Origin of the sequence: Chelativorans xinjiangensis (assembly GCF_009812055.1) — a bacterium.
Lineage (GTDB): Bacteria > Pseudomonadota > Alphaproteobacteria > Rhizobiales > Rhizobiaceae > Chelativorans > Chelativorans xinjiangense.
In genome coordinates this window covers 1-47062 of record NZ_WQNH01000038.1, presented here as the reverse complement: position 1 = coordinate 47062, position 47062 = coordinate 1, and the positions used below count along the sequence as shown (strand labels likewise).

Here is a 47062-nt window from a genome sequence, read left to right as displayed (position 1 = left end):
GGGTGGTGCCGGTGGCATCCTTGCAGATCCTGCGGATGAATGGGGTCGAAGACGTTCCCACCTTGTCGCAAAGCAGGAAGGTCTCGCATTCGGTGTATACGCATGTGGTCCTAGCCATTTCGGGCCGCTCCAGTAAATTGGGAGGGAAATTGGAAAGGGCGGCACGCGGGCCGCCCAACTCGGATTGCTTTCGATTGGAAAGTCACGATGCCGGCGCAGGCTATCGGGCAGCCATCGCGCGGTCGTCGATGTTCAATCGTCACGGTGATGTTGCCGCGGGGATTTCCCTTGCGCGGCTAACTGCAAAGCTGAACCTGCCCCTGTGTCTGGTACGCCGTGCCGTCCAGATTGACATCCACGACAGAAACAACGTCTCCACCGCTGTCAAACGTGATGTGTCGCAGGAACTGCACTGGAGCAGGGCCGCTGTTCCGTGGCGTAACGGTCAGTCCGAACAATCCCCAAGTGGCCAACGCATTGGGGGCGCTGAGAGCAAGACTGCTGACATTCGTCAGTCGGAAACGATTGGGGGACGCGGTATTCGTGAATAGGGCGCCGCGGTTCAGTCGTTTTGCGACGTCATCCCAGGTAACATTGGGTTGCGTCACCTCCAGCATCACCGTGTCCTCTGGGAATTGCAGATATTTGTTCACAGCCGCAAGTTGCGTATCACGGATATCGAATTCCAGATCGACGGGCCCGTTGTGGAAGGTCCACTGGTGCGTATCGGTGGTGTTGCCAAGGGAAAAATAGCCGTTGGTCGACCAAGAGCCCTGGTTGATCGAATATACGACCCCGTTGGGCGCGGTGGCCTGCGTCACCGGCGTGGATGTTATCCCCTCGTTGCTCGCGGCGAAATCAAATGTATACGGGGCAACAGGGGGCGTGGGCAGGACATCGCAAAGCGCCTGCGTCGTCGACGTGATACCGTCGGAACCGCTGGGGCACTCGCCTACGGTCACCTCCCCTTCCGGAGCGTAGTCATCGCCGTCAACGGTGGTGTCGCTGGAAGAGACGACGTTGCCATCGCAGTCGAGGCAGATATGCCTCAGAAATTGGACCGGCCCGGATGCTACGGGCGTCACGTTCAGCCCAGCCAGTCCCCACGAGTTTGAACCAAGATCAAGCGCGTTGAGAGGAAAGCTGGTAGCATTTCTAATCCGGAAGCGGTTCGCTGCTCTAAATGATGTGCTGGCAGTGCTGCACGCTTGCCTGGTGGCCGGGTCCCATGTCATGCCCCCTGCCGCCAGCTCTATAACCTCGGTCCCCTCCGGCAACTCGACACAACCAACAGCGCCGGCTGTCGAGGGGCGTAGGTCAAACTCCAGATCGACTGGGGGGTCGAATGTCCACGTCTGCAATGGACCGTCATTTGCCTGGCCCAAAAGCAGTACTTCTACCGGGGGCGAGCCAAGCAACGCGTAGTCGCACTGGTCAACCTGCCAATCGACTCCATTGGACGACGTGCCGGATCCTGGGCAGGACAGCCCAGAGAAAGCGATGTCAGCCGGGTCCCCCGCGGGTGCCCCTGCATCGCACATCGGTTGCGTCGTTGAAGTTGCACAACCGCAGCAATCGCCCACCTTTACGGGATCGGCGGGCGCGACGTCCGCGCCGGCAAGATCTGTGTCGAAGAATTGGCCGGTCGCCTGCCCGTCACGCGTAACGTACCATCTGAGAAAGGTTATCCCTGCACCGTCGCACATGACCTGCTTTTCAAGATCATGTCTATCTCCGCAAGCGCCGATCTCGCCCTGAATAGTGTAGATACTTCCTTCTAGATCGATGTTTTCAACCCGAACGTTTCCATCAGCGTCCTCGCAAAACCTACGGATGAAGGGAATCGTCGACGATTCTGTTTTGTCGCAGAGAAGAATGCTTTCACACTCCTCATGCGTACAGATGACCTCTGCCATTTCAGCTTGCTCCTTTGGGTAAATGATAAGCGGTGCTCCAAGCCCGCACGAGATTGGGCTTGGCTTTCACCTTTGATTTCAAAAAAAATCCCGTATGCGCGGCTCGCTTGTGCGCCCGAGCATCAGCTCGGTGATCGCCCAGACAAGCGCATCCACCCGGTCCGGCGAGCGCCCCTGCGACAGGCCGTCCGTGCCGAAGTCGCACATCTCGTCTTCCAGTTCGGGAAGCCGCCGCGCATGCCGCACCCGCCCCTGCGCATAAAGCGCTGCCACCGGCTCGGCCCTCAGCCACTTCCCCCGGTTCGCCCGCACCGCCTTCACGGGAACGGTGGCATCCACCGTGCCGATCACGCTTCTCACCATGTCGCCGCCCTGGTTCACCTCGGCAACGATCATGTCGGCCTGGAACCGGCGATAGAGCGCGACCGCCCGCGCCGCCCAGACCTCGGGCTTGGCCGCCCGCACCGTGCCGTCTTCCAGCACCCAGGCGGCCCCGTCGGCGCCGAGCCCGGCCACCACGATCCCGCAGGCGTCCGACGTGCGCCGCCCGCTCGCCGGCGGGTCCACCGCCACGACGATGCGGCGCAACGGACCCGCCTCGCCCCAGCGCCCCGTCGCCGTCTCCAGCCCGGCGCGCGTCCACAGCGCGTCCTCGCGGTCCTCGATCAGTTCGCCGTCCAGTTCCTGCCGCCCCAGCCGCGTGCCGGCATAGCTCCGCTCCACCGAGCGCAGGAACCGCCGCGCCAGGTTCTGCGCATTCTCCTCCGTGCGCATCCGCGTCACGGTCACGTCCGGGCTTGCCAGCAGCCGCCGGATCAGCGGCACCGGCTTCGGCGTCGTCGTCAGCATCTGCACGGGCCGCTGCCCCAGCCGCAGCCCGAACTGCAGCATGTCGAAACAGGCCTCCCCGTTCTTCCACTTGGCAAGTTCGTCGCACCATGCCGCCTCGAATTGCGGCCCGCGCAGGCTGTCCGGATCCTCGGCGGAAAACACCTGCGCCACCGCCCCATTGTCCCAGACGAGCCGCCGCCGGCTCGGCTCATAGCGCGGCCGGTTGCCGCGCGAGATCGAAAGCAGCCCCGAAGACCCCTCGATCATCACCTCGCGCACGTCCGCAAACGTCTCCCCCACCAGTGCGATGCGCCGATATTCATGGTTTGAAAAAGGCGGCAGCCCCCGCACCAGCCCGTTCACCCATTCCGCCCCCAGCCGTGTCTTGCCGGAGCCGCGCCCGCCCATCACCAGCCAGGTGTCGCAAAGCCGCGCCCCCACCGGATATTGCGGCAGCCGTCCGGAGCCGAACCACTCAGCCAGCGCCCTCTCCGCCATCGGCGGGGTCAGCCTCTCCACAGCCCATGGTGGCAGCGAGTTCACAAGCGAGCTCCACGATACGGGCATCGATAAGGGCGAGCGCGGCGGCCAGTTCTTCATCGCTTTTCTTCTGCCTTTCCGCCGCGCGCTCGGGCACGCGGGTCATCTCGCCGATCTTCTCGACCATCCTCAGCATGGCAGACAGCGCATCGATCCTTCCCTTGTCGTAGCTGCCGGACGCCCGCCCCTCGCCGACCGCCGCCTCCAGTTCGCTCACCAGCTCGTCCGAAAGCGCCACCAGCCGCGTCTCCAGCGCCTCCGGGTCCGTCTCGGCAGGCGGCTCGGGGGCCTTCTCGTCAGATCCCCCGGCCTCAGCGATGCGCCAGCCCTCGGCCCTGGCCACGCCGCGCCAATGGTTCTCCGAGCGCCCGGTAAGGTCCGCCAGGAGCGCAAACGTCAACCGCCCGCCCTCCATGGCCTTCCGCGCCGACCTGTGCACGTGTGCCGACGGCACATATCTCAATGGCATCCCGCCTCTCCCCGAAATCCGCGCAACAAAAAAGCGCCGGAGCCCAAGGCGCCGACGCTCGCGAAAACCTAGCCGAAAAGAAGATCGAGGCCCGGCCACCGACCGAACCCCCAAAAGCGGCTCCCGCCGCCGAACCCACTTTTCCGACGATGCCTGAACCCTAGCAAAGGGCCGTTACGGTGTCAAGGACTAAATTCCTAATTGTGTGCGTGACCTACCGAGATTGGAAATGCGCGATTATTCGCGACAGGCTGGCACTGAGCATCGCGGGGCCCCCTGCTCGAAGGGATATCGATGAACTGGCAAGGATTATCAACCGCCACCAACGGGACGATAACGACGACTTGGACGCGGAATGCGCGATCAAGGTGTTCGCAGTTGTGCGAGCGCATCTTTCGTGAAGATGGCCTGTGAGATCGTGGATAGGTAGCGGTTGGACATTGCGGTCAATTCGGCAACGGTCTCGATCCCCTCAATCGTATATTCATGGTTCGAGAGATTGAATTCGTCGTCGCCGATGAATTTTAGAGTTCGCAGCACGCACGTTTTGGTGGCGGCATCCCAACTGTCAAGCACGCCATGAATCAGGTTGTTCCTGTGCGGGCTCAGTTCCTTCAATTTGGTCGTCAGTGTGCGAATGTCCACGGTCAAGTTCGCGAGGGCCGGGTGCTGATTAAACCAGCGCTTCAGCAGCTTGATTTTGGCCTGAAAACTGATCGGGTGTTTAGCATCGAAAATGGTGTCTGAGTGCTCGCGGTTGTTGACGTGGATTAGGACCGCATCAATATGTTGCTCTAGTCGCGCCCACTGAGCGGAAGCGAAGCCAAGAGCGCGGAAAAGGTCGTCCAAACCATCGGGCGCATCAAGCGGCCCGCCGACAAAAACGAAATCGCGGTTTAGGCCGCCCTTGTCCAAGGTGACGCGGTATTCTTCCATGATAGAATCCCCCATGGATAAAGACCAGGAAAAGGGCGACGAGGTGTTGCGCCGCCTGTTGAAGACCTCTTCCGATCCGAGGAAGGCACGAACGGATCGAAAGGGTGCGCTTCCAAAGGACCTGGATGTATCGGCCCCGGCTGGTACAACTGGAACCAGCCGGGGCGACACAAAGTCCTAGCTCGGGCCGTTCTGTGTTTGGATCAACAGCTTCCAGCGTATCGCACCCGTAGAGGGGTTGTGTTGGCGATGGTTTTGCGGAGGCAACGGATCGCCCGCATTGCAGGCATATTCGTCTCTGCAATTGGCGCAGATGTATATGCCGGAATAGGGCGCGGCGGTGCCCGGCGAGTGCACCTTGTCGAAACAGGCGTCCACCTTGTGGGCCAGTTCGTCGCCATTCTGATAAAGTGCCATGTCATAATTTTCCTGTATGAGGCCACAGGAAGGCTTGACGGAATCACCTGGAGAATTAGTGTGGTGATTGTTCTTCAAGGTCGAGCCTCTCAGTGGCTTGGTTGACGATAATGGCGGTGATTCGTGGTCACCGCAGCCATCCATTTGAGGGGAGTCCAGAGCGTGAAAGCAAGGACGTTCCCGTTCCGTCCACTGGAATCAGAGGTTGTTCCCACGCTTTTTGCGCAACCAGAGAGAGTCGGTGCGCTTTCTGCTTAGGCGTAACCGGTCTCACCAATCCGCCGATCGGTGACGCGCTTGTCGCGAGCCATGAGATTAAATTCCTAACTACGTGCGTGACAAACAAGGGAGCAAGCCGGTCAGGCGGCGTTAAGCGTCGGAAGGTCGCTGACATCAACTTCGCGCTCCGCATGCCAGGCGTCGTAAGCGGCCTGCATGCGCAGCCACGAGGCGGCGCCTCCGCCAAATACCTTGCCAACCTTCACGGCAATAGTCGGGGAAAGCGGCTTGCGCTCGGCAAGAATGTCATGCAGGTGCTGGCGCGAAATGCCAAGCATGCCGGCAATCTCGCTCTTCGTCACATTGAGATCGATCAGGATATCATCCAGGACCGCCCCTGGATGCGAGGGGCAGCGATCAGGATCTCTGATAGCGGGATACACAGTCATGGCAGTGCCTCCTAATGGTACTGTTCGAAATCGACGTGGAGCGCATCACTGTCTTCGAACTCGAACGTGATGCACCACGGCCCGTTCACATGGATCGTGTACCGCGTCGGGTTAAAGCCCTTGAGGGCGTGGAAGTCAAAGCCGGGATGGTTCACATCCTCCGGCGCTCCGGCTGCCTCAAGCCTTTCAAGGCGCAGAAGGATGCGCTTGTGCATTCTGGCGTCAATCTTCGCTGTACGGCCCTTCGACCACAGTTCCGCCAGCGCCTTTGATTTGAACGACTTGATCACAAGTGTAAGCTATCAGGCTACACATTCTCGTGTCAACGGATAGCTTACACATCAGCACGTTTACCTTACCGCGCATACAGTTGATGGCTACAACAATTTCCCCCACACCCCATTCCCCAAAATGTGCTAAACCTCTCCCAGGGGGACGACTTTGCGCACTTGCCGCGGCTTTTTCCGCGGCAGGTCGACAAGCAAGGGGAAGAGGCCGGGCGGTCCAGCAATGGAAGAGAAGCGCACGAAAAAGGGGCGGGCGCCGAGGGCAACGAGGCTCCTCGAGGTCGATGCATGGATCGATTCCACGCTCTATGAAGCGGGCTTCAAGCTTTCGGAAGCCTGGGAAAACATCACCATCTTCTTCCGCCGCTTCCGCCTCTACGGGGCAAAGCGCGCCGCGATCGAGCTCTTCAGCGAAAGCCTTACCCTTGCCACCGTCGGCGCCGTCCTCATGCTGGCGCTCGCCATCCCCGCCTTCGAGGAGACCTCGGCCAACTGGCGCGCCCAGGACGACTATGCCGTCACCTTCCTCGACCGCTACGGCAACGAGATCGGCCAGCGCGGCGTCATCCAGCGCGATTCCGTCCCCGTCGACGAGATGCCCGACCATGTGGTCAAGGCGGTGCTGGCCACCGAGGACCGCCGCTTCTTCGAGCATTTCGGCATCGATTATCTCGGCCTCGTGCGTGCCATGACGGAGAACGTGCGCGCCAACACCATCGTCCAGGGCGGCTCCACCCTCACCCAGCAGTTGGCCAAGAACCTCTTCCTCACCAACGAGCGCACGGTCGAGCGCAAGGTCAAGGAAGCCTTCCTGGCGCTGTGGCTGGAGGCGAACCTTTCCAAGAAGGAGATCCTGCAGCTCTATCTCGACCGCGTCTATCTCGGCGGCGGCACCTTCGGCATCTCGGCCGCGGCCGATTTCTATTTCGACAAGCAGGTGCAGGACCTGACCCTCGCCGAGGCGGCGATGATCGCCGGCCTCTTCAAGGCGCCGGCCCGCTATGCCCCGCATATCAACCTGCCGGCCGCCCGCGCGCGCGCCAACGAGGTGCTGACAAACCTCGTCCAGTCCGGCCTCATGACCGAGGGACAGGTGCTGCCGGCCCGTCTCAATCCGGCCAGCGCCGTCGACCGGGGCGAACGCGACAGCCCGGACTATTTCCTCGACTGGGCTTTCGAGGAGGTCAAGAAGATCGTCCCCGACGGCGCCACCCATTCGCTGGTGGCACGCACCACCCTTGATCCCGACCTGCAGCAGGCCGTCGCCGAATCGATGGAGTACCACCTGCGCCAGCACGGCAAGGACTACGACGTCACCGAAGGCGCCGCCGTCGTCATGGAGACAGACGGCGCCGTGCGCGCCATCGTCGGCGGGCGCGATTACGGCCAGAGCCAGTTCAACCGCGCCACCCAGGCGCTGCGCCAGCCCGGCTCCTCCTTCAAGCCCTATGTCTACGCCGCCGCCATGGAGGCCGGCTTCGAGCCCAGCTCGGTGATCTCCGACGGGCCGATCTCGTGGGGCGGCTGGGCGCCACAGAACTACACCCGCCGCTATGCCGGCCGCGTCGACCTCGCCACCGCTCTCATCCACTCCTACAACACGGTGCCGGTCCGGCTCGCCCGCGACCATCTCGGCCTCGAGCCGATCGAAAAGCTGGTGGTGGCCATGGGCGTGGAGTCGGAACTGAACGGCCACAAGACGATGGTGCTCGGCACCTCCGGCATGACGGTCATGGACCAGGCCACCGGCTTCGGCGTCTTCGCCAGCGGCGGCTATGCCGGCACCCGCCACGGGATCCTGCAGCTCACCACCCATTCGGGCGCGATCCTCTACGATTTCGCCCGCGACGCCACGCCGCCGCGCCGCGTCCTTTCCGAAAAGGCCGTCTCCGCCATGAACAGCATCCTCGTCCAGGTGCCCGAGCGCGGCACCGGGCGGCGGGCTGCCCTTCCAGGCGTGCGCTCGGCCGGCAAGACCGGCACCACCCAGTCCTACCGCGACGCCTGGTATGTCGGCTACACGGGCAACTACGTCGCCGCCGTCTGGCTCGGCAACGACGACTACCGCCCCACGCGCCGCATGACCGGCGGCTCGCTGCCGGCCATGGTGTGGCAGCGCTTCATGGCCTACGCGCATCAGAACACGGAACTCAGGCCCATCCCCGGCATAGATGACCCGCTACCGGCGCTCGACGCCACCACGGTTGCCACCGCCAGCGAGGCGGAAGGCCAGATAAACGGCCTCGCCCGACCGCCCCGCACGATGCCGACAGCCACCAGCAACGTCTTGAAGGACATGGCGGAACATTTCCGCCGCGCCCCGCCGCTGAAACCCACCGCCGGACCGGAGACCCTGTCGGCCCTTTGAGAATATTGCACCACAGGCGCTCGCCGGGCAGGATGAGGTTTCGGTTGAATCGGAAAGGTGCATGAAAGTATCACGAGCGTCGCCACCACCGCAAACACCGGCCTCCCATGTTGAAGACGCTTTTCCTGACCCTCCTCGCGCTTACCATCGCGGTCGGCGGTGGTGCCGCCAGCGTTTGGATGATGCTCGAGGAAGCGCGCCCCGTGGGCGCCGTCAGCGCCGGCCCATGGACGGCGTTTCCGAGTGTGGGAACGCGCGAGGCCGATCCTTATTCGCGCGCCCGCTTCGCCCGCCAGGGCGGCATTCCGCTGGGCCGCTCGGAGGGCATCACGTTCACCGCCGGGCGGGATTCGAACGGCCGCAGCCTGCGGCGCGAGTGCGCCTATAGGATCGAAGGGCCGATGCCCACCTCTCGTTTCTGGACCCTTTATGCGGCCGGCCCGGAAGGCGCGTTGCTGCCGCCCTTCAAGCGCCGCCGTGCCGCTCTTCATTCGCAGATGGTGCTGCGCCATTCCGACAACGGCTTTTCCATCGTCGTCTCCCGCCATCCGGTGCCATCCAACTGGCTGGCCGTCACCGGCGACGGGCCGATGCGGCTCGTGCTGACCCTGTTCGACACGCCTGTCGCTTCCGGCGCACGGGTCGAGGAGCTCTCCCTGCCGAGGATCACCAGGACGACCTGCGATGGCTAGACTTCCCTACGCCCTCCTCCTCGGTCTCGTCGGCGCCGGCATCGTTCACCTCGCCATCCTTTTCCTGTTGCCGAGCTATTCGGTGCGCGACGCGTGGACGCGGCTTTCGGCAGTCGCCGAGCCCTATGACACCGTGCGGTTTGACCGCGAAAGGCTCGCCCAACAGGTGCCCGTTCCCGCCGATCCCTTCATCGAGGCGGCCGCCTGCCGGTTCGACCTTTCGCGCGGTTCGCTCCATGTGCGCGGCGAAGGCTCGGTGCCCTTCTGGTCCATGTCCGTCTATGACCACCAGGGCCTCAACGTCTTTTCCATCAGCGACCGGGCGACACCCGACGGGACGCTCGATTTCACGGTTCTCACGCAGGCGCAGATGCAGCGCATGCGCACCCGCTTTGCCTCCGACCTCGGCCAGTCCGTCTTCATCGAGACCGATGTCGAGGAAGGCATCTTGCTGTTGCGCGTCTTCGTGCCCGACGAAACCTGGGAAGGTGCCGCCACCGCCTTCCTCAACGGCATAAGCTGCGAACCGCGGCCTTTGGGCTGAAATTCAGCGGCGCTTGCACTCCTGGTGCGGGCGGAAAGGCGTCTCCTTGCCGCCGTCCCTGCGCTCGTAGCGCACACCGGGAAAAATGATGATCGCCGCCCCGCCCTTGGGGACCGGCAGACGCCGGGTGGGCCGCGGCGCCACGCGCTTGAAGTTCAGGATAGTTGCCATGTTTACGTCCCCCGCTTCGGGCCGGAATGGTACGCAACGCCTCCATCCGCATCAAACGCCTCTCATGGTTAACGGCTCCTTAACGCTGAATGGTGAACGCAACCCTTAATTTCGGGGTTAATGGGTCGCTAACGCATTGCCGATAATTTGAACGATGAGCCGGGAGGCCGCCTGCGCAGCCAGGCCGCGTCCCACCGACACAAGTGTTCTTGAGTATCAGGCGTTAAGGCGTGTCCACCGCGGACTTCAGGCATATCGCGTTCGGAGGAGGCCCGCGCAACTGCGAGCGGCTGTTCCGTGCCGCCGTCTCCGCCTTCTGCACGCTCTCCCGCCCCACGAAGCGCGAGCTCGCGCAGCTCGACGATCTGGCGCTCGGCCTGTTCGATGCCGTGCCCGCCGAGGCGCGCCGCTTCGCCGCCGCAGCACTTTCCGAGTGCGACCCCGCTCCCCGGGATCTCGTCCGGCGTCTTGCCGAAGAGCCGGTGGAAACCTCCGCCCCCCTCCTCGTTCGCTCAGGTGCGCTTTCCGACGTCGACCTCATTGCCTTGATCGGCCGCCACGGCCTGCCGCACGCCAAGGCCATTGCCCGCCGCGACGGCCTCAACCCGGTCATCGCCGCCCTCATCCGGGCGCTCGTCGCCCGCGCCGAAAGCGAAGCCGAGATCGCCGAGAGGACCGAGCCGGAAGTCGATGCGCTGGAGGCGATCCGCTGCCAGCTCCGCGACCTGATGCAGGAAGCACCGCCAGTGGGCGATCCGGCAGAGAGTGGCGAAGCAGGTGATGAACAGCCAACTCCCGACCCTGACCAGGCCTATACCGCCCTGCGCGAGGCCGCGCTTTCCGGCGACAGGCAGCTCTTCGCTACCACCCTCGCCCGCTCCCTCGACATCTCGGCAGAGCGGACCCGCCGGCTGACCTCCGGCATCGGTTACGCCGACCTGCTCACGGGCCTCTGCGCCCTGCAACTGACCGTGGAGCAGGCTTTCCTCGTCACCGCCGCCATCTTCCCGGCCAAGGTCGTCCACGCCGCCGCGATTCGCCTCTTCATCGAACGCTATGCCACCATGAGCACAGAGGTGGCCCGGAAAAAGGTCGAGGACTGGCGCTGTAAGGACCGGCCGGAAGACCGGCAGCCCGTCGCGGCTCACTCGGTGGCAACCGCCAGATAGCCGTCGAGCTCGTCCGCAGTCTCCACCTCCACCACCCAGACATCCGGATCGAAGCGCATCTCGCGCTCCAACCGCTTCTCCACCGCGTCCTCCTCGATGGCCGCCGTCACGCGAACGAACTGCCGCTCGCTGGGCCGCGCCTCGTCATAGCTCGTCTGCGGCGCGGGAGCATAAAACTCCAATTCCCCCAGCCGCGTGCGCCGGATGATGAAGATCGCCCCCGCCTCCCGCGCTCCCTTGCGCCTCACTGCTGCAAAGCCGCCATCGGCGAAGACACGCCTCACCAGTGCTGAAACCCATAATTCGCTGGTCACACGCATGGCTATGCGGCCTTCCCGTTGGTGCTCGCTGATTTAAGCCTGTGATCCAGGATACCGGCTGCACTTGCAAGGCAATACCGGCAGACGAGGGAGGCATCGGCGTGCTCGGCCAAGGCCTGAATTGTTCTAGCGGCAGAATCCGTTACCCGCAGATCTTCAACTTCATCCTTAAGTTGAAGAAAGCATTTGCTGCAACCGAAGATGCGGATACCGTCCGTCAATTCGTCAGCCCGATCTCCCGCATTTTGGCCAGAAACGCCTGATCGGGTTCGCCGGTCACCGGCAGGCCGAACAGCGACTGGAACTCGCGGATCGCCGAGCGGGTGTTCTCACCCATCACACCATCCACTTCGATACCGTCATTGCCGAAAGCCTTCAGCCCGGCCTGGACGCGCTTGATCACCGGATCGCCGCCGGCTGCCCCAGCAGCCCCGCCGTCGAGCGAGGCCGTCTGCACCGGATCGCTCTGCTCCGGCGCGGGCCGTGGCGCCGGCTTCGGCGCCGGAACTGCCGTTTCCACCGTTGCCGTCCGGCCCTCCAGCCCGAGCTGGCTCAGCAGAGGCGAATCGATCTCCGTACCGGGCTCCAGCCCGACGATGCGGCGGTAGTTTTCCACCGCCCCACGCGTCTGTGGCCCCGTCAGCCCGTCCACGGGTCCGCGATAAAGCCCCAGATCGCTCAGAACCTTCTGCACGGAGCGCACGGTGGCGTCGCCGCTGTCCTCCGCCACCGAACCCGTCGATTCCGGTGCCGGCTCGGCCTCGGCCTTCGGCGCTCCCTCGCCGCCCGTCACCGCGCGCACCTCCTCGCGGGGGGCGGCGGCAGGACTCGGCGTCTCCTCCGGCGCGATCTCCGGCTCGGGCGCTGCGGTGAAAGCCGGCGCCCGCGTCGACACGAAAGCGTTGGGGTGCACCTGCGGCTGATACCAGAGCGCATTTGCCGAAACGAAGGCCAGGGACACGAAAAAGGCCGTCGTCCCACCGACCGCCGCCGGATTGCGCGCGATCACCGCACCCAGTCCGGAAAGCCCGGCGCGCAGCCACCCCCCTTCGTCTCCGCCGTGTTCAGGCCGTCTTGCGTAACGCGTCATCGTTCCACTCACTGTTCAAGTTCGCTCCGCCTATCGCGATGCATTCTTCCTCCCCGCCATCGCCCTTGACGCCGCCCGCCGGCAGCGAGACGTGCACCCGCGTTCCCGTGCCCGGCGCGCTCTCGATGCTCATGGCGCCGCCGGAGAGCTTCACCAGCCCCTTCACCAGCGCCAGGCCGAGCCCCGTGCCCTGGCGCGTATAGCTGTTCTGTACCTGTGTGAAGGGCGTGCCGACGCGCTCCAGGTCCTCCGCCGACATGCCGATGCCCGTATCGCTCACATCGAGCTCCAGCCGGCCGCCGCTGCGCCGTGCCGTCACCCTCACCTCGCCCGCCGGCGTGAACTTCACCGCGTTGGACAAAAGGTTGATGAGCACCTGCTGGACGGCGCGGCGATCACAGTTCACCACGCCGATGTCTTCGGCGATATCGGCTTTCAGCGCCACCGACTTCGCCTCCGCCTCGCGCGCCGACATCGCAAGGCAGAACTGCAACGCTTCCTCGAAGCGGAACGGATGCGACTCCAGCGCATAGGCGCCGGACTGCAGCTTCGAGACATCCAGAATGGCGTTCACCACCGACAGGAGGTGCCCGCTCGCCTCGCGGATGAGGCCGACATACTCGCGCTGCCTGTCGTTGGCGAAACGGCCGAACATCTCGTTCGCCAGCACATCGGAGAAGCCGAGAATGGCGTTGAGCGGCGAGCGCAGCTCGTGGCTGACGGAGGCGAGATAACGGTCCTTCGCCAACGTGGCGCTATCGGCGGCATCCTTGGCGCTCGCAAGTGCGGCCTCCAGCTCGGCCGTCGCGGCATCGTCGCGCACGACGGCGACAAGCCCGCTCCCGTCCGGCTCGGCGGCGATATCGGCGATCAGCGCACGGTAGCACGCACCCGCCGGTACGCCGGCTTGTGCCGGTGTGCGCATGCGCATGCGTACAACGCGCCGGTCCGCCCCCTCGCGCAGATCGGCCAGCGCCTGCAGATAGGCGATGCGATCGGCCACGTGGATACGGTCGAAAAATCCCGTTCCCAAAAGCATCTCCGGCGCCACGGCAAACAACGCCTCCGCCTGCGGCGAAGCCTCAACCACGTCGCCGCCCTGCTGCATGCGCAGGACCGCCGCGCCGATAATCTCCTCGATAGGCCGGCCTTTAGGTCCGGCAGCAGCCTCGCGCTCGCCAATCAGCGGCAGCCGGGCGAGAAGCGTCGCCACGTAAAGAAGCGGCACGGCCCACAGCCAGGCCGAGGCGGGCACCGCGTCGGCAAAGACCGTCGCGCTCAACGCCGCGCCGAGCCCGATGGCCGAGCCGGCCGCCATCAACCCGAAGCCGAGTGCCCTCTTCGTTCGCCCGATCCAGCCCGCCTCCACGGCAAGTGCAGCCGCCATCGCCGTCAGCGGCGAGGAAAGCCCGCCGCCGGCGGCCGTCAAGACACCGACCGCCACAGCCGCGAGCATGAGCGAGGCAGGTTCGACCAGCCGGCGGCGACCGGTGACGATCAGCGCGAAGGCCGCCAGAAGGCCGGCACCGAATACCATGAATACGGAAGCGAACGCACCTGCTCCACCGCCATGCAGCGGCATCGCCTGCGCGGTGGCGATCGCTGCAAGCACCGGCCCCGCCAAAAGCGCTGCCAAAAGCCGCCGCTGTCGCGCGCGCTCATCCGCCCCCATGACGGAGGGATGCAGCAGGCGTTCGCAGGCCGCTTTCAGGCTCTCCGGCCAGTTCGTGGAAAGGGACGCTCGTGTGCTCAACTCGACGCGCTCGCTCGTGTCCGTTTGACGGGCTCTTGTTCTGGTCGGGACACTCGCATCCAGCCTTTAAGGAAAGGATAAACGGGCACCCGGGAAAGGCACCGCAAGGCCTGAAACGTGGCTGATCTGGGGAAATGCGGGCAAGGGAATGCGTACATGGTTAACAAATGATCGCCGGATTCGGGCCGCCACCCGCCCGCCTCCGCCACTCGCCGAGAAGCCGCCCGAGCCGAATCCCGCAATCCGCGCAATTCCTTAGATGCTTACACAGAGGTTGCGGCCACGACGCGCCTTTGAAAGAAATTCGTTTCGAATCCCGACATTTTCGAATTTTCCAGCCATTTGCCTCCAATTTTAGCCAATTTCTCAAGAGCTCTTTTGCGCGCCTCTGCCACTGTCGCTACCGGGGAAGCCCCGACCCGCGGGGCGGATGTGAGGACTGAAGCCATGGGATTCCTGATCCGTTGTGCCTTCTGGCTTTCGCTGGTGCTTCTTTTCATCCCGCTCAACACGGGAGAAGGGCCGGAGGCCGAGCAGGTCGGTCCGCTGCAGGCGCTGGTGGCGGCCCGCGACGCCGTGCGCGACGTCGCCGGCATCTGCGGACGCCAGCCCGACGTCTGCGCCACCGCCAAGACCGCCGTGCACACCATCACCGCGCGCGCCAGGGAAGGCATGCGGATCGCTCAAGGTCTGATCGACGACGAGGCCGTGCCCCAAGCGGACATGGTCGAAGAGCCGAGGGAAGAACCGCAGGTGACCGCCACCGGCAGCATCGCTCCGGCCGAATAATCCGGCGTCACGTGCTTCGAAAGCCGGACTTTTCCCGTGACGCCCGCCCGCATAATCACTATATGCGGGCTATGATGACTGGTATCGACACCATCCGGGACGACTTCGCCTTCCTCGACGATTGGCAGGAGCGCTACCGCTATATCATCGAGCTCGGCAACGACCTGCCGGCGTTCCCCGAAGCCTCGCGCGACGACCGCCACAAGGTGCGCGGCTGCGTCAGCCAGGTCTGGCTTCATACCGAGATCGGCGAAGGCCGCGATCCGCTCATCACCTTCAAGGGCGATTCCGACGCGCACATCGTGCGCGGGCTGGTGGCGATCATGATGGCGCTCTTCAGCGGCCGCCGCGCCAGCGAGATACTGACCACCGACGCCGATGACACCCTGCGTGCGCTGGGCCTTGACGAACACCTCACCCCGCAGCGTGCCAACGGCCTGCGCGCCATGATCCAGCGCATCCGCCAGGAGGCGGAGATGGCGATGGCCGCTGCGTAGCGGAGCGTACATTGGGTACATGAACACCGGAAGCGCAGAAAACCGCGACGGGTGCCCGCCGCGGTAGAATTCCCAAGCGGTCTCTCACCGCTCCTCGAAATCCAGCGCGTGCCCGTTCATGCAGTAGCGCAGCCCTGTCGGCTCCGGCCCATCGTTGAAGACATGGCCCAAATGCGCGTCGCAGTCCGCGCAGCGTACCTCCGTGCGCGTGGAAAACCACGAGCGGTCCTCGTTGAGCGATACCGCCTCATCCTCCACCGGCGCATAGAAGCTCGGCCAGCCCGTGCCGGAATCGTATTTCGTCTCGGACTTGAAGAGCCGCCGTCCGCAATTCACACAGCGGTAAAGGCCCGGGCGTTTGTTGTCCCAGTAAGGGCCGGTAAAGGCACGCTCGGTGCCCTCCTCCCGCGTCACGTGATACTGCTCGGGCGTAAGCTGTTCGCGCCACTCGGCGTCCGACTTCTCAACCTTCAACCGCGTTTTGCTCGTCATGATCGATGCTCCCGTTCGTGCCGCCGCTTATATGGGGTTCAAAAACTCGCTTTTGCAGCCATCCATCTTGCAATTCGCGCCGACAATTCGTGAATAACCGCGCGGATTGCCGCGCCCTCCTTGCCCCGCTTGACGCGAACGTCTATGTCACGGCGGCGATCGAAGCGTATTCATCATCTTACCCGGATCGCAGGCTGCAAAACATCGAACGAGGGGAACCCATGGCAGCGGACGGGCAGTGGTTGACATTCCTTGTGCTGATCCTGCCCTTTCTCGGCGCCGCTGCAGCCCCGTTCCTGACCCGCGTCTTCGGGCATAACGCTGCCTGGGTCCTGGCGCTCTTTCCTGCTTTCATCTTCTACCACTTCACCAGCTTCCTAGGGGCGGTCGCGGAGGGAGAGACGGTCGCCGGCGGCTACGCCTGGATCGAAAGCCTCGACGTCGACTTCTCCTGGTATCTCGACGGCCTGTCGCTCACCTTCGCCCTCCTGATCTCCGGCATCGGCACGCTCATCGTTCTCTATTCGGGCGGCTATCTCAAAGGCCACCCGCATCTGGGGCGCTTCTTCTCCTTCATCCTCATGTTCATGGGGTCGATGCAGGGGCTGGTGGTGGCCGATTCCTTTCTGATGCTGTTCGTCTTCTGGGAACTCACCTCGATCACCTCCTTCCTCCTGATCGGCTTCGACCATTCGCGCGAAGCCTCGCGCCGCGCCGCGCTCCAGGCGCTGGTGGTGACGGGGCTGGGCGGACTGTCGCTGCTGGCGGGGCTTCTGGTCATTGCCAACATCACCGGCGCCGCTTCCCTCTCGGCGCTCCTTTCCGAGGGCGAGGTTCTGCGTGCGGCGCCGCTCTACATGGCGGCGCTCCTCCTGGTTCTTGGCGGTGCGTTCACCAAATCGGCGCAGTTCCCGTTTCATTTCTGGCTACCCAACGCCATGGAAGCGCCCACCCCGGTTTCCGCCTACCTGCATTCGGCCACCATGGTGAAGGCGGGCGTCTATCTCGTCATGCGCCTTAACCCTGTGATGGGTGAAACGCCGGCGTGGGAGACGATCCTGCCCGTCTTCGGCGGTACGACGCTCATCATCGGCACGCTTCTGGCGCTGCGCCAGACCGACCTCAAGCTGATGCTCGCCTACACGACGGTCGCTTCGCTGGGGCTGCTCGTCATGCTGACCGGCTTTGGCTCCGAGGTCGCGGTGGAGGCCGCGGTGCTCTATCTGGTGGCGCACTCCATGTTCAAGGGTGCGCTCTTCATGGTCGCCGGCGCCATCGATCATGAGACGGGCACCCGCGACATCACCAAGGTCGGCGGCATCGGCAGTGCCATGCCGGTCACCTTCATTGCGGCTGTGCTCGCCGCGCTTTCGATGGGCGGCCTGGGTCCGTTTTTCGGATTCCTGGCCAAGGAAGAGATCTATGCCGGGCTCGGCTTCGCCAGCGGCTGGAGCATATTGCTCACGCTCACCGCGGTGCTGGGTAATGCCCTGATGTTCGCCATCGGTTTCGCGGTGGCGCTCAAGCCCTTCACCGGCGCGAGGGTGAAGATGCCGAAGGCGCCGCACGAAGGGCCGGTATTGTTGTGGCTCGGACCGTTGGTGCTGGCCGTGGATGGCCTCTTGGCCGCGCTTTTTTCGGACCTCAGCCACCGTTTCGTCTCCAGCCCCATGGCCAGCGCCGTGGCGGGTGAGCCTCTTTCCGTGTCAATTTCCGTGGTCCCGCATATCGGCCTGCCGCTTCTTCTGTCGGCGCTCACCATCGCCCTCGGCATTGCCTGCTATCTCACGCTGGAGCGCGGGCGCGCGGCGATGGCGGCGACGCTCACCGCCATCGGCTGGGGCCCGGACCGCGGCTTCGACCAGGCCGTGCGCGGCACGGTGCGGCTCTCGGCCTTCGTCACCGGTATCGTCCAGGGCGGGCGCCTCGACGTCTACATGACCGCGACCTTCATCGCGCTGGCCGCCGCCCTTTTCGTGCCGATGGTCGCCTTCGGTGAATTGCCGACAATGCCCGCGCTGCCCTCCCTGCCGTTCTACGAACTGGCGGTGCTTGCCATTGGCTTCATCGGCCTTGCCGCGGTCCTCCACGCACGCGACCGGCTGACGGCCATCGTCTCGCTCGGCATCCAGGGCTTCGCCGTGGCGCTGATCTTCATGCTGCTCGGTGCGCCCGACCTCTCCTTCACCCAATTCATGGTGGAAACGTTGTCGGTGGTCATCCTGGCCCTCGTCATGACACGGTTAAGGCTGTCACCGGCAGATCACCGGCCGACCGGCCAAAAGATGCTCGACATCTCGATTGCCGCCCTGTGCGGTGCCGGCCTCGGCCTCATCCTGCTGCGCGTCACGCAAGTACCGTTCGACGACACCCTTAGCGTCTTCTTCGCCGAGAACGCCCGCGTCATCGCCCACGGCCGCAACATCGTCAACGTCATCATCGTCGACTTCCGCGGCCTCGACACGCTGGGCGAGATCGCCGTGGTGATGATCGCCGGGCTCGCCATCCTGGCGCTCGTGCGCATCCGCCCGGGGGTTGCGCCCCTCAAGGCAGAAAAGCAGCCGGCCAGGGCCGTGGAAAAGGTGGAGGCATGACATGCACACCCTGATCTTCCGCACCATCGCGCCTTATCTCGCCAGCCTCATGGTGTTGTTCTCCATCTTTGTGCTCCTGCGCGGCCACAACGAGCCGGGCGGCGGATTCATCGGCGGTCTGATCGCCGCTTCCGCCTTCGCCATCTACGGCATCGCCTGCGGCGTGGCGCCGGTGCGCCGCGCGCTCTACTTCCACCCGATGGCCATCTCCGGCTTCGGCCTGCTTGTCTCGGCGCTGTCGGGCGGGGTGTCGCTGTTCATGGACATGCCCTTCCTGACCGGCCAATGGACCGAGATCGACGTTTTGGGGCTGCCCGTCGACATCTCGACGGTGCTGTTCTTCGACATCGGCGTCTATTTCGTCGTCGTCGGCTCGATCACCTCCATCGCGCTGGCGCTTGAGGAAAGGGAGCACGCGTGATGGAAACCATCCTTGCCGCCACGGTCGCCGTGTTCTTCGCCGTGTCGATCTACTTGATGCTGTCCAAGCACATCATCCGCATCCTTCTCGGCGTGGCGATCTTCTCGAACGCCGTGAACCTGACGATTTTCACCGCGGGCCGGGTCGTGCGCGAAGTGCCGCCCATCATCCCCGAGGGCCTCGACACGCCCGACCGGATCACAGCCAATCCGCTGCCGCAGGCGCTCATCCTGACGGCGATCGTCATCTCGTTTTCCATCTTCGCTTTCCTTCTGGTCCTTGCCTTCCGCGCCTATCAGGAGCTGGGCACAGACGACACGGACGGCATGCGGGTCGCCGAGCCCGAGGGCGAAGCCCTCCCGCCGCTCGGATATTGAGGCGCCAATGGCAATCGAACCCGGTCAAGCAGTCGATCTTTCGGGAGCCATGGTGCTGGCGCCCGCCACGCCCGCCGATTGGCTGGTGGTGGGGCCGGTGGCAATCCCCATCGTCACCGGCGCCATCCTGTTGATGGTGCGCCACGAGACGCGGCTGCATGCGGGCCTTGCCGTGGCTGGCCTCCTTGCCGCTCTTCTGTGCAATATCGGTCTTCTGGCGCGCGTGCTCGACCAGGGCCCGCTGGTGATGACCATGGGGCGCTGGCTGCCGCCCTTCGGCATTTCGTTCGCGGCCGATGCGCTCGGCGCATCCCTTGCGCTGGTCGCCACGCTGGTGGCAGTCGTCTGCGCTCTCTTCGCCACTGCCGACATCGGCGCGGTGGGCCGGCGCTACGGCTTTTACCCCTTCATGATGTTGATGATGGCCGGCGTCGGCGGCTCTTTCCTGACCGGCGACATCTTCAACCTCTATGTGTGGTTCGAGGTCTTCCTCATCTCCTCATTCGGCCTCCTGGTGCTGGGCTCGCAGCACAAGCAGCTCGACGGGGCGACCAAATACGCCATCCTCAACCTCGTCGGCACAACGCTGTTCCTCACTGCCACCGCCCTCCTCTACGGCACCTTCGGCACGCTCAACATGGCCGATATCGCCCGCAAGGCGGACGGGCTGCGAGAGAACGCGCCGCTCACCACGCTTGCCGTGCTCTACCTGCTCGCCTTCGGCATGAAGGCGGCCGCCTTCCCGGTCAATTTCTGGCTGCCCGCCTCCTACCATACGCCGCGGATCGTCACTGCCGCGCTCTTCGGCGGCGTACTGACCAAGGTCGGCGTCTACGCGCTGCTACGCACGCTGGTGATGCTCTTCCCGCCGGAACTCGAGCTCCTGTCCGGCCTCATCGCCTGGGTGGCGGCGGCGACGATGGTGATCGGCATTATGGGCGCGCTGGCGCAGACGGATTTGCGCCGCGTGCTCGGCTTCGTTGTCATCTCCGGCGTCGGCGTCATGTTGGCGGGCCTCGCGCTAGGCACTTCGGAAGGCCTCGCCGGCACGGTATTCTACGCCTTCCATTCGATGATCGTCATGACGGCGCTTTACCTGCTCGCCGGGGTGATGAATGGCCTCGGCGGCAGCTATTCGCTCAGCAAGCTTTCCGGCCTCTATGCCTCAAATCCCCTGGTCGCCGCCTTTGCGCTGCTCTTGATGCTGGCGGCGGCCGGCCTGCCGCCGGCCTCGGGGCTGTGGCCGAAGGTCATGCTGGTGCGGGCCTCGCTCGATTCCGGCCAGCCCTGGCTTGCCTTCGCCATCCTGGCCACCGGCTTTCTCACCACGCTGGCGCTCGGTCGTGTCTTCATCCTCACCATCTGGCGGCCGCGGGTGGTGGCAGGCCCCGAGACTCCGGCCTCGCCGTATCTGGGCTATGTGGCGCTTGCCGTGCTTTCCCTGCCGGTGGTGGTCATGGGCCTTTATCCCGACCCGGTGATCAGCGTCGCTGAACGGGCGGCGAGCGCCATCCTCGACGCGCCAGCCTATATCGGCACGGTCTTCCCCGAGGGGGCGGCGCAATGACCCTTTATCTCATCAACATCCTCCTGGCGCTGATCTGGGCCGCGATCACCGGCTCCTTCACGTTCGCCAATATCGTCTTCGGCTTCCTGCTTGGCGCGCTGGCGCTCTATCTCATACGCGAGCAGGTGGGTTCGCTCGGCTATTTCCGGCGCGGCTTCAAGCTTATCGCGCTCGCCGCCTTGTTCCTCTACGAACTGGTGCTTTCGGCCTGGCGGGTGGCGGTGCTCGTGCTGTCACCGCGCATGGATCTGAAGCCCGGCATTTTCGCCTTTCCGCTGAAGGCCGACCGCGATTTCGAGATCACGCTTCTCGCCAACCTCATCACGCTGACGCCGGGCACGCTGTCGGTCGATGTGTCGGAGGACCGCAAGTTCCTCTACATCCACGCCATCGACTGCTCCGATCCGGACGCGCTCCGGCGCGACATCGCGCAGGGCTTCGAACGCAGGATCATGGAGGCGTTCCGATGATTGCCGGACAGGATTTCCTCGCCTTCGCCGAGCAGGCGGCGCTCGCCATCCTGAGCCTGTCTTTCCTGCTCACGGTGCTGCGCGTCGTCATCGGCCCCAGCCTGCCCGACCGGATCCTGGGGCTCGACATGCTGGTGACGATCGCCATCGGCTTCATCGTCGTCATCGGCATCCGCACCGGCTACACACTCTACCTCGATATCGCCATCGCGCTCGGCCTCGTCGGCTTCCTGGCCACCGTCGCCTTCGCCCGCTTCGTGATGAGCCGACGTTACGAGGAAGAGTTCATCTCGGACGAGGCACGTGGGCAATTCGTGGAGAAGAGCGATGATTGAGCTTTTGCAAAACCTCCTCGTGGGCTCGTTAATGCTCGTCGGCTCCTTCTTCACCTTCGCCGCCGCCATCGGGCTTCTGCGCCTGCCGGATCTCTACTCGCGTATGCATGCCGCCTCGAAGGCGGGTATGCTGGGCGCCGGCGTGCTTCTGCTGGCCCTCGCGCTGTTCGCCCAGGATCATTCGACGGTGACGCGGGCGCTGGCGGCGATCATCTTCCTCCTGCTGACGGCGCCCATCTCCGCCCATCTCCTGGCCAAGGCCGCCTACGCTGCCGGCTACCGCCTGTGGGAAGGTTCGGTGCACGACGACATGGCCGAAGCGCCGAACGGAAAGAAACAGCCCAAGCCCCGCTCTTCCTGACCCGTCGCGGCCACAGTCCGGCTCCATTGTCGTAGAGCCGTTGGCCGACGCCATGGCAACGGCCAAACCGAAATTCATCAAAACTGGAAGCAAGTATAACAAATATAGAGCATGCCGGTGCCCGATAGAAATTGTGAGTTGACGGGATATATCAAAGCGTGAATAACCCGTTGTGCTTGTATGCTGGCACTGATAAGAATAAGTAAATGGGTGTTTGAATGCCGCCATATGTAGAAGGCGCGGTGTCGGATCATTGATGACATTGGGGTAGGGTAGTGAACATGGACGAACCACAGACAAAAAATGATGAAGTGCTTATCGAACTGACGGCAGATGTTGTCGCTGCTTATGTTAGCAACAATCCTGTTCCCGTTTCGGAGCTGTCGAACCTGATTGCCGACGTTCATACGGCGCTGGGCAAGGTGAACCGTACCAGCGAGCAGGCACCGACTGAGAAGCCGAAGCCGGCAGTCAATCCGAAGCGTTCGGTGCACGACGATTACATCATCTGCCTTGAAGACGGTAAGAAATTCAAGTCGTTGAAGCGCCACCTTATGACGCACTACAGCCTGACGCCGGAGCAGTATCGCGAGAAGTGGGGCCTCGACCCCAGCTATCCGATGGTTGCGCCGAGCTATGCCGTGGCCCGCTCGCAGCTGGCGAAGAAGATGGGCCTCGGGCGCAAGCCGAAGAAGAAGTAGCGCTTCATCGCTGCTGAGTGCTTTCGAAAGGCGGCGCCCCAGGGTGCCGCTTTTGCCTTTTTTGAGCCCGCACCGAGCTGAAGCGGCGCCGGGGAGGTTTCCTTTCAGCCCCCAATTCCCTTGCCCCGGCGACGCCCACCCTCAACCGGTCATAGACCTGTTTGAGAGCGATGTGGCGGTTGAGGTCATAACCCCAGTGCCGCCGCATGCCCTTCAGCCGCTCCCGCTCGATCAGCCGGGTAAGCCGTGCCAGGATCGCCGTCCTTTCCTTTCCCGAGGACTTTAGGGCCGCCGCCAGATCTATCCCCGAAGCGAGGAAGAATACCGCGCATTGCCGCGCCTCCGCCACCTGGAGTTCCTTTGCCCGGCGGAATGTCTTGGCTTCTTCCTGAAACACACTCATGCGCACAACCTCCATCTGTTGGAGCCCCAGTGTGCGAGGGATGTGCGCCGCGGGGATAAATTCGCTGTATTTTTTTTGCGATAAAATAAAATCCCCTGTTTAAACAACAGGATAAGCTAACACGCTTCGATTTTTGTTCCTTTTTTGTTCACGCTCACAGCCGGCAACGGTATAAGGAATTTATTCCTTTTTTTCAGTGGGAGGGATCCGTTCCGTGCCTTTGACCGCCGCAAGCCCGATACCGGACGAAAACGAAATGCAGGATCCGACTGCGCTCGCCCAAGCCTATATACGCAGGCTAAGCCCGGTGACCGACGAGCGGGTGATGGACGTCTGCGAATGCGTGATGGACATCGTCGCTGCTCTTTTCAATGTCAGCGGACGCGAGCTGCGCCAGCCCGGCAGGAGTACTGAAAGCGTGGCGCGGGTGCGGCAGATCGGCATGTATGTGACCCACGTGGTGCTGGGGCTTACGATGACGGAGGTCGGCCAGGGCTTCGGCCGCGACCGCACCACTGTCAAGCATGCCTGCCACCTCGTCGAGGACATGCGTGACGACGAGGATCTCGACCGCATCGTGCACATGGTCGAGCGCGTTACGGCGGCGGCCTTCCGGCAGACGGAGGTGCTTCCTTGAGGCGGGCGGAGATCGGTTCGGCGCGGGCGCGCAAGGAACGGGCGCGTGTTGTACGCTTCCTCGCCGCGGGTCCTGCCGTCCTGCGCGCTGCAGCCAAGGAGGGCACGGTCCTGCTCGACGGCGGCGAGCGCGGCATGGTATCGGCCGCCACCGCAACGCTGGCCGCGCTGGTGCGCGACGGCGTGATGCGGAGGGAAGGCGCGGGGCTTGCCCTTTCACCGGAGGGCCGGGCGCTCGCAAAACGCACGGACGCGGGCGATGCGCCTTTTCGCGCCCAGCACATGGACCTCGGCACCCGCACGCTGCAGACCGAGACAGGTGCACGCACGGTCCAGGTCGATTTCTCCGAATCCCCATTGGCGCAACTGGCCCGAAGGCGGACGAAGAACGGCACGCCTTTCCTCGACGACAACGAGTTCCGTGCCGGCGAACGCCTGCGCACCGACTATACGCGCGGTCGCATCATGCCGCGGCTTGGCGCCAACTGGAGTGCGGCGGTGGCGGATGGCCGGCGCGGCGGCGATAACGGCATCGCCGACCTCACGGACGCCGCCCTTGCCGCGCGCCAGCGGGTCGACCAGGCGCTTGTCGCGGTGGGACCGGAGCTCTCCGGCGTGCTCGTCGATGTCTGCTGCTTCCTGAAGGGACTGGAGCGCGTGGAAGCTGAACGCGGCTGGCCGGTGCGCTCCGCCAAGGTGGTGCTGAAGACCGCGCTTGCCGCCCTCAGCCGCCATTACGAGCCACAGTCCCGCCCGCGCAGGCGCTCGGTACTGCACTGGGGGGCGGAGGACTATCGGCCAAGGATAGGGCGATAGGGGATATCTGCGGTGTCGGGCGGCAGCCCCACCGAGCCCACCTTACTTCGACCATCGATAGCGATTACTCCTTGAACCGAAGCCAAAGGCCCTGTTCATTTCGATACGACTCGGCACCTCTCAGATTCTCCCCTTCGACAAGGATCCCGCCCACCATGCCGCAGAAGGCCGCCTTCCCCTCTCTCCCGGCGCCCCGCCCGGAAAAGCGCCCACACCAGGACACCCGCCACGGCACCACCCGCACGGACGACTATGGCTGGCTCAGGGCCGAGAACTGGCAGGAAGTGCTGAAGGACCCGTCCCTGCTCGCTGCCGATATCCGCGCCCACCTGGAGGCGGAGAATGCTTATCACGAGCAGCTCATGGCCGGCACGGAGGCGCTGCAGAAGACGCTCTTTGCCGAGATGAGGGGCCGCATCAAGGAGGACGATTCCTCCGTTCCCATGAAGGACGGCCCTTATGCCTACGGCAGCGCCTACCGGGAGGGCGGCGAGCATCCGCGCTTCTTCCGCACGCCGCGCCAAGGCGGCGCGGAGGAGGTGTTGCTCGATGGCGACAAGGAGGCTGAAGGCAAAGCCTATTTCCATATCGGCGGCATCGGCCATTCGCCCAACCACAAGCACCTTCTGTGGGGAGCGGACGAAAAGGGCTCGGAGTTCTACACGCTCAGGGTCCGCAACCTCTCCTTAAGGAGCGATCTTGAAGACCGGGTGGAAAATGCCAGCGGCTCCGGCACCTTCAATGCCAACGGCAGCGGCTTCTATTATACGCGGCTCGACGACAACCACCGTCCCTCCAAGGTCTTCTTCCATGCATTGGGCGAAGATGCCGGGAAAGACCAGCTCATCTACGAGGAAGCCGATCCCGGTTTCTTCATGAATGTCTTCGGCAGCCGGCTCGACGACTGGATATTCATCAGCGTCCATGACCACGAGACAACCGAGTACCGCATTCTGCCTGCGGACGATCCGAGGGCCGCCCCACGCGTGGTGGCGGCGCGCGAGATGGGCATGCAGTACGACATGGAGCCGGCGGGCGAGGAATTCTTCATTCTGACCAATGCCGACGGCGCCAAGGACTTCAAGATCATGACAGCGCCTGCCGCCGACCCGTCGCGTGCCAACTGGCGCGAAGTGGTGGCGCACGAGCCGGGGCGGCTGATCCTGTCGATCCTTGCCTTCAGGCATTATCTCGTTCGCCTGGAGCGCAAGGACAGCCTGCCGCGTATCGTTGTGCGCGAGCGGGAAAGCGGCGACGAGCATGTGATCGACTTCGACGAGGAGGCCTATTCGCTGGGCCTCGACGGCTCCCTCGAATACGACACGGAGACCTTCCGCTTCACCTATTCCTCGATGACGACACCGGCGCAGGAATTCGACTATGACATGCGCACGCGCCGGCGCACTCTCCTGAAAACACAGGAAGTGCCCTCCGGCCACAATCCCGAGGACTATGTCACGCGCCGCCTGATGGCGGTGGCACCCGACGGCGAACTCGTGCCGATCTCCCTCGTCCACCGCCGCGGCCTCGAACTCGACGGTACCGCCCCCTGCCTGCTCTACGGCTACGGCGCCTACGGCATCACCATCCCCGCCGCTTTCCGCACCAACTGCCTGTCACTGGTCGACCGTGGCTTCGTCTACGCCATCGCCCATGTCCGCGGCGGCAAGGACAAGGGCTATGGCTGGTACGAGGAGGGAAAGCGGGAGAAGAAGCCGAACACCTTCACCGACTTCATCGCCTGCGCCCGCCATCTGATGGCGGTAGGCTACGCCGGTCACGACCGGCTCGTCGCCGAAGGAGGCTCGGCCGGCGGCATGCTGATGGGCGCCGTCGCCAACATGGCCCCGCAGGACTTTCGCGCCATCGTGGCGGCCGTGCCCTTCGTCGATGTCCTCGAGACCATGCTCGACGACACGCTGCCGCTCACCCCGCCCGAATGGCCCGAATGGGGAAATCCCATCGCCAGCGAGGAAGACTACCGGACGATCGCCGCCTATTCGCCCTACGACAACGTGCGCGAGCGGCCCTACCCCGCCGTCCTGGCGCTGGCCGGCCTCACGGATCCGAGGGTGACCTATTGGGAGCCGGCGAAATGGGTGGCGCGCCTGCGCGACAACAATACGGGCGGCAATCCGATCATGCTGAAGATCAACCTCGACGCCGGCCACGCCGGCGCCTCGGGCCGTTTTTCAAGGCTGGAGGAGGTGGCGTTCAGCTATGCATTCATGCTGAAGGCGGTGGGGAAGAGTGAGATGAGGTGAGTAGGGAACGGGCGCCGACGCGGCACACTATCCACTATCCACTATCCACTATCCACTATCCACTATCCACTATTCATTATTTGCTCTTCCCCACTTCCGGTACCGCCTTCAAATACGCTGCAATCGCTTCCCGATCCTCCGCCGGCAGCTTCGTCAGGTTCTTCTGCACGGCGGCCATGGCGCCGCCGACGGAATCGAAGTCGGGTGTGAAGCCGGTTTCGAAGTAGTAGACGATATCGGCAGGGGACCACGAGCCGAGGCCGTCCTGGCTCGGCGTGATGTTGGGCACGGTCCCTTCCCTCTCCAGTGCCGGCGCACCCGCCAGCCAGCGATCATCCTTCAGGCCGCCGATGAAGGAGCGCGGGGTGTGGCACTCGCCGCAGTGCCCCGCCCCCTCCGCCAGATAGCGCCCGCGCAGCACCTCTTCCGGCGCGCCGGCGGGAAAGGTGATCACCGGTTCCTCGCGCAGGTAAAGGCGCTTCCACAGCCCGAGGCCGCGCCGCAGCGTGTAGGGGAAGGAAAGCGTATGGCCCGCCGCATCCTCGGCGACCGGCGGCAGCGTCTTCAAGTAGGCGAAGAGGTCGGCCACGTCCTGCGGCTCCATGCGCGCATAGGACGTGTAGGGAAACGCCGGATAGTAGTGCTCGCCCTCAGGGGAGACGCCGCGCATCACGGCGTTGAGGAAATCAGCCTCGTCCCAGGCGCCGATGCCATGCTCCGGGTCGGGCGATATGTTCGGCGCCACGAAAATGCCGAAGGTGGTCTCGAGCGCAAGACCGCCGGCAAGCTCCAGCTCCGCCACTCCCTCGGCGCCCCGGCGTGCGTGACAGGAGGCGCAGCCGCCGATCTGGAAAATGCGCTCGCCGCGCTTAGGATCGCCCGGCTGCAGATCGGCAAGGGGTGCCGCGTCAAGCCGCTCCGCCTCCGTGACAAGCCAGAACATGCCGCCCGCGACCAGAATCGGGACGACGGCATAAAGCAGCTTGCGCAGCATGGATCGTCAGTCGTTCTGGATGCGAAAATCCTCGTGACAGCTGCGGCAGTTGGAAAGCACCGGACCGACCGTCTGCTGAAAGGCAGCAAGGTCCGCCGGACCGTCCTTGCCGGAAGCCTCGAGCGCCGCAGCAACGTCCGCCTGAAACTTACCCAGCGCCTCCTGAAATCCTTCGGGATTTTCCCAGATCGCCGGCGCGGCCGTGGTGTCATCGCCCGTCTCCGAGCCCTCGGGGAAATAGTCGCCATAGGCTTGCGCGCTTGCGTTGAAAGTGGCGAGCGCGGCCTTCGCGACGGCCGGGTTGTAGTCTAGCTCCCCCTTCAGCATGGCGCCCGACGTCGCCGCCGAGGCCGCATTCGACTGCATCAGCGCCTTGCGGACGGCGATGGGATCGTCCGCAGCCGTCACGGCGGCGGCAGAAATGAAGAGGGCGCAAAGCGCCGAAGCGTAAACCACGAATCGTTTCATCAGCTATCTCCGAAGGTTACCCCATCGCAACCATACCGACCGCTGCGCGGGATTGGCTCAAATGTGGGCCCGCCTCGATCACGCTTTCGTGAGATGCCGACGAATCAGGCCACTCAAATTCCAGCAAAAGAAAACCCGGCGCCAAGGCCGGGTTTTGCAAACGCTCCGCTGGCGCCTTGCGCTCAGCTCGCCTTCTCGTAACACTCCAGGACGTAGTCCCAGTTGATGAGGTTATCGACGAAGGCCTCTAGATATTTCGGCCGCGCGTTGCGGTAGTCGATGTAGTAGGAATGCTCCCACACATCGACGCCGAGGATCGGCGTGCCGCCGTGGACCAGCGGGTTCTCGCCGTTGGGCGTCTTCATGATTTCAAGCTTGCCGTCCTTCACCGCAAGCCATGCCCAGCCGGAGCCGAACTGGGTGACGCCGGCGTTGATGAAGTCGGCCTTGAACTTGTCGTAGCCGCCAAGGTCGCTATCGACGGCCTTCTGAAGCGCGCCGGGCAGGCTGGTGCCGCCGCCACCTTTCTTCATCCACTTCCAGAAATGGATGTGGTTGAAGTGCTGGCCGGCATTGTTGAAGAGGGTCTGGTGTTTGCCGAAGGACTGCTTGACGACCTCTTCCACCGACAGGTTGTCCATGCCGGCTTCCGCCGCCAGCTTGTTGCCGGTGTCGACATAGGCCTTGTGGTGCTTGTCGTGGTGGAACTCGAGCGTCTCCCTCGACATGTAGGGCTGCAATGCCTCGTAGTCATAGGGCAGGTCTGGCAGTTCAAAGGCCATATTCGGTCTCCCTCGTAGCAGCAGTTGAAAATCTTGCGACTCGCAGATGGGGTCGGGTGTGCGCTTTGACAACTCCGACTCGCGCCGATCGTTCCTAACAGGTCAGCCGGCAGGCGTCGAATGCGCCCATTCCCAATAAAGCTCGCGCGCCTTCTTGGCCACAGGGCCCGGCTGAAGTTCCCGATCCTCGATGCGGGTGACCGGCACGACCTTCGAGTGGTTGCCGGTGGAGAAGATTTCGTCGGCGTCGAGAAAGTCCTGGACGCTCAAAGTCTTCTCAACCACCGGCGAGCCGGCATCGGCAAGCAGGGTCATAACGCGGGCGCGCGTGATGCCGGAGAGAAACGTGCCGTTCGGCGCCGGGGTGAAGACCTGGCCATCCTTGACGAGGAAGATGTTGGACGTGCCGGTCTCGGCGACGTTGCCCAGCATATCGAGCACCAGCGCATTGTCGAAGCCGCGCGCCTTGGCATCGAGGATCGCCCGCCCGTTGTTCGGATAGAGGCAGCCCGCCTTGGCGTTGGTCGGCATGGTCTCGAGCGTCGGGCGGCGGAAACGGGAGACGCCGATGGAGAAGCCTTTCGGCGAGATCATCGGCGCTTCGTAGAGGCATAGGCAGAAACGCGTGGAAGAAGGTTCCGCCGGCACGCTCATGTAGCCGCCGTGCTCGGCCCAGTACATGGGTCGGATATAGACGGCCGTCTTGCCGTCGAACTTCTTCAGTCCTTCCCAGGTCAGCCCGAAGATCTCCTCCGCCGGCTTCAGCGCATCGAGGCCCATGACGCGCGCCGAGGCGTTCACCCGCTCGGCATGGCGGTCGAGGTCCGGCGCCACATTCTCGAACCAGCGCGCGCCGTCGAAGACGGACGAGCCCAGCCACATGGCGTGAGTGCGCGGCCCGGCGATGGCCACGTTGCCCTCATGCCAGTCTCCGTCGAGGAAGGTCCAGGTGGTGGATTGCGCCTCCGGCAGGGCATTCATGGCGTTTCGCCTCCTTGTTCTTTCCATGGGCGATAGGGATAGCGCCCGGTAAGGCGCCGTCAATTGTCACATCCACCCAAGCGTCGGTCCAGCCGTTCTTGACCGCAGGCGGCACTTGCGGTCAAGTGGGGTTATTTCCAAAGGTTTGGACATGCGCTTTTCCGCTTTCGCTTTCGATGCTTACGGCACGCTATTCGACGTGCATGCAGCCGTGCGCAAGCACGCCGGCGAGATCGGCCCCGAGGGGCAGCTTCTTTCCGAGATATGGCGCGCCAAACAGCTGGAGTATTCCTGGGTCGGTACGCTGATGGGAGAGCATGTCGATTTCTGGACGCTCACCGAGCGGGCGCTCGACTACGCCTTCCGCAAGGTCCCCTCGGCCGACACCGGCCTCAGGGATAAGCTCCTGGAGGCCTATTGGCATCTCGACTGCTATCCGGAAGTGCCGAGCGTACTCAGAGCGCTGAAGACCACGGGCGCACGGCTGGCCATCCTGTCCAACGGCTCCAAGGCGATGCTCGAGGCGGCGGTGCGCTCGGCGGCGCTGGAGACCGTTCTCGACGACATTTTCTCGGCCGACGACGCCCGCAAGTTCAAGACGGACCCCGCCGTTTACGACTTGGTAACCATGTCGTGGCGTATTTATCCGAGCGCCGTCTCCTTTCAGTCATCGAACCGTTGGGACATTGCCGGTGCCACCCGCTGCGGTTTTCGCACCGTGTGGATCAATCGCACACAACAGCCGGACGAATATGCTGACCATCAACCGGAGCTCATCCTGCCCTCTCTCGATGGCCTTATCACGGCAAGTTGATGGAGACGGGCCTGTATCAACGCGTTGCAAATCGTAAGCGGCCGGGTCGATAATGCGGCGCTCCCTTGCCAAATTCACCATCCCGCCCGAATTACAGGCTTATGCTTGCTCGTTTAGCCGACTCAGCCGTTCTCGCCGTTGCGTAGGTTCCCACCGGATTGCATGAAACTTTTTTGACCGAACAGAAGAGACCGATGTCCACCTTTGAACCCTCCTCCCCCACCATGACCCGTCGCCGGTTCCTTTCTGCCACGGCGGCCAGCGCCGCCACAGCGGCACTCGCCGGCTGCGTTTCGGTGCCTTCCACCCAGACGGCGTATGCGCCGGCCCGCCTGGCGTCGTTGCGTCCGCCGCCGGCGCCCGGCGTCTCCAATTTTCGCGCCATGTACGGCGCGACGGTGGACGACGGTCACGAGATTCCCCCCGTCCCCATCGAGAAGCTGGACCCGCGGCTCTATCGCCAGGAAGTGGCCGACCCGACGGGCGAACAGCCCGGCACGATCGTCGTCGACACCGCGCAGCACTTCCTCTACCTCGTGCGCGGCGGCGGTCGGGCCCTGCGCTACGGCGTCGGCCTCGGGCGCGCCGGGTTCGCCTGGGCAGGCCGGGCGGACATCGAAAGAAAGCGGGTGTGGCCGAAGTGGCACCCGCCGGAGGAGATGATCGAGCGGCAGCCGGAGCTGGAGAAATACCGCACGGAGTTCGACAAGGCCACCGGCGAATGGAACGGCGGTATGGAAGGCGGCATCATGAACCCGCTCGGCGCCCGCGCGCTCTATCTCTACGAGGGCGGCAAGGACACGCTCTACCGTATCCACGGTTCGCCGGAATGGTGGACGATCGGCAAGTCCGTGTCATCGGGCTGCGTGCGCATGATGAACCAGGATGTGATCGACCTTTATGACCGCGTTCCGGAGGGAACGCCGGTCCTGGTAACCGACGGGGTCTACGCGGTGTAGCAGCGATCCCTCCCCATCCTGAGCTTGTCGAAGGGGGAGGGTTTCAACGCCTCCTCAAGCTCCCGAGAACCCCACGGATGATTTCGCGCCCCAGTGTCGTACCGACCGAGCGGACGATGGACTTGACGGCGGCTTCGGTGACCGACTGGCGCCGATAGGAGCTCTTGCTGCCGGACGAGCGGTCGCCGCCAAAACCCGGCAGTGACCAGCCCGATCCCCCCGCCTCCGCGGTTTCCCTGGGCGGCTGCTCCTCTTCCATGGCTTTCTCGGCGGTGCGCTTCTGCAGCTTCTCGAAGGCCGACTCCCGATCGACCTCCTTGTCGTACTGCGCGGCGACCGGGCTTTGGCCCATCACCGCCTGGCGCTCGGCATCGGTGATCGTGCCCATGCGCGAGGACGGCGGGCGGATGAGCGTGCGCTGGACCATCGAGGGGACGGCCTTCGCCTCGAGTGTGGAGACCAGCGCCTCGCCGACGCCCAGCTTCGTGATCGCCTCGAAACAGTCGAAGTCCGGATTGGGACGAAAAGTGTCGGCCGCTGTCTTCACCGCCTTCTGCTCGCGCGGGGTGTAGGCGCGCAGCGCGTGCTGCACGCGGTTACCGAGCTGCGCCAGAACGCTGTCGGGCACGTCGAGCGGGTTCTGCGTGACGAAGTAGACGCCCACGCCCTTTGAGCGGATGAGGCGGACCACCTGCTCGACACGATCGATCAGTGCCTTCGGCGCCTCGTCGAAAAGCAGGTGCGCCTCGTCGAAGAAGAAGACGAGCTTCGGCTTGTCCGGATCGCCCACCTCGGGCAGTTCCTCGAACAGCTCCGACAGGAGCCACAGCAGGAATGTGGCGTAAAGCCGCGGATTCATCATCAGCTTGTCGGCGGCAAGCACACTGACATAGCCACGCCCGTCGCGGGTGGTGCGCATCAGGTCGGCGATTTCAAGCGCCGGCTCGCCGAAGAAATGCTCCCCACCCTGCTGTTCGAGCACCAGGAGCGAGCGCTGGATAGCGCCGACGGACTGCTTCGACACGTTGCCGTAGCGCGCGCCGATCTCGCCGGACCGCTCGGCGACATAGGTGAGCAGCTCCTGCAGGTCCTTGAGGTCGAGCAGCAGCAGCCCCTCTTCGTCGGCGATGCGGAAGGCGATGTTCATGACGCCCTCCTGCGCATCCGACAGGTTCATGAGCCGCGACAGAAGCAGGGGGCCCATCTCGGAGATGGTGGCGCGAATCGGATGGCCGCTCTCGCCGAAAAGATCCCAGAAGATGACCGGCGTCTCGCGGAACTCATATGGTTCCAGCTTGATCGTCTCGGCGCGCTTCAAGAGAAAATCCTTCTCCTCGCCCTTCATGGCGATGCCGGAGAGATCGCCCTTGATGTCGGCACAGAAGACAGGAACGCCGGCATTGGAGAAGCCCTCGGCCAGGATCTGCAGCGACACGGTCTTGCCGGTGCCGGTGGCGCCGGTAACGAGGCCGTGCCGGTTTGCGTATTTCAGCAGGAGCTGCTCGGCCTGCTGATAGCTGTCGTCGTTGTGCCGACTGGCGCCGAGAAAAATGCTATCTTCGCCGCTCATGCCCTCTCCTTTTTTCTTTCCCATGCCGCAGCCGGCATCTGCGGTCAGGTATAATCGGCGGTGCCCGATGCCACAATGTCTGTTCTTGAGGGGGCCTTCTCACGCCCTATTTACGACGTTCAAGAAAAGCGATTGCAGGCCGAAGGGTGCATTGCGGCAAAAGTAACGTCATCCTAAACTCGGAACATGGCCACGCGGATACGAAGGGACAGGGGACAAAGATGGATCGAACGATCCTGACAGAGTCGGAATTTCCCGATGTCGACAGGAAGCAATGGCTGGAGTTCGTTGCCCGCTCGCTGGGCAAGGACACCGACTACAATTCTCTCAGCCATCGCAGCGACGACGGCATCGGCATCGAGCCGCTTTACGAGCGCGCCGCCGGCGCAAGTCCCTTGCCGCGTCTCGAACCGGGCGCCTCCTGGACGCTCGTCCAGCGCATGGACGACCCCGACCCGGCACGGGCCGCAGCCCAGGCGAAGGAGGACCTGGCACAGGGCGCTACCGGCCTCTCCCTCATCTTTGCCGGCGCGCCCAACGCCTTCGGCTACGGTCTGCCGGCAAGTCCGGATGGGCTGCGCGCCGCGCTTGCCGACGTGCTTCTGAGGAACGTCCATCTGCGCATCGACGTGCATCCGAACAGCCGCGCTTCCATCGACTGGCTGGTGCAGGTGCTGCGCGACAAACGCGCAGATCCCGCCCGCCTCAGCCTCTCCTTCGGTATCGACCCGGCCTCGCTCTTCGCCGGCACGGGAAGGCTGCGCATGTCGATCGAGGCACTGGAGGCTTCGATGCCGCAGTCGCTGGCCGGCTTCTTTGCGCTGGCGCTGCCCGGCATCCTGCTCGAGGCGGACGGGCGCGTTTTCCACAATGCCGGGGCAACCGAGGCGCAGGAGCTTGGCATCATGCTGGCTTCCGCCGTCTCGCACTTGAGGATGTTCGAGGAAGCGCGCCAACCGCTGGTCTATGCCGCCCCGCATATCGGCTTCGCGCTCAGCGTCGACCAGGACCAGTTTCTGTCGATGGCCAAGATCAGAGCGCTACGCAAACTGTGGGCGCGCATGCTGGAGGCCTGCGCCATCGATCCGATGCCGGTCGCCATCCACGCCGAGACCTCCTACCGCATGATGACGGCACGCGACCCCGAGACAAACATTCTGCGCACCACCATCGCCGCTTTCGCGGCAGCCACGGGCGGTGCCGATTCCATCTCAGTCGTGCCGCACACCATCACCCACGGCCTGCCCGACGCCTTCGCGCGAAGGCTGGCACGCAACACGCAGCTTATCCTCGAAAAGGAATGCCAGCTTGATTTCGTCGCCGACCCGGCCGCCGGCTCCGGCGGTATCGAAGCGATGACGGCCGGGCTGTGCGAGAAGGCGTGGGAGGAGTTCCGCCGCATCGAGGCCGAGGGCGGGGTGCTCAGAAGCCTCGCCGCCGGTCATATCCAGAAGCGCGTCGCCGCCGCCCGCATGGAGCGGCTCGGTAAGGTTCGCGAGGGCGAGCATAAGATCATCGGCACGACGGTCTACACGATGGACCGGGAGCGCCCCGTCGCCACGCTTGCCGCCGAGCGGCAGCCCATGCCGCGCGACGGGGCGGTGGCCTGCGATCCCCTGCCCGCCTCGCGCCTCGACGAGGGGCTTGGAGAACCGGATGATTCCTGACTTTTCCGTCCTCGCCTGGTCTCCACCGGCGAAGGCGAGTGGCGAGTGGCCGCAAGGCCGCCGCGACACGCCGGAGGGCATCCCCATTCGCCGCGCCTATGGCGAGGACGACCTGAAGGACCTGCCCTTCCTCGACACCTATCCTGGCCTGCCGCCATTCGTCCGCGGCCCCTACCCCACCATGTATGTCCGCCACCCGTGGACGATCCGCCAGTATGCGGGCTTCTCAACGGCGGAGGAATCGAACGCCTTTTACCGCCGCAACCTCGCAGCTGGCCAAAAGGGCCTTTCCGTCGCTTTCGACCTTGCCACCCATCGCGGCTACGACAGCGACCATCCACGCGTGGCAGGCGATGTCGGTATGGCAGGCGTGGCGATCGATTCCATCCTCGACATGCGTCAGCTCTTCGACGGCATCCCGCTCGACAAGATGACGGTGTCGATGACCATGAACGGCGCCGTGCTGCCGATCATGGCGCTCTACATCGTCGCGGCGGAGGAGCAGGGCGTCGCCCAGAAGGACCTCGCGGGCACCATCCAGAACGACATCCTCAAGGAGTTCATGGTCCGCAACACCTATATCTACCCGCCCAAGCCCTCGATGCGGATCATCTCGGACATCTTCGCCTATACGGCGCAGCACATGCCGAAGTTCAACTCCATCTCCATCTCCGGCTACCATATGCAAGAAGCCGGCGCGACGGCGGACCTGGAGCTGGCCTACACCATCGCCGACGGCATCGAATACGCCCGCGCCGGCCTCAGTGCCGGCCTTGACATCGACTGCTTCGCCCCGCGCGTCTCCTTCTTCTGGGCCATCGGCATGAACTTCTTCATGGAAGTGGCCAAGATGCGGGCGGCGCGGATGCTGTGGGCAGCCCTCGTCAAGAAGAATTTCACACCGAAGGATCCCCGCTCCCTGTCGCTGCGCACCCACTGCCAGACGTCCGGCTGGTCTCTCACCGCGCAAGACCCCTACAACAACATCGTCCGCACGATGGTGGAGGCGATGGCCGCCACCCAGGGCCATACGCAGTCGCTCCACACCAACTCCTTCGACGAGGCGCTGGCGCTGCCGACGGACCATTCCGCCCGCATCGCGCGAAACTCGCAGCTCGTGCTGCAGGCCGAATCCGGCACCACGCGCATCGTCGATCCGTGGGGCGGCTCGGCCTTCGTAGAGCGGCTGACGCATGACCTCGCCGCTCGCGCGCTTTCCCATATCGAGGAGGTGGAAAGCCTCGGCGGCATGGCCGCGGCCATCGAGAAGGGCGTGCCCAAGCTGCGCATTGAGGAAGCGGCCGCCCGCACCCAGGCGCGGATCGATTCCGGCGAGCAGGCCGTCATCGGCGTCAACCAGTTCCGGCCTGGGACCGACCACGAGGTTGACGTTCTCAAGATCGACAACGCCGAGGTGCGTGCGCGCCAGCTTTCCAAGCTGCAGCAGTTGAAGGGCACGCGCGACGTGGCGGGCGTGGAAAGCGCCCTCGGTGCGCTCACCAAGGCCGCCGAACAGGGCCAGAACCTGCTCGAATTCGCTATTCGCGCCGCACGCGCCCAAGCGACGGTCGGCGAGATTTCCTACGCGCTGGAGAAGGTCTTCGGCCGCCACGTGGCGGAAATCCGCACCATCTCCGGCGTCTACCGAAAGGAGATTGGCGAGAACGAGGCCGTCGCCGAGGTCGAGGAGAAGGTTACCACCTTCCGCGAGAAAGCCGGCGCGCCGCCCCGCATACTTGTCGCCAAGATCGGTCAGGACGGCCACGATCGAGGCCAGAAGGTCATTGCCACGGCTTTCGGCGATCTGGGCTTCGACGTCACGGTGGGCGCCATGTTCCAGACGCCGGAAGAAGTGGCGAAGCTCGCTGACGAGGAGGACGTGCACGTGATCGGCGTCTCCTCGCTGGCCGCCGGCCACCTCACTCTCATCCCCGAGATGAAAGAGGCGCTACAAAAGCGCGGCCGCGACGATATCCTGATCGTCGCCGGCGGCGTCATCCCGCCGGACGACCTCGACGCCGTGCGGCAAGCCGGGGTGGCCGAAATCTTCCCGCCCGGCACCGTGCTCGCGGATGCGGCGGGACGGCTGATCGATGCGCTCCTTGAACGTCTCTGAAACTTTCAGCAGCGATAATGGTCTGATATTCAGCCTCGGCGCGTCTTTCGAGGAGACAACGCCATGATCCAGGTCTTCTGCATCGAAGGTGACTATCTTCGCCGGGTCGACCCGAAGCCGGGCGAGGCCCTGCCCGCCGACACCCTGTGGATCGATCTCCTCAACCCTTCCGCCGAGGAAGACAAGGCGGTGGAAGCCTGGACGGGGGCCGCCATCCCGACCACCGAAGACATGGCCGAGATCGAGGAATCGAGCCGCTTCTATACGGAAGGGGGCGTGAAGTATCTGACCGTGCCCATCCTCCACAAGGTCGACATGGGGCACCGGAAGATCGCCCCCGTCTCCTTCGTGCTCACCGGCAGGCTGCTCGTCACGGTACGCTATAGCGAACCCAAGGCGATTGACTTCTATATCGGCCGCGCCACCAAACCCGGCAGCGGCCTCCTCGGCCCCAAGTGCAGCGGCCGCTCGGTCATGCTTGGCATCATCGAGGCGACCACCGATCGGCTGGCTGATATCCTGGAAGGCGTGACGGAGGAGATCGAGACCGCCTCGCAGGCGATCTTGCAGAGGCAAGCCGCCGAACGCCCAATGAGCACCAAGGAGTTCCGCCGCCTGCTGACGCGGATCGGCAGCCAAGGCGCCTTTCTGTCCAAGGTGCGTGAGAGCCTGTCGGGCATCAGCCGGCTGCTCGCCTATGTCCAGGTGGCGGCGGAGGCCGAGCCACGCAAGGAGACGCGCACCTGGATCAAGTCGCTGGAGCGCGATACGCAGTCGCTGGAAAACTACGTCGACTTCCTGTCGAACAAGATCACGTTCCTGCTCGACACCGTCGTCGGGCTCATCTCGGTGGAACAGAACGCGATCATCAAGATATTCTCCGTCGCCGCCGTCGGCCTGATGCCGCCGACGCTGATCGCCTCCATCTACGGAATGAACTTCCATTTCATGCCGGAGCTCGACGAGCCCTGGGGCTATCCGGTGGCTCTGGGGATCATGGTCCTGTCGGCCATCCTGCCGCTGTTCTATTTCCGCCGGAAAGGGTGGCTGTAAGGCCGCAAACGCTCCCTCATGCCGGCAAAGGTTCGACCTCGATCGTGAGATGGGAGAGCTGGTGAATGTGGGCGAGCTTGCTGCGATACTGGGAAGGGCTCTTGGGCGCGCGCGTGGCAAGCGAGACGATGGCGCCGTGATGGCCCGGCCCCAGCCGCCAGACATGCAGATCGGTGATCCGGTCGCCGTCCGTCTCGATCGCGGCGCGTATCTTCTCAGGTAGGTTTTCGTCCGGCGGGATGTAATCGAGCAGAACGGCACCCGCATCGCGAATCAAGCCCCAGGACCAGCGGGCGATCACGAGCGCTCCGACAATACCCATCATCGGATCGAGCCAGATCCAGCCGAACATGCTTCCGGCCGTCAAGGCGACGATGGCAAGGAGAGACGTCAGAGCGTCGGCCAGCACATGCAGATAGGCCGCACGCAGGTTATGATCCCGGTGCCGCCCGTGATCATGGGCGTGATGATCATGGGCGTGATGATCATGGAAATGGCCCCCCCTGAGTAGCCAGGCCGAGACAAGGTTGACGATGAGGCCGAGCACGGCCACGGAAATGGCCTGCGGAAAGCTGATGTTCACGGGATTGAGAAGGCGCAGAAGGCTCTCCCAGCCGATGAGCAACGCGATCAGCACCAGCACGATGGCGCTGGCAAAGCCCGCGAGGTCGCCCAGCTTTCCGGTGCCGAAGGTGAAACGCGGGTTGCGCGCGTTGCGCCGCGCGAAGAGGTAGGCGAGCGCGGTGATCAGCATGGCACCGGCATGGGTCGACATGTGCCAGCCGTCCGCGACCAGCGCCATGGAGCCGTAGATGGTCCCGGCGGCGATCTCGGCCACCATCATGGTGGCAGTGAGCGCGATGACGAGCCACGTCCGACGTTCGTTGCGCCGGTGATCGTCACCGAGAAACACATGGTCGTGCGTCAGGTCCGAGGATGGCCGAGGAGGGATATCGCTCATTTCAAGTTCCTTCTGACGACCTCGATCAGTTGGGTCGCGCTACGACGCGTCGATCTTGCTTCAGGGAATGGGGGAAGCCAACCCTTGCCGGCGCAGCGCATGATGTTATATCCTGCGTTATAACATAAGGAGCCGGCCATGAACGTTACCATCCGAAAGATCGGCAATTCCGAGGGCGTTATCCTGCCCAAGGAACTGCTCGCCCGGCACAATCTGAAAGCCGGCGATGTGCTAAATGTGGTGGAGGAGGGTGAGCGACTGGCTCTTCAGCCGGTCGATGACGCTTTCGAGCGGCAGTTGAAGGCCGCACACGAGATCATGGATCAGTACAAAGTCGCGTTGCAGAAGCTGGCCGAATGAGCTGGGAGTTCCTCTCCCCGCTGGCGGTGGAGGCTATGCACGCAGAGCAATTGCGCCGCCATGGCGGCGCCCACGGCATCAGAGACGACAACGCCCTCGAATCAACGTCGGCGCGTGCCGAGAATAAGGCTGCCTACGGCGAACCCGATGTTTTCACGCTGGCAGCGGCCTATGCTTTCGGCCTTGCCCGCAACCATGCATTCGTAGACGGCAACAAGCGCACGGCAATCGTCGCGGCAGGCACCTTCCTGCTCCTGAACGGCTACCGCATGACCGCTGATAACGGCACGGTCTACGCATTCGCCATGTCGCTGGCCGCCGGCGAGGTCGACGCGGATGGCGCGGCGGCTTTCTTTCGCGACTATGCAGCTGCCGTGAGTGTCGACCTAGGTCAGTGAGATGCAGTGAGGGGGGTGAACCTCGCCCCCTACTGCAGCATATTCTTGACGATGCCGCTCGCCTTGCCGAGGTCCATTCGGCCGGGGAACTTCTCCTTGAGCGCGTTCATGCAACGGCGCATGTCGCGCAGCCCGTCGGCGCCCACCTCGTGGACGACTTCTGCACAGGCCTTCTTCATGTCGTCCTCGCCAAGGAGCCGGGGCAGGAATTCGGCAATGATGCCGATTTCCTCGCGCTCCTGCTCGGCGAGTTCGAGGCGGTTTCCCTCCTCGAAGCCCTTGGCCGATTCCTTGCGCTGCTTCACCATGCGGATGAGGATATCCATGATGTCCTCGTCGCTCACCGGGTCCTTGCCGGCTCCGCGATTGGCGATGTCGCGATCCTTGATGGCCGTCTGGATCAGACGCAACGTCGAGATGCGTCGTTTGTCCTGTTCCTTAACGGCGTCTTTCAGCGCCTGGGCGATTTTCTCGCGCATGGCATTCATCTCCCGTCGCAGTGGCGACCATACCGCCGACTGACTTGTGACGCAAACCGTTTCGCTATCTTGTAAGTTGCTGGGATTCTTATGTTAATCGGACACAAGCAATTCCCGAGCGGTAATTGACCGCTTGCTGGCCTTCGTCTATCGTCCGCGCCTTGCATGGACATTAACTGTGTTGGCAAGGGACTGCGGCTTTACGCCATCTCCCTTCGCATGTCGCCGGGCGATATGGCGCACGGCGGAACATATTTCAAGGCCTCCCTGTAGATGGAGATTCTAAATGGCAATGACAAGCGCGCCCTGGGGTGAGACCAAGCCGACGGCGCTGCTCGTCTTGGCCGACGGCACGGTGATCGAAGGATACGGGCTCGGTGCCGTAGGCTCGGCCGTGGGCGAGGTGTGCTTCAACACAGCGCTCACCGGCTATCAGGAAATCCTCACCGATCCCTCCTACGCCGGCCAGATCGTCACCTTCACCTTTCCACATATCGGCAATGTCGGCGCGAATCACGAAGACATCGAAGACCTGACGCCGGCTGCCCGCGCCGGCGCAGTGGGCGCCATCTTCCGTGCCGACATCACCGAACCGTCCAACTACCGTTCGGCCGAACACCTCGACGAATGGCTGAAGCGCCGCGGCATCGTCGCCCTGTCGGGGGTGGATACGCGGGCGCTGACCGCGCTCCTGCGCGAGAAGGGCGCCGCCAACGCGGTCATCGCCCATGCACCGGACGGAAAGTTCGACGTGGAGGCGCTCATGGCCGAGGCGAAGGCCTGGAGCGGGCTCGTCGGCTTGGATCTCGCCAAGCAGGTCACCTCCGGCCAGTCCTCCACCTGGCGCGAGACCCCCTGGGTTTGGGGCGAGGGCTTTGGTACGACCGGTGAGACCGCACTGCATATCGTCGCCGTCGACTACGGCGTCAAGCGCAACATCCTGCGCCTGCTTTCAAGCCTCGGCGCCGAGGTGACGGTGGTGCCTGCCACCAGCACGGCCGAGGACATCCTGGCCATGCACCCGGACGGCATCTTCCTGTCCAACGGGCCCGGCGATCCGGAGGCGACGGGCGAATATGCCGTGCCGATGATCCGCGAGCTTTTGAAGAGCGATGTTCCCATCTTCGGCATCTGCCTCGGCCATCAGATGCTGGCTCTGGCGCTCGGTGCCAGGACCGTCAAGATGCATCAGGGCCACCATGGCGCCAATCATCCGGTCAAGGATTTCACCACCGGCAAGGTGGAGATCGTCTCCATGAACCACGGCTTCGCGGTCGACAGCGACAGCCTGCCCGAGGGCGTCGAGGAAACACACGTTTCCCTCTTCGACGGCTCCAATTGCGGCATCCGCCTCGTCGGGCGTCCCGTCTTCTCGGTCCAGCACCACCCGGAGGCCTCCCCCGGCCCGCAGGATTCACACTATCTCTTCCGCCGCTTCGTCAACCTGATCCGCGAGAAGAAGGGCGAGCCGGCGCTGGCCGAGCGTTAGGGTTCTATTGTCCTCTCACCCGCGCCGCCCGGCGGCGCCTGAAGGGGAAGGCCAGCGTCTTGTAGAGGCCGAAGCCGGCGAGCAGCCCGGAGACTGTCCAGATCATGCCATGCGCCGTCAGCGGCACCGCCGGCTCGAAGTCCTCTACGGCGCCCTTCAGCACGTCACCATCAGGATTGACCAAAACCGCCAAGGGGCGCAGCGAGAGCGGCCACTCGGCGAGGCGCACAGCCTGCCGCTCCAGATGCTCGAAGCGCTCGATGACCCGGCGCATGGACAGGCCGCGATCGCGCAGGAAGGGCTCCTCGGCATCGCTGTAGACGGCCAGCGCCTCGTCACGCTGCAACTCATGGCTGGCCGCATCCTCCTCGAACCGCGCCACGACTTGGGCAAGCTCCTGCAGCGCCCCGTGGAGCCGCTGACGGTACTGCTGCGCTAGTTCAGGCGCCTGCGAGGTCGCCGCCCCACCGGCGAGCGAGACCAGGAGGGCCAGAACCGTTCCAACTCTCATCATTCCGCAATCCCCCTTCGGAGCAATCGATGATCAAATGGGTCCGTTGAACGTATCGCAATCCGTCGGCCGGCCGCTTTCGATCCCGCGCGCGAACCAGCGCCGCCGCTGTTCCGACGTACCGTGGTTGAAGCTTTCCGGCACCACATAACCCTGGGTTCGCCGCTGCAAGGTGTCGTCGCCGATCTGGTTAGCCGCGTTCAACGCCGCCTCGATGTCGCCCTCCTCCAGAAGACCTTTTTGCGCCGTGTGATGCGCCCAGACGCCGGCGAAGCAGTCGGCCTGCAGTTCGACGCGGATGGACATGGCGTTGGCCTCGGCCTGGCTCATGCGCTGGCGCATCTGGTTGAAGCGCGGCAGCACGCCGATCACGTTCTGCACATGGTGGCCCACCTCGTGCGCCACCACATAGGCCCGGGCGAAATCGCCAGCCGCGCCGAAGCGGTTGGCAAGTTCGCTGAAGAAATTGAGGTCGAGATAGACCTTCTTGTCGCCCGGGCAATAGAACGGGCCGCTGGCGGAAGAAGCGAAGCCGCAGGCCGATCTGATCTGCCCTCCGAAAAGCACCAGCGAGGGTTCGGGGTAGCTGTTGCCTTCGGCCTCGAAGAGGTCGGTCCAGACATCTTCCGTCTCGGCAAGGACCACGCGCACGAACTGGCTCATCTCGTCGTTCGCGGTACTGCTCTCCACGGTCCCGCCACTGGGCGCGCCGGGGCCTTCGGCCAGCATCTCCATCGGATCGATGCCCAAGGCGCGCAGGCCGAAAAACAGGACGACGAGAATGATGAGGGAGGACAGGGACAGGCCGCCGCCACGCCCCGCCCGCCCTATGGGCAGGCGTATCCGACCGCCAGGAAATGCACTTGCGCCGGACCGCCCTCGTCGGTCCTCGACATTCGCGCTTTGGCGACGCCCTCTCCAGCGCATGAAGACTACTCCCGATTTCCACGCCCGCGCCCGACGGGATGAAGGTTAGCCGAAGCGGCTTACGAAGTCATGGCCGTTGTTTACCTCACCCGCTCAAGCCGGGCGGCCGCGTTCGGCGCGATGTCGTGCAAAGCGGAGACGGGCTTCCACATGGCAGCATGGACCTCCTCGCGCTGCGCTCTCAACGGCAGGCGCGGGTCGGCCGTGAAAAGATACTGCAGGTCGTGGTGGAGGTGCGGTGCCTCGCCGCGCGCGGCCTTGCCCGGCACCTCATGGCTGTCGATGTTGAAGGGCAGATCCCCATCCAGGTGCCAGCCATGCAACGCGAGGCCGGCGACGCCGGTCTCCTCCACCGCCTCGCGCGCCGCCGACCGGTAGAAGCGTTCCGCCGGCTCATAGTGCCCGCCGGGCTGCAGCCAGCGGCCGAGGGCGATGTGGTCGATCAGGAGAACCTGCGCATGATCGGGCGAGACGACGATGGCGCTGGTGGTCACGTGCCCCGGCATGGTGGCGCGGTCGTCGAGCGCATGCCGCTCGGCAATCTGCCAGCGCAGCACGGCCAGATGCTCATGCGGCGCGGCGACTTCAGCGCGATAGCGGGAGACGAGTGTTTCGAGGCGGGCGAGAAAATCGGGAGTGGCGGTCATGCCGCTTCATAGCCGATTCCCACCCTCGCCGACGAGACAGGCTCGAAGGGGCGCGGCATCCAACACTCTCAGGTTCACCCGCCCAAAGCCCCCGCCGGCCTGAGGCCGCCGACCTCGATGCCGCGCCAGTTCCTCAGCGCCGGCCGCGCCATCGCCGCAAGAGCGGCGCGCAGCGGGTCGCCCTCGGGAAGGAGGTCGCGCAGCATCGCGGCGACCATCACTTCGGCGGCACGCCCGGCGCCGTCGTCGCATTTGAGCGCGATGCCGAGGCCGCGTTCAGGGATGGCGGCGCAGAAGACGCCCTCCGCGCCTCCCTTGGTGAAAAGACGCCCCCTGCCCGCCTCCATCATCGCCGTGTCGGCGCGGCCCGTGCCAGCGACGTAGAAGGGCTCGGCCATGCAGGCGGCGAAGATGCGCCTTGCAGCGGCGGCACGTGTGTTGGAAAGGCCAGTGCCCGTCGCCATGCGGGCGAAGCCGCGGGCGAGGTTCTTCAGCGGCACCGCATAGGTGGGGATGGAGCAGCCGTCCGTGCCGCAGGCGTCGACGCCGTGGGCAGCGCCGGTCACCGCTTCCAGCGCCTCGCGCACCATCTCCTGAACGGCATGGTCGTGGCCGACATAGCCATGGTGGTCAATGCCACTATGCGCACACGTGCACAGGAAGCCAGCATGCTTGCCGGAGCAATTGTTGTAGAGTTGCGTCGGCGCGCCGCCTGTGCGGGCGAGCATGAGCGTGGTCTCGTGGTTCGTCGGCCAGTGGGCGCCGCATTCATAGGCCGTATCGTCGAGACCGGCCCTCGCGAGCATCGCTCGCGCCAGTTCGATATGCGCCGGCTCCCCGGAATGCGAAGCCGAGGCGAGCGCGATTTCGCGGTTGCCGAAGCGATAGGCCCCGGCCGTGCCGCTCTCGATAAGCGGCAGAGCCTGGATCGCTTTCACCGCCGAGCGGGGGAAGACGGGCCGTTCCACGTCGCCAATGGCGACAACCTGCCCGCCGTCGGCATCGACCACCGCCACCGCGCCACGATGCCTGCTTTCCACCACGCCGCCGCGCAGCGCCTCAACCAGAACCGGATTTGCCATGCTCTTACCAATATTGCCGGGATCAATCACTGCCGCACCATCGGCGGTTGGGGTTAAAGAGCGGGCGCCGTGCGGAAAATCAAGCATCTTGCCAGTTTTATTTTTGCCGCCTTCCTCCTGCCGGCCGGCGTTTTCGCCGGCTGGTGGTGGCTCGAGGAGCGGCCTTCCTCCTGGGGCGCCGCCGACTGGAGCGCGACCGGCATGCTGCCGCCGGCCTCGATAAGCGAGGAAGCGGCCATCTATGTGCTCGCCGCCCGCACCGGCGGCATGAAAGGCGCCCTCTCCGTTCACACCTGGATCGTGCTCAAGCCGGAAGGCGGAGACTACGAGCGCTATGAAAAGGTCGGCTGGGGTATGCCCGTGCGCCGGAACGCCTATTCGCCAGACGGGCGCTGGTATTCCAACCCGCCCTATGTGGTGAAGGCGCTTCACGGCGCCGATGCCGAACGGCTGTTCCCCGCCATGCGTGCGGCCATCGACAGCTATCCCTATTCCCACAGAGGCGACTACGTCATCTGGCCAGGGCCCAATTCCAACTCCTTCGTCGCCCATGTGGCGAGCCAGGTGCCTGAACTCGGCGCCTCGATACCGCCCAACGCCATCGGCCGCGACTACCGGCCTGGCCTGTTCGTCTTCGAGCACGATGCGGACTGGACGGACTACCGCCTCTTTCTCGGCGGCTACGCCGGGCTGGCGCTCGGACGGGATACGGGGCTGGAGCTCAACCTTCTGGGCCTCGTTGCCGGCTTCGACCTCCTGCAGCCGGCGATCAAGCTTCCCGGCTTCGGCCGTATCGATCTCTGGGCCACCGCCTCGGCTTAACCGTCACGCGGCAATCCAGCGACCGAGAATCCTCCGTCCACCACCAATGTGTGGCCCGTGATGAAGCCGGCCTCCGGCGAAAGCAGATAGGCCACCGCCGCGGCGATGTCGCGCGGCTCGGCGGCGCGGCGCTGCGGTGTCGCCTCCAGCCAGGCACGGCGGCGCTCCATGTCCTCGTCGAAAGCGGCGGTGGACGCTTCCACAAGGCCCGCTGCCACGCAATTGACACGCACGCCACGGCCGGCAAGCTCCAGCGCCATCACCTCGCTCATCAGCTTCACGCCCGCCTTCGAGGCGCCATAGGCTGCATGGCCGCCATTGGCGCGCAGGCCGCTGACGGAGGTGAGGTTGACGATGACAAGCCCCTCGCCCATGCGCGCGAGTGCCGCCTGGGAGGCAATGAAGGCACCCGCCAGGTTAATGTCGAGGACCTGGCGGAAAAGCTCCGCGCTCGTCTCCTCGAACGGCGCCTCGCGCCGTATGCCGGCACAATTGACAAGGGCGGCAAGAAGCCCCTGCGCGCCCACAGCCGCGTCGAAGGCCTCGGCGACCTCATCCTCGTCCGTGACATCGGCGGCAAGGAAGATCGCCTCCTCGCCCGCCAGAAGGTCCTCCGCCTCGGCCAGTGCCGAACGGTCGCTGTCGACCACCGCGACGTACCAGCCGTCGTCCAGAAGGCGCTCGGCCACGGCAAGGCCGACGCCTGAAGCGCCGCCGGTGATGATGGCCGCCGGGTTCATCCTGTGCGTCCCCCAGCGGAGAACCGTACCGCTGTCGCCATTGCCGACTCCTTAGCCATCCCATTGATAGCACATCCTGAGGAGGCGGTCGCGGGGGCTGAGGTCGGAACGGATAGCCGGAAATGCCGGTGCCCCTTCGCGCCCCCCTCTGTCCTGCCGGACATCTCCCCCACAAGGGGCCCACAAGGGGGGAGATTGTGCTGGCCGCTTGCTCTGGCGCCTTGTCTGCAACATCGATGATTGGCGAAACCATCCGCGACAGCCAATCTCCCCCTTGTGGGCAGGGGAATCGCATATCAGTATTTTCTTTATTGCCAAGAAGGTTTGGATGGATTCTTGAGAGGCTTT

General features: G+C 64.3%; 51 protein-coding genes. 26 read left to right on the top strand and 25 right to left on the bottom strand.

All coding sequences use genetic code 11. From position 1 onward, the window contains the following. Nucleotides 1–296: 296 nt before the first annotated feature. From GM910_RS19685 to GM910_RS19655, 7 genes are all read right to left on the bottom strand, one after another. On the bottom strand, nucleotides 297–1916 hold the full coding sequence (locus tag GM910_RS19685) for a hypothetical protein (RefSeq protein WP_159590369.1): 1620 nt from the start codon (nucleotides 1914–1916) through the stop codon (nucleotides 297–299). A gap of 78 nt (nucleotides 1917–1994) precedes the next feature. After that, the gene (locus GM910_RS19680; protein ID WP_159590367.1) at nucleotides 1995–3245 is read right to left on the bottom strand and encodes a DNA-packaging protein; all 1251 of its coding nucleotides are present in this window, start codon (nucleotides 3243–3245) and stop codon (nucleotides 1995–1997) included. Then, nucleotides 3223–3756, bottom strand: a complete 534-nt coding sequence (locus GM910_RS19675) for a hypothetical protein (RefSeq protein ID WP_159590365.1) — start codon at nucleotides 3754–3756, stop codon at nucleotides 3223–3225. The genes GM910_RS19680 and GM910_RS19675 overlap by 23 nt, the downstream gene beginning before the upstream one ends. A gap of 363 nt (nucleotides 3757–4119) precedes the next feature. Further along, a complete protein-coding gene (locus GM910_RS19670) occupies nucleotides 4120–4692 on the bottom strand; it encodes a hypothetical protein (protein ID WP_159590363.1) in 573 nt (190 codons plus the stop codon). A gap of 177 nt (nucleotides 4693–4869) precedes the next feature. Continuing rightward, entirely contained in the window at nucleotides 4870–5109 is a 240-nt protein-coding gene (locus GM910_RS19665; RefSeq protein ID WP_159590362.1) for a protein L, read from the bottom strand. A 359-nt stretch (nucleotides 5110–5468) separates the two neighbouring features. Beyond that, nucleotides 5469–5777, bottom strand: coding sequence for a HigA family addiction module antitoxin (locus GM910_RS19660; RefSeq protein WP_159590360.1), 309 nt, complete (start codon nucleotides 5775–5777; stop codon nucleotides 5469–5471). Nucleotides 5778–5788: 11 nt separating this feature from the next. Further along, the gene (locus GM910_RS19655; RefSeq protein ID WP_159590358.1) at nucleotides 5789–6067 is read right to left on the bottom strand and encodes a type II toxin-antitoxin system RelE/ParE family toxin; all 279 of its coding nucleotides are present in this window, start codon (nucleotides 6065–6067) and stop codon (nucleotides 5789–5791) included. A 220-nt stretch (nucleotides 6068–6287) separates the two neighbouring features. On the opposite strand from GM910_RS19655, the gene GM910_RS19650 reads away from it, so the two are divergent. The 3 genes from GM910_RS19650 (at nucleotide 6288) to GM910_RS19640 (ending at nucleotide 9668) form a co-directional block, all read left to right on the top strand. Further along, on the top strand, nucleotides 6288–8432 hold the full coding sequence (locus GM910_RS19650; RefSeq protein ID WP_159590356.1) for a transglycosylase domain-containing protein: 2145 nt from the start codon (nucleotides 6288–6290) through the stop codon (nucleotides 8430–8432). A 107-nt stretch (nucleotides 8433–8539) separates the two neighbouring features. Next, a complete protein-coding gene (locus GM910_RS19645; RefSeq protein WP_159590354.1) occupies nucleotides 8540–9124 on the top strand; it encodes a DUF1214 domain-containing protein in 585 nt (194 codons plus the stop codon). Next, the gene (locus tag GM910_RS19640; protein WP_159590352.1) at nucleotides 9117–9668 is read left to right on the top strand and encodes a DUF1254 domain-containing protein; all 552 of its coding nucleotides are present in this window, start codon (nucleotides 9117–9119) and stop codon (nucleotides 9666–9668) included. Before GM910_RS19645 ends, GM910_RS19640 begins: the two co-directional genes overlap by 8 nt. A gap of 3 nt (nucleotides 9669–9671) precedes the next feature. Here GM910_RS19640 and GM910_RS27005 read toward each other — a convergent pair whose 3' ends face one another. Further along, nucleotides 9672–9839, bottom strand: a complete 168-nt coding sequence (locus GM910_RS27005) for a hypothetical protein (RefSeq protein ID WP_201285553.1) — start codon at nucleotides 9837–9839, stop codon at nucleotides 9672–9674. Nucleotides 9840–10069: 230 nt separating this feature from the next. Here GM910_RS27005 and GM910_RS19635 point away from each other — a divergent pair, with 230 nt between their 5' ends. Further along, on the top strand, nucleotides 10070–11008 hold the full coding sequence (locus GM910_RS19635; protein WP_159590350.1) for a hypothetical protein: 939 nt from the start codon (nucleotides 10070–10072) through the stop codon (nucleotides 11006–11008). Here GM910_RS19635 and GM910_RS19630 read toward each other — a convergent pair. The 3 genes from GM910_RS19630 to GM910_RS19620 all read right to left on the bottom strand — a co-directional run bounded on the left by GM910_RS19630 (nucleotide 10984) and on the right by GM910_RS19620 (nucleotide 14171). Further along, nucleotides 10984–11328 (bottom strand): DUF1491 family protein, encoded by a 345-nt coding sequence (locus GM910_RS19630; protein ID WP_159590348.1) that lies wholly within the window; start codon nucleotides 11326–11328, stop codon nucleotides 10984–10986. The two genes, GM910_RS19635 and GM910_RS19630, sit on opposite strands and share 25 nt — an antisense overlap. A 217-nt stretch (nucleotides 11329–11545) precedes the next feature. Continuing rightward, nucleotides 11546–12418, bottom strand: coding sequence for a peptidoglycan-binding domain-containing protein (locus tag GM910_RS19625; RefSeq protein WP_159590346.1), 873 nt, complete (start codon nucleotides 12416–12418; stop codon nucleotides 11546–11548). After that, complete coding sequence (locus GM910_RS19620) at nucleotides 12393–14171, bottom strand: sensor histidine kinase (RefSeq protein WP_159590344.1); 1779 nt, start codon at nucleotides 14169–14171, stop codon at nucleotides 12393–12395. The genes GM910_RS19625 and GM910_RS19620 overlap by 26 nt, the downstream gene beginning before the upstream one ends. Before the next feature lie 447 nt (nucleotides 14172–14618). On the opposite strand from GM910_RS19620, the gene GM910_RS19615 reads away from it, so the two are divergent. Next, nucleotides 14619–14960 carry a DUF5330 domain-containing protein gene (locus GM910_RS19615; RefSeq protein ID WP_159590342.1) on the top strand — a complete coding sequence of 114 codons (342 nt, stop codon included), beginning with the start codon at nucleotides 14619–14621 and terminating at the stop codon, nucleotides 14958–14960. Between the two features lie 71 nt (nucleotides 14961–15031). After that, entirely contained in the window at nucleotides 15032–15457 is a 426-nt protein-coding gene (locus GM910_RS19610; RefSeq protein WP_159590340.1) for a SufE family protein, read from the top strand. An 84-nt stretch (nucleotides 15458–15541) separates the two neighbouring features. On the opposite strand, the gene msrB is transcribed toward GM910_RS19610, so the two are convergent. Then, on the bottom strand, nucleotides 15542–15949 hold the full coding sequence (msrB, locus tag GM910_RS19605; RefSeq protein WP_159590338.1) for a peptide-methionine (R)-S-oxide reductase MsrB: 408 nt from the start codon (nucleotides 15947–15949) through the stop codon (nucleotides 15542–15544). Nucleotides 15950–16170: 221 nt separating this feature from the next. Here msrB and GM910_RS19600 point away from each other — a divergent pair, with 221 nt between their 5' ends. The 8 genes from GM910_RS19600 to GM910_RS19565 all read left to right on the top strand — a co-directional run bounded on the left by GM910_RS19600 (nucleotide 16171) and on the right by GM910_RS19565 (nucleotide 22775). Then, nucleotides 16171–18543 carry a putative monovalent cation/H+ antiporter subunit A gene (locus GM910_RS19600; protein WP_159590336.1) on the top strand — a complete coding sequence of 791 codons (2373 nt, stop codon included), beginning with the start codon at nucleotides 16171–16173 and terminating at the stop codon, nucleotides 18541–18543. A gap of 1 nt (nucleotide 18544) precedes the next feature. Then, nucleotides 18545–18964 (top strand): Na+/H+ antiporter subunit B, encoded by a 420-nt coding sequence (locus tag GM910_RS19595; protein WP_159590334.1) that lies wholly within the window; start codon nucleotides 18545–18547, stop codon nucleotides 18962–18964. Beyond that, nucleotides 18964–19341: a Na+/H+ antiporter subunit C gene (locus GM910_RS19590; RefSeq protein ID WP_159590332.1), complete on the top strand. Its 378-nt coding sequence runs from the start codon at nucleotides 18964–18966 to the stop codon at nucleotides 19339–19341. The genes GM910_RS19595 and GM910_RS19590 overlap by 1 nt, the downstream gene beginning before the upstream one ends. Before the next feature lie 7 nt (nucleotides 19342–19348). After that, the gene (locus GM910_RS19585) at nucleotides 19349–20908 is read left to right on the top strand and encodes a Na+/H+ antiporter subunit D (protein ID WP_159590330.1); all 1560 of its coding nucleotides are present in this window, start codon (nucleotides 19349–19351) and stop codon (nucleotides 20906–20908) included. Next, nucleotides 20905–21378: a Na+/H+ antiporter subunit E gene (locus tag GM910_RS19580; RefSeq protein WP_159590328.1), complete on the top strand. Its 474-nt coding sequence runs from the start codon at nucleotides 20905–20907 to the stop codon at nucleotides 21376–21378. Before GM910_RS19585 ends, GM910_RS19580 begins: the two co-directional genes overlap by 4 nt. Continuing rightward, nucleotides 21375–21713 carry a cation:proton antiporter gene (locus GM910_RS19575; protein WP_159590326.1) on the top strand — a complete coding sequence of 113 codons (339 nt, stop codon included), beginning with the start codon at nucleotides 21375–21377 and terminating at the stop codon, nucleotides 21711–21713. The genes GM910_RS19580 and GM910_RS19575 overlap by 4 nt, the downstream gene beginning before the upstream one ends. Continuing rightward, entirely contained in the window at nucleotides 21706–22074 is a 369-nt protein-coding gene (gene mnhG, locus GM910_RS19570) for a monovalent cation/H(+) antiporter subunit G (RefSeq protein WP_159590324.1), read from the top strand. The genes GM910_RS19575 and mnhG overlap by 8 nt, the downstream gene beginning before the upstream one ends. 281 nt (nucleotides 22075–22355) lie before the next feature. Next, a complete protein-coding gene (locus GM910_RS19565) occupies nucleotides 22356–22775 on the top strand; it encodes a Ros/MucR family transcriptional regulator (protein WP_201285552.1) in 420 nt (139 codons plus the stop codon). 4 nt (nucleotides 22776–22779) lie between these two features. Here GM910_RS19565 and GM910_RS27385 read toward each other — a convergent pair whose 3' ends face one another. Continuing rightward, a complete protein-coding gene (locus tag GM910_RS27385) occupies nucleotides 22780–23178 on the bottom strand; it encodes a hypothetical protein (protein WP_246226229.1) in 399 nt (132 codons plus the stop codon). A gap of 256 nt (nucleotides 23179–23434) precedes the next feature. Between GM910_RS27385 and GM910_RS19555 the strand changes: the two genes are divergently transcribed. From GM910_RS19555 to GM910_RS19545, 3 genes are all read left to right on the top strand, one after another. Continuing rightward, nucleotides 23435–23815: a helix-turn-helix domain-containing protein gene (locus GM910_RS19555; RefSeq protein WP_159590320.1), complete on the top strand. Its 381-nt coding sequence runs from the start codon at nucleotides 23435–23437 to the stop codon at nucleotides 23813–23815. Then, entirely contained in the window at nucleotides 23812–24630 is an 819-nt protein-coding gene (locus GM910_RS19550; RefSeq protein ID WP_159590318.1) for a DUF6456 domain-containing protein, read from the top strand. Before GM910_RS19555 ends, GM910_RS19550 begins: the two co-directional genes overlap by 4 nt. A gap of 155 nt (nucleotides 24631–24785) precedes the next feature. Beyond that, entirely contained in the window at nucleotides 24786–26894 is a 2109-nt protein-coding gene (locus GM910_RS19545) for a S9 family peptidase (RefSeq protein WP_159590316.1), read from the top strand. Between the two features lie 76 nt (nucleotides 26895–26970). Here the strand turns inward: GM910_RS19545 and GM910_RS19540 are convergent, their stop codons facing one another. The 4 genes from GM910_RS19540 to GM910_RS19525 form a co-directional block, all read right to left on the bottom strand. Beyond that, the gene (locus GM910_RS19540; RefSeq protein WP_159590314.1) at nucleotides 26971–27888 is read right to left on the bottom strand and encodes a c-type cytochrome; all 918 of its coding nucleotides are present in this window, start codon (nucleotides 27886–27888) and stop codon (nucleotides 26971–26973) included. A gap of 6 nt (nucleotides 27889–27894) precedes the next feature. Further along, nucleotides 27895–28356: a c-type cytochrome gene (locus GM910_RS19535; protein ID WP_159590312.1), complete on the bottom strand. Its 462-nt coding sequence runs from the start codon at nucleotides 28354–28356 to the stop codon at nucleotides 27895–27897. A 182-nt stretch (nucleotides 28357–28538) separates the two neighbouring features. Beyond that, the gene (locus GM910_RS19530) at nucleotides 28539–29138 is read right to left on the bottom strand and encodes a superoxide dismutase (RefSeq protein WP_159590310.1); all 600 of its coding nucleotides are present in this window, start codon (nucleotides 29136–29138) and stop codon (nucleotides 28539–28541) included. A 102-nt stretch (nucleotides 29139–29240) separates the two neighbouring features. Beyond that, entirely contained in the window at nucleotides 29241–30119 is an 879-nt protein-coding gene (locus GM910_RS19525; protein WP_159590308.1) for a branched-chain amino acid aminotransferase, read from the bottom strand. Nucleotides 30120–30270: 151 nt separating this feature from the next. Here GM910_RS19525 and GM910_RS19520 point away from each other — a divergent pair, with 151 nt between their 5' ends. Both GM910_RS19520 and GM910_RS19515 read left to right on the top strand, forming a co-directional pair. Then, on the top strand, nucleotides 30271–30933 hold the full coding sequence (locus GM910_RS19520; RefSeq protein ID WP_159590306.1) for a haloacid dehalogenase type II: 663 nt from the start codon (nucleotides 30271–30273) through the stop codon (nucleotides 30931–30933). Nucleotides 30934–31127: 194 nt separating this feature from the next. Continuing rightward, nucleotides 31128–31892 (top strand): L,D-transpeptidase, encoded by a 765-nt coding sequence (locus tag GM910_RS19515; protein WP_159590304.1) that lies wholly within the window; start codon nucleotides 31128–31130, stop codon nucleotides 31890–31892. 43 nt (nucleotides 31893–31935) lie between these two features. Here GM910_RS19515 and GM910_RS19510 read toward each other — a convergent pair whose 3' ends face one another. After that, nucleotides 31936–33462: a helicase HerA-like C-terminal domain-containing protein gene (locus tag GM910_RS19510; RefSeq protein WP_159590302.1), complete on the bottom strand. Its 1527-nt coding sequence runs from the start codon at nucleotides 33460–33462 to the stop codon at nucleotides 31936–31938. Nucleotides 33463–33683: 221 nt separating this feature from the next. Between GM910_RS19510 and GM910_RS19505 the strand changes: the two genes are divergently transcribed. From GM910_RS19505 to GM910_RS19495, 3 genes are all read left to right on the top strand, one after another. Next, nucleotides 33684–35129 (top strand): methylmalonyl-CoA mutase family protein, encoded by a 1446-nt coding sequence (locus GM910_RS19505; RefSeq protein ID WP_159590300.1) that lies wholly within the window; start codon nucleotides 33684–33686, stop codon nucleotides 35127–35129. After that, on the top strand, nucleotides 35119–37245 hold the full coding sequence (gene scpA, locus GM910_RS19500) for a methylmalonyl-CoA mutase (RefSeq protein ID WP_159590298.1): 2127 nt from the start codon (nucleotides 35119–35121) through the stop codon (nucleotides 37243–37245). Before GM910_RS19505 ends, scpA begins: the two co-directional genes overlap by 11 nt. A 63-nt stretch (nucleotides 37246–37308) precedes the next feature. Then, the gene (locus tag GM910_RS19495) at nucleotides 37309–38298 is read left to right on the top strand and encodes a magnesium transporter CorA family protein (RefSeq protein WP_159590296.1); all 990 of its coding nucleotides are present in this window, start codon (nucleotides 37309–37311) and stop codon (nucleotides 38296–38298) included. Nucleotides 38299–38314: 16 nt separating this feature from the next. Here GM910_RS19495 and dmeF read toward each other — a convergent pair whose 3' ends face one another. Continuing rightward, nucleotides 38315–39259, bottom strand: a complete 945-nt coding sequence (gene dmeF / locus GM910_RS19490; RefSeq protein WP_159590294.1) for a CDF family Co(II)/Ni(II) efflux transporter DmeF — start codon at nucleotides 39257–39259, stop codon at nucleotides 38315–38317. A gap of 138 nt (nucleotides 39260–39397) precedes the next feature. Here dmeF and GM910_RS19485 point away from each other — a divergent pair, with 138 nt between their 5' ends. Together GM910_RS19485 and GM910_RS19480 are read left to right on the top strand one after the other, a co-directional pair. After that, the gene (locus GM910_RS19485) at nucleotides 39398–39619 is read left to right on the top strand and encodes an AbrB/MazE/SpoVT family DNA-binding domain-containing protein (RefSeq protein ID WP_159590292.1); all 222 of its coding nucleotides are present in this window, start codon (nucleotides 39398–39400) and stop codon (nucleotides 39617–39619) included. Next, the gene (locus GM910_RS19480) at nucleotides 39616–40017 is read left to right on the top strand and encodes a type II toxin-antitoxin system death-on-curing family toxin (RefSeq protein ID WP_159590290.1); all 402 of its coding nucleotides are present in this window, start codon (nucleotides 39616–39618) and stop codon (nucleotides 40015–40017) included. The genes GM910_RS19485 and GM910_RS19480 overlap by 4 nt, the downstream gene beginning before the upstream one ends. 29 nt (nucleotides 40018–40046) lie before the next feature. Here GM910_RS19480 and GM910_RS19475 read toward each other — a convergent pair whose 3' ends face one another. Beyond that, nucleotides 40047–40496, bottom strand: a complete 450-nt coding sequence (locus GM910_RS19475) for a GatB/YqeY domain-containing protein (RefSeq protein ID WP_159590288.1) — start codon at nucleotides 40494–40496, stop codon at nucleotides 40047–40049. 286 nt (nucleotides 40497–40782) lie between these two features. On the opposite strand from GM910_RS19475, the gene carA reads away from it, so the two are divergent. Further along, nucleotides 40783–41985 (top strand): glutamine-hydrolyzing carbamoyl-phosphate synthase small subunit, encoded by a 1203-nt coding sequence (gene carA, locus GM910_RS19470; protein WP_159590286.1) that lies wholly within the window; start codon nucleotides 40783–40785, stop codon nucleotides 41983–41985. Nucleotides 41986–41989: 4 nt separating this feature from the next. Here the strand turns inward: carA and GM910_RS19465 are convergent, their stop codons facing one another. The 4 genes from GM910_RS19465 to GM910_RS19450 all read right to left on the bottom strand — a co-directional run bounded on the left by GM910_RS19465 (nucleotide 41990) and on the right by GM910_RS19450 (nucleotide 45152). Beyond that, nucleotides 41990–42499, bottom strand: a complete 510-nt coding sequence (locus GM910_RS19465) for a DUF2937 family protein (RefSeq protein WP_159590284.1) — start codon at nucleotides 42497–42499, stop codon at nucleotides 41990–41992. 30 nt (nucleotides 42500–42529) lie between these two features. Next, nucleotides 42530–43423 carry a KPN_02809 family neutral zinc metallopeptidase gene (gene ypfJ / locus GM910_RS19460; RefSeq protein ID WP_159590282.1) on the bottom strand — a complete coding sequence of 298 codons (894 nt, stop codon included), beginning with the start codon at nucleotides 43421–43423 and terminating at the stop codon, nucleotides 42530–42532. An 80-nt stretch (nucleotides 43424–43503) separates the two neighbouring features. Next, nucleotides 43504–44070 carry an NUDIX hydrolase gene (locus GM910_RS19455; RefSeq protein WP_159590280.1) on the bottom strand — a complete coding sequence of 189 codons (567 nt, stop codon included), beginning with the start codon at nucleotides 44068–44070 and terminating at the stop codon, nucleotides 43504–43506. Between the two features lie 74 nt (nucleotides 44071–44144). Next, nucleotides 44145–45152: an asparaginase gene (locus GM910_RS19450; protein ID WP_159590278.1), complete on the bottom strand. Its 1008-nt coding sequence runs from the start codon at nucleotides 45150–45152 to the stop codon at nucleotides 44145–44147. A gap of 69 nt (nucleotides 45153–45221) precedes the next feature. Here GM910_RS19450 and GM910_RS19445 point away from each other — a divergent pair, with 69 nt between their 5' ends. Continuing rightward, entirely contained in the window at nucleotides 45222–45974 is a 753-nt protein-coding gene (locus GM910_RS19445) for a DUF3750 domain-containing protein (RefSeq protein WP_246226228.1), read from the top strand. On the opposite strand, the gene GM910_RS19440 is transcribed toward GM910_RS19445, so the two are convergent. After that, entirely contained in the window at nucleotides 45971–46714 is a 744-nt protein-coding gene (locus GM910_RS19440) for an SDR family NAD(P)-dependent oxidoreductase (RefSeq protein ID WP_159590276.1), read from the bottom strand. The two genes, GM910_RS19445 and GM910_RS19440, sit on opposite strands and share 4 nt — an antisense overlap. Between the last annotated feature and the right edge of the window lie 348 nt (nucleotides 46715–47062).

Coding starts and splice junctions, on each gene's coding strand:
- GM910_RS19685 (WP_159590369.1), bottom strand. CDS start 1,916: ATGGCAGAGGTCATCTGTACGCATGAGGAGTGTGAAAGCATTCTTCTC.
- GM910_RS19680 (WP_159590367.1), bottom strand. CDS start 3,245: ATGGCGGAGAGGGCGCTGGCTGAGTGGTTCGGCTCCGGACGGCTGCCG.
- GM910_RS19675 (WP_159590365.1), bottom strand. CDS start 3,756: ATGCCATTGAGATATGTGCCGTCGGCACACGTGCACAGGTCGGCGCGG.
- GM910_RS19670 (WP_159590363.1), bottom strand. CDS start 4,692: ATGGAAGAATACCGCGTCACCTTGGACAAGGGCGGCCTAAACCGCGAT.
- GM910_RS19665 (WP_159590362.1), bottom strand. CDS start 5,109: ATGGCACTTTATCAGAATGGCGACGAACTGGCCCACAAGGTGGACGCC.
- GM910_RS19660 (WP_159590360.1), bottom strand. CDS start 5,777: ATGACTGTGTATCCCGCTATCAGAGATCCTGATCGCTGCCCCTCGCAT.
- GM910_RS19650 (WP_159590356.1), top strand. CDS start 6,288: ATGGAAGAGAAGCGCACGAAAAAGGGGCGGGCGCCGAGGGCAACGAGG.
- GM910_RS19645 (WP_159590354.1), top strand. CDS start 8,540: ATGTTGAAGACGCTTTTCCTGACCCTCCTCGCGCTTACCATCGCGGTC.
- GM910_RS19640 (WP_159590352.1), top strand. CDS start 9,117: ATGGCTAGACTTCCCTACGCCCTCCTCCTCGGTCTCGTCGGCGCCGGC.
- GM910_RS27005 (WP_201285553.1), bottom strand. CDS start 9,839: ATGGCAACTATCCTGAACTTCAAGCGCGTGGCGCCGCGGCCCACCCGG.
- GM910_RS19630 (WP_159590348.1), bottom strand. CDS start 11,328: ATGCGTGTGACCAGCGAATTATGGGTTTCAGCACTGGTGAGGCGTGTC.
- GM910_RS19625 (WP_159590346.1), bottom strand. CDS start 12,418: ATGACGCGTTACGCAAGACGGCCTGAACACGGCGGAGACGAAGGGGGG.
- GM910_RS19615 (WP_159590342.1), top strand. CDS start 14,619: ATGGGATTCCTGATCCGTTGTGCCTTCTGGCTTTCGCTGGTGCTTCTT.
- GM910_RS19610 (WP_159590340.1), top strand. CDS start 15,032: ATGATGACTGGTATCGACACCATCCGGGACGACTTCGCCTTCCTCGAC.
- msrB (WP_159590338.1), bottom strand. CDS start 15,949: ATGACGAGCAAAACGCGGTTGAAGGTTGAGAAGTCGGACGCCGAGTGG.
- GM910_RS19600 (WP_159590336.1), top strand. CDS start 16,171: ATGGCAGCGGACGGGCAGTGGTTGACATTCCTTGTGCTGATCCTGCCC.
- GM910_RS19595 (WP_159590334.1), top strand. CDS start 18,545: ATGCACACCCTGATCTTCCGCACCATCGCGCCTTATCTCGCCAGCCTC.
- GM910_RS19590 (WP_159590332.1), top strand. CDS start 18,964: ATGGAAACCATCCTTGCCGCCACGGTCGCCGTGTTCTTCGCCGTGTCG.
- GM910_RS19585 (WP_159590330.1), top strand. CDS start 19,349: ATGGCAATCGAACCCGGTCAAGCAGTCGATCTTTCGGGAGCCATGGTG.
- GM910_RS19580 (WP_159590328.1), top strand. CDS start 20,905: ATGACCCTTTATCTCATCAACATCCTCCTGGCGCTGATCTGGGCCGCG.
- GM910_RS19575 (WP_159590326.1), top strand. CDS start 21,375: ATGATTGCCGGACAGGATTTCCTCGCCTTCGCCGAGCAGGCGGCGCTC.
- mnhG (WP_159590324.1), top strand. CDS start 21,706: ATGATTGAGCTTTTGCAAAACCTCCTCGTGGGCTCGTTAATGCTCGTC.
- GM910_RS19565 (WP_201285552.1), top strand. CDS start 22,356: ATGGACGAACCACAGACAAAAAATGATGAAGTGCTTATCGAACTGACG.
- GM910_RS27385 (WP_246226229.1), bottom strand. CDS start 23,178: ATGAGTGTGTTTCAGGAAGAAGCCAAGACATTCCGCCGGGCAAAGGAA.
- GM910_RS19555 (WP_159590320.1), top strand. CDS start 23,435: ATGCAGGATCCGACTGCGCTCGCCCAAGCCTATATACGCAGGCTAAGC.
- GM910_RS19545 (WP_159590316.1), top strand. CDS start 24,786: ATGCCGCAGAAGGCCGCCTTCCCCTCTCTCCCGGCGCCCCGCCCGGAA.
- GM910_RS19540 (WP_159590314.1), bottom strand. CDS start 27,888: ATGCTGCGCAAGCTGCTTTATGCCGTCGTCCCGATTCTGGTCGCGGGC.
- GM910_RS19535 (WP_159590312.1), bottom strand. CDS start 28,356: ATGAAACGATTCGTGGTTTACGCTTCGGCGCTTTGCGCCCTCTTCATT.
- GM910_RS19530 (WP_159590310.1), bottom strand. CDS start 29,138: ATGGCCTTTGAACTGCCAGACCTGCCCTATGACTACGAGGCATTGCAG.
- GM910_RS19525 (WP_159590308.1), bottom strand. CDS start 30,119: ATGAATGCCCTGCCGGAGGCGCAATCCACCACCTGGACCTTCCTCGAC.
- GM910_RS19520 (WP_159590306.1), top strand. CDS start 30,271: ATGCGCTTTTCCGCTTTCGCTTTCGATGCTTACGGCACGCTATTCGAC.
- GM910_RS19515 (WP_159590304.1), top strand. CDS start 31,128: ATGTCCACCTTTGAACCCTCCTCCCCCACCATGACCCGTCGCCGGTTC.
- GM910_RS19510 (WP_159590302.1), bottom strand. CDS start 33,462: ATGAGCGGCGAAGATAGCATTTTTCTCGGCGCCAGTCGGCACAACGAC.
- GM910_RS19505 (WP_159590300.1), top strand. CDS start 33,684: ATGGATCGAACGATCCTGACAGAGTCGGAATTTCCCGATGTCGACAGG.
- scpA (WP_159590298.1), top strand. CDS start 35,119: ATGATTCCTGACTTTTCCGTCCTCGCCTGGTCTCCACCGGCGAAGGCG.
- GM910_RS19495 (WP_159590296.1), top strand. CDS start 37,309: ATGATCCAGGTCTTCTGCATCGAAGGTGACTATCTTCGCCGGGTCGAC.
- dmeF (WP_159590294.1), bottom strand. CDS start 39,259: ATGAGCGATATCCCTCCTCGGCCATCCTCGGACCTGACGCACGACCAT.
- GM910_RS19485 (WP_159590292.1), top strand. CDS start 39,398: ATGAACGTTACCATCCGAAAGATCGGCAATTCCGAGGGCGTTATCCTG.
- GM910_RS19480 (WP_159590290.1), top strand. CDS start 39,616: ATGAGCTGGGAGTTCCTCTCCCCGCTGGCGGTGGAGGCTATGCACGCA.
- GM910_RS19475 (WP_159590288.1), bottom strand. CDS start 40,496: ATGCGCGAGAAAATCGCCCAGGCGCTGAAAGACGCCGTTAAGGAACAG.
- carA (WP_159590286.1), top strand. CDS start 40,783: ATGGCAATGACAAGCGCGCCCTGGGGTGAGACCAAGCCGACGGCGCTG.
- GM910_RS19465 (WP_159590284.1), bottom strand. CDS start 42,499: ATGATGAGAGTTGGAACGGTTCTGGCCCTCCTGGTCTCGCTCGCCGGT.
- ypfJ (WP_159590282.1), bottom strand. CDS start 43,423: ATGCGCTGGAGAGGGCGTCGCCAAAGCGCGAATGTCGAGGACCGACGA.
- GM910_RS19455 (WP_159590280.1), bottom strand. CDS start 44,070: ATGACCGCCACTCCCGATTTTCTCGCCCGCCTCGAAACACTCGTCTCC.
- GM910_RS19450 (WP_159590278.1), bottom strand. CDS start 45,152: ATGGCAAATCCGGTTCTGGTTGAGGCGCTGCGCGGCGGCGTGGTGGAA.
- GM910_RS19440 (WP_159590276.1), bottom strand. CDS start 46,714: ATGAACCCGGCGGCCATCATCACCGGCGGCGCTTCAGGCGTCGGCCTT.